The 57,671-nt window shown below is 70.1% G+C and carries 52 protein-coding genes (1 of these 52 only partly in view); 20 read left to right on the top strand and 32 right to left on the bottom strand.

The genetic code is table 11. The features are described 5' to 3' along the window. Window positions 1-48 precede the first annotated feature (48 nt). From MT346_RS07175 to MT346_RS07155, 5 genes are all read right to left on the bottom strand, one after another. Complete coding sequence (locus tag MT346_RS07175) at window positions 49-1,374, bottom strand: NAD(P)/FAD-dependent oxidoreductase (protein WP_243562116.1); 1,326 nt, start codon at window positions 1,372-1,374, stop codon at window positions 49-51. 70 nt (window positions 1,375-1,444) lie between these two features. Continuing rightward, window positions 1,445-1,648, bottom strand: coding sequence for a hypothetical protein (locus MT346_RS07170; protein WP_243562115.1), 204 nt, complete (start codon window positions 1,646-1,648; stop codon window positions 1,445-1,447). Window positions 1,649-1,658: 10 nt separating this feature from the next. Next, a complete protein-coding gene (locus tag MT346_RS07165) occupies window positions 1,659-3,470 on the bottom strand; it encodes a DEAD/DEAH box helicase (RefSeq protein ID WP_243562138.1) in 1,812 nt (603 codons plus the stop codon). Window positions 3,471-3,676: 206 nt separating this feature from the next. Then, a complete protein-coding gene (gene dinB / locus MT346_RS07160; RefSeq protein WP_243562114.1) occupies window positions 3,677-4,927 on the bottom strand; it encodes a DNA polymerase IV in 1,251 nt (416 codons plus the stop codon). 48 nt (window positions 4,928-4,975) lie between these two features. Beyond that, window positions 4,976-6,181 carry an acyl-CoA dehydrogenase family protein gene (locus MT346_RS07155; protein WP_243562113.1) on the bottom strand — a complete coding sequence of 402 codons (1,206 nt, stop codon included), beginning with the start codon at window positions 6,179-6,181 and terminating at the stop codon, window positions 4,976-4,978. Window positions 6,182-6,204: 23 nt separating this feature from the next. Between MT346_RS07155 and MT346_RS07150 the strand changes: the two genes are divergently transcribed. After that, complete coding sequence (locus MT346_RS07150) at window positions 6,205-6,999, top strand: SGNH/GDSL hydrolase family protein (RefSeq protein ID WP_243562112.1); 795 nt, start codon at window positions 6,205-6,207, stop codon at window positions 6,997-6,999. A gap of 12 nt (window positions 7,000-7,011) precedes the next feature. On the opposite strand, the gene MT346_RS07145 is transcribed toward MT346_RS07150, so the two are convergent. Beyond that, window positions 7,012-8,244 carry a D-alanyl-D-alanine carboxypeptidase family protein gene (locus MT346_RS07145; RefSeq protein ID WP_243562111.1) on the bottom strand — a complete coding sequence of 411 codons (1,233 nt, stop codon included), beginning with the start codon at window positions 8,242-8,244 and terminating at the stop codon, window positions 7,012-7,014. 117 nt (window positions 8,245-8,361) lie between these two features. Next, window positions 8,362-9,180: an RNA methyltransferase gene (locus MT346_RS07140; RefSeq protein ID WP_243562110.1), complete on the bottom strand. Its 819-nt coding sequence runs from the start codon at window positions 9,178-9,180 to the stop codon at window positions 8,362-8,364. Between the two features lie 84 nt (window positions 9,181-9,264). Here MT346_RS07140 and MT346_RS07135 point away from each other — a divergent pair, with 84 nt between their 5' ends. Both MT346_RS07135 and MT346_RS07130 read left to right on the top strand, forming a co-directional pair. Next, on the top strand, window positions 9,265-10,119 hold the full coding sequence (locus tag MT346_RS07135; protein ID WP_243562109.1) for a Sir2 family NAD-dependent protein deacetylase: 855 nt from the start codon (window positions 9,265-9,267) through the stop codon (window positions 10,117-10,119). A gap of 7 nt (window positions 10,120-10,126) precedes the next feature. Further along, complete coding sequence (locus MT346_RS07130; RefSeq protein ID WP_243562108.1) at window positions 10,127-10,765, top strand: histidine phosphatase family protein; 639 nt, start codon at window positions 10,127-10,129, stop codon at window positions 10,763-10,765. 57 nt (window positions 10,766-10,822) lie between these two features. On the opposite strand, the gene MT346_RS07125 is transcribed toward MT346_RS07130, so the two are convergent. Continuing rightward, complete coding sequence (locus tag MT346_RS07125) at window positions 10,823-11,038, bottom strand: hypothetical protein (protein WP_243562107.1); 216 nt, start codon at window positions 11,036-11,038, stop codon at window positions 10,823-10,825. Between the two features lie 235 nt (window positions 11,039-11,273). Here MT346_RS07125 and MT346_RS07120 point away from each other — a divergent pair, with 235 nt between their 5' ends. Next, window positions 11,274-12,032, top strand: a complete 759-nt coding sequence (locus MT346_RS07120) for a hypothetical protein (RefSeq protein WP_243562106.1) — start codon at window positions 11,274-11,276, stop codon at window positions 12,030-12,032. A gap of 9 nt (window positions 12,033-12,041) precedes the next feature. On the opposite strand, the gene MT346_RS07115 is transcribed toward MT346_RS07120, so the two are convergent. Next, window positions 12,042-13,109 (bottom strand): glycosyltransferase family 1 protein, encoded by a 1,068-nt coding sequence (locus MT346_RS07115; protein ID WP_243562137.1) that lies wholly within the window; start codon window positions 13,107-13,109, stop codon window positions 12,042-12,044. 5 nt (window positions 13,110-13,114) lie between these two features. After that, a complete protein-coding gene (locus tag MT346_RS07110; RefSeq protein ID WP_243562105.1) occupies window positions 13,115-14,077 on the bottom strand; it encodes an alpha/beta fold hydrolase in 963 nt (320 codons plus the stop codon). A 95-nt stretch (window positions 14,078-14,172) separates the two neighbouring features. On the opposite strand from MT346_RS07110, the gene treS reads away from it, so the two are divergent. Further along, complete coding sequence (gene treS, locus MT346_RS07105) at window positions 14,173-15,885, top strand: maltose alpha-D-glucosyltransferase (RefSeq protein WP_243562104.1); 1,713 nt, start codon at window positions 14,173-14,175, stop codon at window positions 15,883-15,885. A gap of 128 nt (window positions 15,886-16,013) precedes the next feature. Further along, window positions 16,014-16,760 carry a 3'-5' exonuclease gene (locus MT346_RS07100; protein WP_374202513.1) on the top strand — a complete coding sequence of 249 codons (747 nt, stop codon included), beginning with the start codon at window positions 16,014-16,016 and terminating at the stop codon, window positions 16,758-16,760. A 244-nt stretch (window positions 16,761-17,004) separates the two neighbouring features. On the opposite strand, the gene MT346_RS07095 is transcribed toward MT346_RS07100, so the two are convergent. The 3 genes from MT346_RS07095 to glgA form a co-directional block, all read right to left on the bottom strand. Next, window positions 17,005-17,253: a type B 50S ribosomal protein L31 gene (locus tag MT346_RS07095; protein WP_017887280.1), complete on the bottom strand. Its 249-nt coding sequence runs from the start codon at window positions 17,251-17,253 to the stop codon at window positions 17,005-17,007. A 111-nt stretch (window positions 17,254-17,364) separates the two neighbouring features. After that, window positions 17,365-18,147: an ABC transporter ATP-binding protein gene (locus MT346_RS07090; RefSeq protein ID WP_243562103.1), complete on the bottom strand. Its 783-nt coding sequence runs from the start codon at window positions 18,145-18,147 to the stop codon at window positions 17,365-17,367. Window positions 18,148-18,271: 124 nt separating this feature from the next. Further along, entirely contained in the window at window positions 18,272-19,471 is a 1,200-nt protein-coding gene (gene glgA, locus MT346_RS07085; protein WP_243562102.1) for a glycogen synthase, read from the bottom strand. 47 nt (window positions 19,472-19,518) lie between these two features. Between glgA and MT346_RS07080 the strand changes: the two genes are divergently transcribed. Continuing rightward, window positions 19,519-20,760, top strand: a complete 1,242-nt coding sequence (locus MT346_RS07080) for a glucose-1-phosphate adenylyltransferase (protein ID WP_243562101.1) — start codon at window positions 19,519-19,521, stop codon at window positions 20,758-20,760. Window positions 20,761-20,910: 150 nt separating this feature from the next. Beyond that, entirely contained in the window at window positions 20,911-21,549 is a 639-nt protein-coding gene (serB, locus tag MT346_RS07075; protein WP_243562100.1) for a phosphoserine phosphatase SerB, read from the top strand. A gap of 142 nt (window positions 21,550-21,691) precedes the next feature. Here serB and fabG read toward each other — a convergent pair whose 3' ends face one another. Beyond that, window positions 21,692-22,405 (bottom strand): 3-oxoacyl-ACP reductase FabG, encoded by a 714-nt coding sequence (gene fabG, locus MT346_RS07070; protein ID WP_243562099.1) that lies wholly within the window; start codon window positions 22,403-22,405, stop codon window positions 21,692-21,694. A gap of 185 nt (window positions 22,406-22,590) precedes the next feature. Between fabG and MT346_RS07065 the strand changes: the two genes are divergently transcribed. Genes MT346_RS07065 through MT346_RS07055 form a run of 3 tightly spaced genes read left to right on the top strand, consistent with a single transcriptional unit; the run spans window position 22,591 to window position 24,328 of the window. Beyond that, window positions 22,591-23,055, top strand: a complete 465-nt coding sequence (locus MT346_RS07065) for a DUF3099 domain-containing protein (RefSeq protein ID WP_243562098.1) — start codon at window positions 22,591-22,593, stop codon at window positions 23,053-23,055. Continuing rightward, window positions 23,055-23,363: a hypothetical protein gene (locus MT346_RS07060; protein ID WP_308221881.1), complete on the top strand. Its 309-nt coding sequence runs from the start codon at window positions 23,055-23,057 to the stop codon at window positions 23,361-23,363. The genes MT346_RS07065 and MT346_RS07060 overlap by 1 nt, the downstream gene beginning before the upstream one ends. Next, window positions 23,360-24,328: an SURF1 family protein gene (locus tag MT346_RS07055; protein WP_243562097.1), complete on the top strand. Its 969-nt coding sequence runs from the start codon at window positions 23,360-23,362 to the stop codon at window positions 24,326-24,328. Before MT346_RS07060 ends, MT346_RS07055 begins: the two co-directional genes overlap by 4 nt. A gap of 125 nt (window positions 24,329-24,453) precedes the next feature. Here MT346_RS07055 and MT346_RS07050 read toward each other — a convergent pair whose 3' ends face one another. Beyond that, on the bottom strand, window positions 24,454-26,052 hold the full coding sequence (locus tag MT346_RS07050; RefSeq protein WP_243562096.1) for an ABC-F family ATP-binding cassette domain-containing protein: 1,599 nt from the start codon (window positions 26,050-26,052) through the stop codon (window positions 24,454-24,456). A 117-nt stretch (window positions 26,053-26,169) separates the two neighbouring features. Between MT346_RS07050 and MT346_RS07045 the strand changes: the two genes are divergently transcribed. Further along, a complete protein-coding gene (locus MT346_RS07045) occupies window positions 26,170-26,769 on the top strand; it encodes a biotin transporter BioY (RefSeq protein WP_243562095.1) in 600 nt (199 codons plus the stop codon). A gap of 325 nt (window positions 26,770-27,094) precedes the next feature. On the opposite strand, the gene MT346_RS07040 is transcribed toward MT346_RS07045, so the two are convergent. The 5 genes from MT346_RS07040 to sufB form a co-directional block, all read right to left on the bottom strand. Next, on the bottom strand, window positions 27,095-27,424 hold the full coding sequence (locus tag MT346_RS07040; protein WP_243562094.1) for a metal-sulfur cluster assembly factor: 330 nt from the start codon (window positions 27,422-27,424) through the stop codon (window positions 27,095-27,097). Then, entirely contained in the window at window positions 27,424-28,197 is a 774-nt protein-coding gene (sufC, locus tag MT346_RS07035; protein ID WP_243562093.1) for a Fe-S cluster assembly ATPase SufC, read from the bottom strand. Before sufC ends, MT346_RS07040 begins: the two co-directional genes overlap by 1 nt. 65 nt (window positions 28,198-28,262) lie before the next feature. Beyond that, a complete protein-coding gene (locus tag MT346_RS07030; protein WP_243562135.1) occupies window positions 28,263-28,592 on the bottom strand; it encodes a non-heme iron oxygenase ferredoxin subunit in 330 nt (109 codons plus the stop codon). Continuing rightward, the gene (gene sufD, locus MT346_RS07025; protein WP_243562092.1) at window positions 28,589-29,854 is read right to left on the bottom strand and encodes a Fe-S cluster assembly protein SufD; all 1,266 of its coding nucleotides are present in this window, start codon (window positions 29,852-29,854) and stop codon (window positions 28,589-28,591) included. Before sufD ends, MT346_RS07030 begins: the two co-directional genes overlap by 4 nt. Next, complete coding sequence (gene sufB / locus MT346_RS07020; protein WP_243562091.1) at window positions 29,855-31,273, bottom strand: Fe-S cluster assembly protein SufB; 1,419 nt, start codon at window positions 31,271-31,273, stop codon at window positions 29,855-29,857. Window positions 31,274-31,532: 259 nt separating this feature from the next. Here sufB and MT346_RS07015 point away from each other — a divergent pair, with 259 nt between their 5' ends. Further along, window positions 31,533-32,507, top strand: coding sequence for a heme A synthase (locus MT346_RS07015; RefSeq protein WP_243562090.1), 975 nt, complete (start codon window positions 31,533-31,535; stop codon window positions 32,505-32,507). A gap of 257 nt (window positions 32,508-32,764) precedes the next feature. On the opposite strand, the gene MT346_RS07010 is transcribed toward MT346_RS07015, so the two are convergent. Then, complete coding sequence (locus MT346_RS07010) at window positions 32,765-33,688, bottom strand: heme o synthase (protein WP_243562089.1); 924 nt, start codon at window positions 33,686-33,688, stop codon at window positions 32,765-32,767. A gap of 401 nt (window positions 33,689-34,089) precedes the next feature. Here MT346_RS07010 and tkt point away from each other — a divergent pair, with 401 nt between their 5' ends. From tkt to pgl, 6 genes are all read left to right on the top strand, one after another. After that, complete coding sequence (gene tkt / locus MT346_RS07005; protein WP_243562088.1) at window positions 34,090-36,186, top strand: transketolase; 2,097 nt, start codon at window positions 34,090-34,092, stop codon at window positions 36,184-36,186. 138 nt (window positions 36,187-36,324) lie between these two features. Beyond that, entirely contained in the window at window positions 36,325-37,440 is a 1,116-nt protein-coding gene (gene tal / locus MT346_RS07000; RefSeq protein ID WP_243562087.1) for a transaldolase, read from the top strand. Next, window positions 37,440-39,107, top strand: coding sequence for a glucose-6-phosphate isomerase (locus tag MT346_RS06995; RefSeq protein ID WP_243562086.1), 1,668 nt, complete (start codon window positions 37,440-37,442; stop codon window positions 39,105-39,107). Before tal ends, MT346_RS06995 begins: the two co-directional genes overlap by 1 nt. Window positions 39,108-39,129: 22 nt before the next feature. Next, window positions 39,130-40,668: a glucose-6-phosphate dehydrogenase gene (zwf, locus tag MT346_RS06990; protein WP_243562085.1), complete on the top strand. Its 1,539-nt coding sequence runs from the start codon at window positions 39,130-39,132 to the stop codon at window positions 40,666-40,668. Further along, window positions 40,665-41,609, top strand: coding sequence for a glucose-6-phosphate dehydrogenase assembly protein OpcA (locus tag MT346_RS06985; protein WP_243562084.1), 945 nt, complete (start codon window positions 40,665-40,667; stop codon window positions 41,607-41,609). Before zwf ends, MT346_RS06985 begins: the two co-directional genes overlap by 4 nt. Window positions 41,610-41,720: 111 nt before the next feature. Continuing rightward, entirely contained in the window at window positions 41,721-42,491 is a 771-nt protein-coding gene (gene pgl, locus MT346_RS06980) for a 6-phosphogluconolactonase (protein ID WP_243562083.1), read from the top strand. Between the two features lie 352 nt (window positions 42,492-42,843). Here the strand turns inward: pgl and MT346_RS06975 are convergent, their stop codons facing one another. The 11 genes from MT346_RS06975 to uvrB all read right to left on the bottom strand — a co-directional run bounded on the left by MT346_RS06975 (window position 42,844) and on the right by uvrB (window position 57,183). Then, window positions 42,844-43,203 (bottom strand): RNA polymerase-binding protein RbpA, encoded by a 360-nt coding sequence (locus MT346_RS06975; protein WP_056124379.1) that lies wholly within the window; start codon window positions 43,201-43,203, stop codon window positions 42,844-42,846. Between the two features lie 3 nt (window positions 43,204-43,206). Further along, the gene (secG, locus tag MT346_RS06970; protein ID WP_056124375.1) at window positions 43,207-43,458 is read right to left on the bottom strand and encodes a preprotein translocase subunit SecG; all 252 of its coding nucleotides are present in this window, start codon (window positions 43,456-43,458) and stop codon (window positions 43,207-43,209) included. A gap of 119 nt (window positions 43,459-43,577) precedes the next feature. Continuing rightward, window positions 43,578-44,357 carry a triose-phosphate isomerase gene (gene tpiA, locus MT346_RS06965; RefSeq protein WP_243562082.1) on the bottom strand — a complete coding sequence of 260 codons (780 nt, stop codon included), beginning with the start codon at window positions 44,355-44,357 and terminating at the stop codon, window positions 43,578-43,580. 43 nt (window positions 44,358-44,400) lie between these two features. Then, window positions 44,401-45,618, bottom strand: coding sequence for a phosphoglycerate kinase (pgk, locus tag MT346_RS06960; protein WP_243562081.1), 1,218 nt, complete (start codon window positions 45,616-45,618; stop codon window positions 44,401-44,403). Window positions 45,619-45,621: 3 nt separating this feature from the next. Then, the gene (gene gap, locus MT346_RS06955) at window positions 45,622-46,626 is read right to left on the bottom strand and encodes a type I glyceraldehyde-3-phosphate dehydrogenase (protein WP_071275205.1); all 1,005 of its coding nucleotides are present in this window, start codon (window positions 46,624-46,626) and stop codon (window positions 45,622-45,624) included. A gap of 199 nt (window positions 46,627-46,825) precedes the next feature. Further along, window positions 46,826-47,806, bottom strand: a complete 981-nt coding sequence (gene whiA / locus MT346_RS06950) for a DNA-binding protein WhiA (protein WP_243562080.1) — start codon at window positions 47,804-47,806, stop codon at window positions 46,826-46,828. A 78-nt stretch (window positions 47,807-47,884) separates the two neighbouring features. Continuing rightward, window positions 47,885-48,772 carry an RNase adapter RapZ gene (gene rapZ, locus MT346_RS06945; RefSeq protein WP_243562079.1) on the bottom strand — a complete coding sequence of 296 codons (888 nt, stop codon included), beginning with the start codon at window positions 48,770-48,772 and terminating at the stop codon, window positions 47,885-47,887. Between the two features lie 145 nt (window positions 48,773-48,917). Further along, complete coding sequence (gene uvrC, locus MT346_RS06940; RefSeq protein ID WP_243562078.1) at window positions 48,918-51,026, bottom strand: excinuclease ABC subunit UvrC; 2,109 nt, start codon at window positions 51,024-51,026, stop codon at window positions 48,918-48,920. Continuing rightward, a complete protein-coding gene (gene uvrA / locus MT346_RS06935; protein WP_243562077.1) occupies window positions 51,027-54,131 on the bottom strand; it encodes an excinuclease ABC subunit UvrA in 3,105 nt (1,034 codons plus the stop codon). Window positions 54,132-54,179: 48 nt separating this feature from the next. Next, window positions 54,180-55,115, bottom strand: a complete 936-nt coding sequence (locus MT346_RS06930) for an SDR family NAD(P)-dependent oxidoreductase (protein ID WP_243562076.1) — start codon at window positions 55,113-55,115, stop codon at window positions 54,180-54,182. Further along, complete coding sequence (uvrB, locus tag MT346_RS06925) at window positions 55,105-57,183, bottom strand: excinuclease ABC subunit UvrB (RefSeq protein WP_243562134.1); 2,079 nt, start codon at window positions 57,181-57,183, stop codon at window positions 55,105-55,107. The genes MT346_RS06930 and uvrB overlap by 11 nt, the downstream gene beginning before the upstream one ends. A gap of 197 nt (window positions 57,184-57,380) precedes the next feature. Between uvrB and MT346_RS06920 the strand changes: the two genes are divergently transcribed. Next, window positions 57,381-57,671: the beginning of an MFS transporter gene (locus tag MT346_RS06920; protein WP_243562075.1), read on the top strand. Its footprint extends 1,035 nt past the window's final position; the window shows 291 of its 1,326 coding nt (coding positions 1-291); its start codon is at window positions 57,381-57,383; its stop codon lies beyond the right edge, outside the window.

Genomic DNA, 57,671 nt, shown 5'->3' with positions numbered 1-57,671 from the left:
CCGGGGCCCTGCGGGCCCGGGGCCTCCCGTCCGATCTGGGGTCGCGCCCTACTTCGTCGCGTCGACGAAGGAGCGGCGCGGGTCGGTCTCCTTGATCAGCGAGGTCGCGTCGCGGCCGGAGACCGCGCCGGTGACCCAGCCGATGATGATGCGTGCCTTGCGGTTCAGCGTGGGCATCGCGTACACGTGGTACGCGCGGTGGGCCATCCACGCCAGCAGGTTCGTCATCTTGATGCCCTTGATGTTGGCAGCACCCTTGCCGACACCGTACGACGCGACGGTGCCGATCGAGGGGTGGCGGTACTCGGTGAGCGGCGACCCGGTGATCGTCGCGACCACGTTGTCCGCGGCGACGACGGCCTGGCGAACGGCGTTCTGCGCGTTCGGCGGGTAGTACGCCGGCTGCTTGTCGGCGGTCAGGTCGGGGACCTGCGCGACGTCACCCAGACCCCAGACGCCGGGGACGACCTCGTGGGTGTCCTCGGCCTCGACCTGCAGCTTCGCATTGGCAGCGAGGTGCCCCTTCGGGCCGCGCGGCAGGTCGGACGCGTCGAGCAGCGGGTTCGGCTTGACGCCGGCCGTCCACACGAGCAGGCCGGTCGCGAACTCGTCGCCGTCGGACAGCTTGACGACGCCGCCCTCGCAGCTCGGCATCGTGGTCTTGAGGCGGACGTCGATGCCACGGGCGCGCAGGGACTCGAGCGTCCACTTGGACAGCTCGGGGCCGACCTCGGGTGCGACACGGTCGAGCGCGTCGATGAGCACCCAGCGGGGCTGTTCGCCAGCGAGCGACGGGTAGGTCTTGATGGCGGCCTGCGACACGTCGAACAGCTCGCCGATCGCCTCGACGCCGGTGTAGCCGCCGCCGATGAAGATGCTGGTGAGCAGACGACGACGCTCGTCCTCGTCACGCGTGGCAGCGGCCTTGGCGATGTTGTCGAGGAGCTTCGCGCGGACGTACGCCGCCTCTTCGACGGTCTTGAAGCCGACGCCGAGCTCGTCGAGGCCCGGGGTCGGGAAGGTGCGCGTGACCGAGCCGAGCGCGACGACGAGCTGGTCGTATCCGAGGGTGCGGTCGTCACCGCCGGCCGTGGCGATGGAGACGGTCTTGTCCTTCGACGAGATCCCGGTCACCTTGCCCTGGATGACGCGCGTCTTCCGGAGCGCACGACGGAGCTCGACGGTGACGTCCTTGGGGTTGATGTGGCCACCGGCCACCTCGGGCAGGAACGGCAGGTACGTGTAGTACGTGTTCTGGTCGACCAGGGTGATGCGCATCGGCACCGTCGCGGCGTGCTTCTGCAGCTGCTTGACGGTCGAGTAGCCGGCGGAGCCGCCACCGAGGACGAGGACGTGAGGGATCGAATCTGCCATGAGTCCGGTCTACTCGATCGAGGCTCGCAACGTCATGATCGCCGCGCACATTGCCCAGAACGGCGGAAGATCAACGACGTGTGTCGCGCAACCGCCACCAGGCGGTCTCCGCCAGGTCGAGGCCCGTGAAGACGCCGTGTGCGGTCCGCCGGGACTCGACCAGGCTGAAGCGGCGCAGGCGGTACCCGCCGCCGAAGCGGTCGATGATCGCCTCGGGCGAGGCATCCTCGGTCCGCTTGACCAGCCAGGTTCGGTCGTCGACACCGACGATCACGGCGCCACCGTCACCGACGGCCGCCGATCCGGGAGCGCAGGATGTCGATCCGCTTCTGGATCTGCTCGATGCTGGCCTGGGCGACGGCCGGTCCCCCGCTGATGCGGCGGAGTTCGGCGTGGATCGCGCCGTGCGGTTCGTTGGAGTGTCGCGACCAGATCGACACGAGGCGCTGCAGCTCGGACCGCTGCTCCTTGATGGTCAGGTACATCGGCCGGTCCGGCTCGGGCGCCTGCGACGCGGGCATGCCGTCCTTGACGGTCCGGCCCTTCGATCGCTTGGCCTGGGTCGCCTGGCGGGCGCGGAGCAGATCCCGTACCTGGTCGGGTTCGAGCAGCCCGGGGATGCCGATGAAGTCGAGTTCTTCGAGGGAACCGATCTCACCGCCGGTGCCGAACTCGCCGCCGTCGTAGAGCACCCGGTCGAACGAGGCCTGCGAGTCGAGGGCTTCGAAGGGCTGCACGTCGAGCAGGCTGTCGGAGGCACGGTCTTCCTTGTTGGCCTCGGCGACCATCGCGTCCTCGGGGTTGTACAACCCGTCGTCGGCGTCCTTCGGGCGGTCGAGGGCGTGGTCCCGTTCGAGTTCGAGGGTGGCGGCGAGGGCCATCAGCCCGGGCACGCTCGGCAGGAACACCGAAGCGGTCTCACCGCGGCGGCGGGCGCGGACGAAGCGGCCGATGACCTGGGCGAAGAACAGCGGTGTGCTGGCGCTGGTGGCGTACACGCCGACGCACAGCCGTGGGACGTCGACGCCTTCCGACACCATGCGCACGGCGACCATCCAGCGCGAGGTGTCCGCGGCGAACGCGCCGATGCGGCTGGACCCGGCGGCCTCGTCGGACAGGACGACCGTGGGGCGCTCGCCCGTGATCTGCTGCAGGATGCGGGCGTAGGCGCGCGCCGTCGTGGTGTCGGTCGCGATCACCAGGCCACCGGCGTCCGGCACACCGCGGCGGACCTCGGTCAGGCGCTTGTCGGCTGCAGAGAGCACCGCCGGCATCCACTCGCCCTCGGGCGAGAGTGCCGTGCGCCAGGCCTGCGCCGTGATGTCCTTGGTGACCTGTTCGCCGAGGGACGCCGACATCTCGTCGCCCATCCGGGTCTTCCAGCGCATCTGCCCGGCGTACGCCATGAACAGCACGGGCCGGACGACACCGTCGGCCAGGGCGCGGCCGTAGCCGTAGTTGTAGTCGGAGACCGACGTCCGGATGCCCTGCTCGTCCGGCGCGTACTGCACGAACGGGATCGGTGCCGTGTCCGAGCGGAACGGGGTGCCGGACAGCGAGAGCCGTCGGGTGGCACCGCCGAAGGCCTGGCGGATGCCGTCGCCCCACGTCAGGGCGTCGCCGCCGTGGTGGACCTCGTCCAGCACGACCAGCGTGCGACCGCCCTCGGTGATGCGCTTGTGCACCTCGGGGTTCATGCCGACCTGGGCGTAGGTGATCGCGACACCCTGGTAGTGGCGGCCGAACATGCCGTCACCGTTCTTGAACATCGGGTCGATGCGGATGTTGACGCGGTCGGCAGCGTCCGCCCACTGGCGCTTGAGGTGCTCGGTCGGGGCGACCACGACGATGCGGTCGACCGTGCCACGCGCCAGCAGTTCGGTCGCCAGGCGGAGTGCGAACGTCGTCTTGCCGGCACCGGGTGTCGCCGCGGCCAGGAAGTCGCGCGGCTCGGTCTCGAAGTACTTGGTCAGTGCCTCGACCTGCCAGGCGCGGAGCTTCGAGGCCGTGCCCCAGGCCGCTCGGTCGGGGAACGCCGGCGACAGGTGCTCGGCTGCGGCGTTGCCGGCGATCTCGGCGAGTTCCGCCGGTGCCAGGTCGAGTTGGGCCGCGTGCCCGGTGCCCTGCGCCGCGTGCTCGGTCGTCTGGGCCGCGTGCTCGGCCGTCTGGGCCGCGTGCTCGGTGGTGTCGACGAAGCCACCCCGGCGACCGGTGGTGTCGACCGACCCAGCCGCTGCCGTGTCGGCTGCGGCGGGCTGCTGGTGTTCGTACTCCGCTGCGCTCACTGCAGCAGATTCTACCGTCACCCGATGTCCTGTCGGGCGTGCGGCGGGCGCTGCTCGGGCGTGCCGCGCACCAGCGATGCGGGCCGCAGCACGCCCGCGCCGAAGCGGGCGGTGACCGCGTCGACCGTGGTCTCCGTGTCACGCCACGGCGCGTCGTCGTCCCACAGCGCGTTGCTGGCCGCCATCGGCACGAGGTTCTCGCCCCGGACGCCGATCAGCCGGATGCGGTTGCCCGGACGGTGCAGCACGTCGTACAGCTCGACGGCTTCGCGGTGGATCCGCCGGGCGACGTCGGTCGGCTCGGCCAGGGTGCGCGACCGGGTGAGGGTGGTGAAGTCGGTGTACCGGACCTTGAGGGCGACCGTGCGCGCCTGGACCTCGGCGCGGCGCATCCGCACGGCGACCTTCTCGGCCAGTCGCAGGAGCTCGCGTGCCACGGCGTCGCGGTCGGTCAGGTCGGTGCCGAAGGTGACCTCGTGCCCGATCGACTTCTCGCCGACGGCGGTGTCGACCACGCGTGGGTCACGGCCCCAGGACAGGTCGTGCAGGCGCTGCCCACCGGCCGGCCCGATCGCGTGCACGAGCGAGTCGAGCGGGGTCGTGGCGAGGTCGCCCACGGTGCGGATGCCCCGACGTTCGAGCACTTCTTGCGTCTTGCCACCGACGCCCCACAGCGCGGACACCGGCTGCGGGTGCAGGAACGCCACGGTGTCGGCCGCGGGCACGACGAGCAGTCCCGCCGGCTTCGCCCGGCTGGAGGCGAGCTTCGCGACGAACTTCGTCGATGCGGCACCGACCGAGCAGTGCAGTCCGGTCTCGGCGAACACGGCGGCCCGGATGGCGGTGCCGATCTCCCACGGGGTGCCGTAGAGCCGGACGGCGCCGGCGACGTCGAGGAACGCCTCGTCGATGCCGAGGCGCTCGACGCGCGGGGTGAACCGGTCGAACACGCCCATCACCGCTCGGGACTTGGCCTGGTACTTCTCGAAGTGCGGCTCGACGATCACGGCGTTCGGGCACCGCCGTTTGGCCACGGCCATCGGCATCGCGGAGTTGATGCCGTACCGGCGGGCTTCGTACGTGGCGGCGGTGACGACCGAGCGGTCCGAGTCGTGCCCGACGATCACCGGCAGGCCGACCAGGTCGGGGCGGTCGAGCAGCTCGACGGACGCGAAGAAGGCGTCCATGTCGACGTGCAGCACCGTTGCAGTGACGTCGGCGACCGGGTGGTCGGAGACGAGCCGGTTGCTGCCGTCCTGCTTGCTCACGAAGCGTCCCCGTCCTGCACGCTCACGAAGCGTCCCCGTCCTGCTTGCTCACGGGGCGATGCTGCCAGCGACCACCGACACCGGCCCGAGCACGTCGTTCGCGATCGTCCGCGCCGCCGAGTCCCGCGTCGACGGGTGGTACTGCCCGGCCCGGACGTCCCGCGCCAGCCGGGCCAGCTCGCCACCCGCACGGAACGCACCGCCCCCGACGACGCGCATGGCCTCGTCCACCACGTGCTGCGCGGTGTCGACCGTGCGGGCCTTCGTCCCGACCAGCAGCGGGAACCAGCGCCGACCGTGGTCCTCGAGCTCGTCGACGTCGCGGGCGAGCGCATCGACCTGCAACGCCACGGCGTCGACCGTGCCCCGCATGTCCGCGACGGCACGACGCACGTCCGGGTCGTCGCTCCGCGGCACGCCGTCCATCGAGCGCCGCTGCCGGACGGCCTGCACCGTCAGGTCGATCGCCCGCGTGGCGATCCCGACGTACACCGACGCCACCAACAGCTCGAACGCCGCGAACACCCCGAACACGAGCGGGTCGGCGGACGGCCCGACGGGCAGTGACCGCACGATCCGCTCGGCCGGCACGTGCACGCCCTCGAGCAGGGTCGTGCGACTCTGCGTCGCCCGCATCCCGAGCACGTCCCAGTCGTCCAGGTGCCGGACGCCGCCGTCCGAGCGCAGCGCGAACCCGTGCACCAGCCGCGGTTCCGGGCCCGAGGTGTCCTTGCCGAACACGCTCAGCACGTCCCACGCGGGCGCCAGCGACGTCGACACCTTGGTGCCGGTGAACCGGAACCCGCCCTGCCCGTCCGGCTCCGCCGTCGTGGTCGAGTCGAAGAGGACGCGGTCGTTGCCGGGTTCGCTGACCCCGAAGGCCAGCAGCCGGTCCGCCGCGGCGTGGTCCGTGACGGACTGGAGGAACGTCTCGCCGCGCGCGGACACGCTGCGGGCCGCCTGCACCCAGGTCTGGTGCATCCCGAGCGCGAGCGCCGTCGCCGGCGCGGCCTGGGCGAGCGTGCGCTGCACCGCGGCGGTGGCCCGCAGCCCGAGCCCGCTGCCGCCGTCGGCGATCGGGACGCCGATCCGCAGGTACCCCGCCGCGCGGAGTTCGTCGAGGTCCTCGGACGGGAACGTGTTGTCGGCGTCGTACCGGGGCGCCCGCTCGGCGATCCGCGCGAGCAGGTCCTCGGGGAGGGTCCAGGGTCGACGCTTCGTGCTCGTCGCGGTCGCGGAGTTGGCCTGGGTCATGGCACGAGACTACGTTCGGCAGGGTGTCAGATCGTCATCCGTGGTCCAGGTACGTCGCGATCGGTGACTCGTTCACCGAGGGGCTCGGGGACCCCGACCCCACCGCACCGGGCGGGAACCGCGGGTGGGCCGACCGGGTCGCGGCGTTCCTGGCGAGCCGGACCGACGACTTCTCGTACGCCAACCTGGCCGTCCGCGGTCGGCTGCTGCAGCAGATCATCGACGAGCAGGTCGCGGACGCGCTCGCGCTCCACCCTGACCTGATCACGGTGTCCGCCGGCGGGAACGACATCATCCGCCCCGGCTCCGATCCAGACGAGGTGGCCGCTCGCTTCGACCGGATGATGGCCGACCTGCGTCGCGACGGCGCCGACGTCGTGCTGTTCACCGGCCCGGACGTCGGCATGACCCCGGTGCTCGGGATGGTGCGTGGCAAGGCGGCGATCTACAACGAGCACCTGCACGCCATCGCGCTGAAGCACGGCGCGATGGTCGCCGACATGTGGGCGATCCGCGGCCTGCGGGACCCGAGGATGTGGGCTCCGGACCGGTTGCACCACTCCCCCGTGGGCCACGCCACGATCGCCGCGGCCGTGCTGGACACGCTCGGCGTCGACCACGAACTCGCCCCGTCGACGCCGGAGCCCCTGGCGCCCCGACCCTGGCGCGAAGCCCGTGCCGAGGACCTCGGCTGGGCGCGGGAGTACCTGGTTCCCTGGGTTGTCCGGCGGATCAAGCACACCTCGTCCGGCGACGGCATCACCGCCAAGCGTCCGGAGCTCGAACGGATCAGCGCGCCGGTCCACGAGGGGCCGTAGCTCGGGGCGTGTTCAGGCGCCCTGGAACGGGTTCGTCCAGCGCCACCAGATGCCCGGGTCCGGGATCGCCTGCTCGAGCACCAGCGGCACCGACACCGGTGCGTGGTCGGTGATCGTGAAGCGGACCCGTCCGACCTTCTCGCCCTTCGTCCCGAGCGTCACCGAGTCGAGCTGCGCCTTCGCCCGAACGGTGGTCGCGCCCCAGACCAGGACCTCGGACGCCGTCGCGCTGACCGCGTCGGTCTCGTCCTTCCAGGGGGTGGAGAACGTGCCGAAGGACTGCCCCGCGTGCGTCAGCGTGACGACGTGGAAGTTGTCGGCGACCGAGTGCAGCAGGCGCTGGACGTCGGCATCGAGCGCATCGTGGTCCACCCCGCCGAGCATCGCCCCGATCACGGTGACCGTCCGCCCGCCGCGCTCGTAGGTCGCCGCGAACAGCAGGCACGCGCCGGCTTCGTCGAGGGTCCCGGTCTTGATGCCCTCGACTCCGTCCATGCCGAGCAGTTTGTTCGAGTTCTGGATGTCCCCGACGTTCGGCACCGTCACGCTCTTGGTGCCCACCACGTCCTTCACGACGGGGTTCGCGAGTGCCAGCTGACCGAGGTCGACCAGGTCCGTCGCCGTCGACGTGTTGCCGGCATCCAGGCCGGTCGGTTCGTGGATCGTGGTGTCGTCGAGCCCGTGCGCGGTCAGCCACGTCGACGCTTCCTTCTGGTAGGCGTCGATCGACCCGAAGGCCCAGATCGCGAGCGAGCCGGCGTAGTTGTTCGCCGACTTCATGAGCATGACCTGCAGCGTCTGGTACTCCGACAGCCGCAGGCCCGCCGGCATCGGGGCGACCTCGCCGTTCTGTGCCAGGTACGTGGCGTACAGCCCCTGCATCTCCGGGGTGAACGCGATCGTCGGCCCCGCCTGGCCCCTCGACAGGGGCTTGGCGTCGAGCACCACGAGCGCCGTGACGACCTTGGAGATGCTCGCGATGGACCGCGGCTTCGTGTCGCCACTGGTCCGCAGGCTCTCGGGGAAGTCGGGCGCCTCGACCGCGGTGGCACCGTACGACGGGAACGACAGCGACGGCAGCGTCGCCGTGGGAGCCGCGTAGGCGGTGGTGCTGGCGCTCGCCGGCGCGAACGGCACGAGCGCAGCGGCGACCAGGTACCCGACCGCCAGCAGCAGGACCGCGACGACCGCGATGGTCACCGGCCGGCGGACGGCGGAGCGGGGACGGCGGACGACTCGTGACACGACAACCGAGCGTACCGGGGGGTGGTACCGGTGATCTGGGGAACCGCCGGGCTGTGGAGAAGCCAGCCAGGGCCTCCAGGCCGTGGACGGGACGGTGCGGTGCGGTGCGGGAGCGCTCTACGTCCGCGCGCGCTGGGCGGCGGCGACCGCCCACAGCCCGACGGCGCTCGCCGCGGCCACGTTGAGCGAGTCGACCCCGTGGTGCATCGGGATCCGGACCGTCGTGTCCGCGGCGGCGACGGCCGCCGGCGTCAGGCCCTGCCCCTCCGTGCCCATCACCAACGCGACCTTGCCGGGGACGTCGGCGACGAAGGCGTCCAGGTCGACCGAGCGGTCCGTCAGCGCCATCGCGGCCAGGTGGAACCCCGCGGCGCGGAGTTCCTCGCCCGCTGCCGGCCAGTCCCCGATGCGGGTCCACGGGACCTGCAGCACCGTGCCCATGCTGACCCGGACACTCCGTCGGTACAGCGGGTCGGCGCAGCGCGGGCTGACCAGGACCGCGTCCGCTCCCAGTCCCGCGACGCTGCGGAAGACGGCCCCGACGTTCGTGTGGTCGACGATGTCCTCGAGCACCACCACGAGCCGCGCGTCGTGGAGCACCTCGGCGACGCTCGGCAGCGCCGGACGCTCCATCGACGCGATCGCGCCACGGTGCATCCGGAAACCGGTGAGCTCCTCGAGCAGCGCGTCGGGACCGACGAACACGGGGCCGTCGTGGTCGGCGACCAGCGGCAGCACGTCGTCGAGCCACTTCTCCTGCACCAGGACGCTGCGCGGGACGTGGCCGGCACGGAGTGCGCGCTCGATCACGGTGCTCGACTCGGCGATGTACAGGCCGCCCTCGGGTTCGGTGACCCGCCGCAGCGCGACGTCGGTGAGTCGCTGGAAGTCGTCGAGACGGGGGTCGTCGAGGGTGTCGATGCGGACGGTGTGCACGGTCGGCTCGGTTCCTGGTCGGGCCCCGCCGGGTGGTGCGGGAAGGGGCGGGGACGGTCGGCTGTTGAGGGTACCGTGGACGTGATGGCGACGAGCGACGCGACGAGCGGTGCGACCGAGACGGCTGACGACCTCGACCGGGTCGCCGACCTGCTGGCGGGCAAGCGCATCGCCGTGCTCTCCGGAGCCGGACTCAGCACCGACTCCGGCATCCCCGACTACCGGGGCGAAGGCCGCGTCGTCCGCAAGCCGATGACGTTCCAGGAGTTCCGCTCCGACCCCGCCAAGCGGCAGCGCTACTGGGCCGGATCGCACCTGGGGTACCGCACCTTCGCGGCTGCCACGCCGAACGCCGGACACCGGGTGCTCGCCGACCTCGAACGCGCGGGCATCGTCACCGGGGTCATCACGCAGAACGTCGACGGGCTGCACCTGCGGGCCGGGTCGCGCCGCGTGGTCGAGATCCACGGGTCGACCGACCGGGCACTGTGCCTGACGTGCGGGCAGGTGTTCGCGCGGTCCGACCTCGCCACGACCCTCGACGCGCTGAACCCGTGGATCGACGAACCCGGCTCGGTCGTGCTGCAGCCCGACGGCGACGTCGAGATCACCGAGGTCGAGCGGTTCGTGGTGCCCGACTGCACGGTGTGTGGCGGTGTGCTCAAGCCCGACGTGGTGTTCTTCGGCGAGTTCGTCCCCACCGAGAAGTTCGCCGAGTCGGTGTCGATCGTGGCCGATGCCGACGCACTGCTGGTCGTGGGGTCCTCGCTCACCGTGAACTCGGGCGTGCGGCTGGTCGACCACGCTGCCCGCCGCAAGCACCCCGTCGTGATCGTGAACCGCGGTGCCACGCGCAGCGACCGGCGGGCCGCGGTCAAGATCGACGCCGGCACCACCGAGACCCTGCAGGCGCTGGCCGCTCGGCTCGTTCTGCCATGATCGACGCGTGACGACCCACCTGTACCTCGTCCGGCACGGCGAGACCGACTGGAACAAGCAGCGCCGCATCCAGGGCTCGACGGACATCCCGCTCAACGACACCGGGCGCGCGCAGGCCGCCGAGACGGCGACGCTGCTGACCCGGCGGTCGTTCGACGCGGTCGTGGCCTCGCCGTTGGCGCGGGCTGCGGAGACCGGGTCGATCATCGCCGCCCGGCTGGGACTGCCCGAACCGGACACGTACCCGGGGCTCGCCGAGCGCTCGTACGGTGACGCCGAGGGCCTGACCGACGACGAGGTCCTGGCGCGGTACCCGGACGACGTCATCCCCGGGCGGGAGTCCCGCACCGACCTGCTGGCACGCGTCACCGAGACGCTCGGCGAGATCGCGGTGCGGTTCGACGGCGGGGTCGTCGTCGTGGCGACCCACGGCGCCGTCATCCGCAGCGTCGTCAACGCGGCAGCCCCCGGCACCGCCGACCGCACCCGCACGCCGATCCGCAACGGCTCGGTGCACTCGTTCCGCTGGGACCCGGAGCGCTTCCACGCCGAACTGGTCGAGTTCGACGACCCGATCGAGGATGTCTCCGACGCCCCGGGGAAGTACGCGTTCGACTACCAGAACCCGCTCGAGCGCCGCAGCTGACGCGCTGACCGGGCCGACGGTGCTGACCGGGCTGACCGGGCTGAACGGGCTGGTGGGTCAGGACGGTCCGCCGGGGAACCCCGTGCCGCCGTCCGGCCGCGAACCCTGCGCCCGGGCTGTGCGGGCGGCGTGCCCGTCCTCGGTGGTCCGTGGGGCGAGCGGGTCGTCGAGGTGTCGGAGCCGCTTCGCCCGACGTGATGCCGACAGCGCCACCGCCAGGGCGACCACGATGACGAGCACGAACACGATCGCGATGGTCGACCACACCAGCATGACGAACCCCCTCTTCCCACGGGCGCCCTGACGACGCCGAGCGCAACTGCACGCCACGGGCGCCCCGATGACGCCACGGGCAGCCTATCGAGGCCCGTCCGCGACGGCAGCGAGGGTGCCCGAGGTCGTTGCCGGATCGTTGTCGCGAGCAGCGGGACCGGCGGTGACCAGCGGACTACGATCCTGTGGACCGGCATCCAGGACCCCGAACCGGATGCCGCGCCGAGGGGGCGTGATGAGCACAGACCGACCCGGTGGGCAGGACGACCGCCGCGACTGGCGCACCCACGAGGACGAGGACGACGACCTGGGGCGCGCCTTCGGCCCCGACACCGCATCCGTACCGGTCCGCACGACCCCGCAGCGCGTCCGCTCCTGGTCGCTGCTGCTGGCCGGCGTCGTGGTGGTCGGCATCGTCATCGTCGTGGCGCTCAGCATGATCGTGGGCAGCGTGCAGGACGGCGTCGGTGGGGTGTTCCCCCGCCCGCAGGCGGCGCTCGACCGGTTCGTCACCCAGGCTCGCTCCATCGAGTACGTCACCGCGGCCACCGGCGACGACCCGACGAAGACCTCGTTCGCCAGCTACGACGTCACGGCCAGGGTCAGCGCGGACGCGACCATCGGTCCGGATGCGAAGACCCTGCTCTTCGACCAGCTCAGTGCGGCGGCCGGGGCGACGACCGGCAACGGCGTCACCGTCTGGGCCGTCGTCGACCTCGGTACCGCCGACGTCGGTGTGTCGCCCTCGCGCGAACGCACCGAGCAACGTCTGGCCGTCGCACGCACCCTGGCGAGCACCGCGGGCGTCCAGCAGGTCAGCTGCGTGTGGGCGGCGCACGACGCCGGGCGATCCGACGACCCTGCCGACCAGCGGGTCACGGTCGAGACCGCTCCGACCGGCGTCGACGTCGAAGCCGTCCGGACGCAGGTCACCGACGCGGTGCACCGCGTGTTCCCCGCCGCCACCATCGAGGTCAGCGCGGCGAAGGGCTGAGCAGCCGCATCAGCGCGTCCGGTGCTCGACCGCGCGCTCGACGGCCCGCAGCACCCGCTCGGCCGAGTCGGCCCAGCGGAACCGGGCCGCCTGCTGTACCGACGCCGCCGAGGCGGACGCCCACCGGGCCTCCAGTCGGCGCACCGCGGCGGCGACCGCCGACGGCGACGACGGGTCGAAGTACTCGGCGACGTCCCCACCGATCTCGCGGAAGATCGGGACGTCGCTGACGGCCACCGGCGTGCCGACGCCCATCGACTCGACCAACGGGATGCCGAAGCCCTCGTCGTACGACGCGGTCACCAGGGCCGTCGCTGACCGCAGCGTGTCGAGGTACTCCTGATCCGACGCGCCGTCGTGGAACACGATCGCGCCCGGTGCCAGTGCGTCCAGGCGCGCCCGGTCGGCGTCCGACACGCGCGACATGCAGTGCAGCCGCCAGTCCGCTCCGAGCAGCGGCAGGGCCGCCGCGAGCGTCTCGACGTTCTTGTACGGCATGAACGACCCCATGTACACGAGCGACCGCTCGCGGGGACCGTCGGGCGCGCGCACCGGGGCCGGGTCGGCAGCGTTGTACGCCACGGTGACCGGTCGCCTGGTCAGCCGGTGCTGGGCGATCAGCCCCGCCGTCGTCTCGGAGACCGTGACGACGCCGTCCGCGCCGTCGAGCAGCAGCCGCTGCGGCCACCACGACAGGTGGAACGCCCGCCACCCCAGGCGGATCGGCCACGAGAACTCCCGTGGGGGCGTGCGGTTGCGGTAGTAGATCAGGTCGTGGAGCGTCAGCACGAGGGCGTAGCGGCGTCCGCGGGACCCCATCGTCTGCATCGGCGAGAACACCGCGTCCAGCCCCAGCCGGTTGACGTGCCGTGCCACCAGGGGCTCCCCCGGCGCGGTCGGCGACGGCAGCAGCTCCCACGGCAGGTGCGCGGGCAGGGACTCCAGCTGCCGTTCGTCGTCGACCAGCAGCACCACGTCGTGCCGGTCCGGCAGGTGCGCCACGACCCCGGCGGTGAACCGGCTGATGCCGTCGTGGCGCCCGATCCGCACGTACCGGCAGTCGATCCCGATCCGCAGGCGGGTCACGATCCCTCGCCCTGGCTCGGCTTCGTCCTGGAGGCCCGGCCCGGCTTGGCAGCGCGCGGTGCCTTCCGCACGGGGTCGGCCATCCGGCGCAGGGTCGCCTGGGCGGCGGCGGCGGGCGTCTCGTAGTGCACCAGGTGCCCGACGTCCGGCACGACGACGAGCTCGGCATCGTGCAGCCGGGCCGCCAGCGCCCGCTGTTCCGGCAGCGCGGTGATGTCGTCGCGCTCGGCCGCGATCAGCAGCACTGGGACGCGGATCCGGTCGGCGTACTCGGAGACGTCGTGGGTGACCGACGTGCGGAAGGCCTCGAGCACGCTCGTGCGGTTCGCGAACGACGAGAAGTACCGGTCGTGCTGGTCGTGCACCCAGCGGCGCATCGACGGGTCGTGCGACTTGAGCATCGCGACGCTCATCGCCCGCACGATCCCCCGGTTCCGCAGGATCCCCAGGCCGACGGGCCGCGGCAGTGCGGCACCGGCGCGGTAGTAGGCGATCGCGATGCCGGTGCCGACCGCGCGTGGGCCCTGCAGCGCGGGTGCCGCGATGGGGTTCACCAGGACGAGCAGCCGTGTGTCCAGCCCGGCGGCGACGGCGGCCGCGGTGACGATCGAGCCGAACGAGTGGCCGAGCACCACGGCGGCGCGGTCGAGGCCGAGCACCCGGTGGAAGCCCCGGAGCCACCCGACGTAGCCGTCGATGTCGGACACCGGCAGCGGGTCGGACACGCCGAACCCGGGCAGGTCCGGAACGATCACCCGCACACCCGTCAGGTGCGCCGCGATCGACTCGAGCCCGTGGTGGTCACCGCGGAACCCGTGCACGGCCAGGACGGTCTGCGTGGCGTGTCGTGGGCCGTACTCCCAGAAGTGCGTGGTGCGGCCGTCGACCTCGACGGCGCGGTGCACGACGGGTGTCGCGGCCATCAACGACGAGTACGGGGACAGGACCGGCGGTTGCATCGGCGCCAGTCTACGGAACGCTCTCGGCAGCAGCCGCCTATCGTGTCCGGAGCGGGTCGGTTCCGACGGTCCGTGACCTTCGACGAGGAGCACGGTTGACCTTCACAGCCCCGATCCAGCTGCCCGGACTCACCCTCGACCCGCAGTGGTACAAGCGCTCGGTGTTCTACGAGTGCATGATCCGCTCGTTCGTCGACTCGAACGGCGACGGCATCGGTGACATCCAGGGCGTGATCGGCAAGCTCGACTACCTGCAGTGGCTCGGCGTCGACGCGCTGTGGCTCCCGCCGTTCTTCCGGTCGCCGATGCGCGACGGCGGGTACGACATCTCGGACTACCGGGCGATCCTGCCCGAGTTCGGCACCCTCGACGACTTCCGCGAACTCGTCACGAAGTCGCACGAGCGCAACATGCGCATCGTGATCGACATGGTGATCAACCACACGTCGGACCAGCACGAGTGGTTCAAGCAGTCCCGCGAGGACCCGGACGGTCCCTACGGCGACTTCTACGTCTGGCGCGACACCGACGAGGACTACGCGAACATCCGCGTGATCTTCGTCGACACCGAGGAGTCGAACTGGACCTTCGACCCGGTGCGGCGGCAGTTCTTCTTCCACCGGTTCTTCTCGCACCAACCCGACCTGAACTTCGAGAACCCCGCCGTCGTCGAGGCGATCTACGACGTCGTGCGGCACTGGCTCGACCTGGGCGTGGACGGGCTGCGGCTCGACGCCATCCCGTACCTGTTCGAGTCGGAGGAGGGCAACGGCGAGGGCGAACCGGAGACCCACGAGTTCATCAAGAAGCTCCGGTTCATGGTCGACGACGAGTACCCCGGTCGGGTGCTGCTCGCCGAGGCGAACCAGTGGCCCCGCGAGACGGCGGCGTTCTTCGGCACCGACGACGAGCCCGAGTGCCACATGGCGTTCGACTTCCCGGTGATGCCCCGCATCTTCTACTCGCTCCGGGCGCAGCACGCGTCCGAGCTCAAGGCGATCCTGTCCGAGACGCTCGACGTGCCCGCGTCGGCCGCGTGGGGCGTGTTCCTCCGCAACCACGACGAGCTCACGCTCGAGATGGTCAGCGAGGAGTACCGCCAGGCGATGTACGGCTGGTACGGGTACGACCCGCGGATGCGCTCGAACATCGGCATCCGTCGACGCCTGGCACCACTGCTCGACAACTCCCGCGCCGAACTCGAGCTGATCCACGCGCTGCTGTTCTCGCTGCCCGGTTCGCCGTTCCTGTACTACGGCGACGAGATCGGGATGGGCGACAACATCTGGCTGCCGGACCGCGACTCCTCGCGCACGCCCATGCAGTGGACGCCGGACCGCAACGCCGGGTTCTCCACCGCCGACCCGGGCAAGCTCTACCTGCCCGTCGTGCAGTCGCTCGTGTACAACTACGCGCAGGTCAACGTCGAGGCGCAGCTCGCACAGTCGCGGTCCCTGCTGCACTGGGTCCGCAACGTGATCCACGTGCGCAAGGCCCACCCGGTGTTCGGTCTGGGGACGCTGGCGGTGCAGGACACCGACAACGAGAGCGTGCTGGCCTTCGTCCGCTCGTGGGAGGGCTCGGGCACGCAGTTCGGCCCGTCCGCCGAGGACGTGCTGTGCGTGTTCTCGTTCACGGTCAACCCGACCACGACGACGATCACGGCGCCGCAGTACGCCGGCCGGCCGCTGTACGACCTGTTCGGCGGCAGCTCGTTCCCCTCGTTCGACGACGAGGGCACGGTCACGCTGACGCTGGGCACGCAGTCGTTCTACTGGCTGCACGTCGGCGCCGCGCCGAACGCGTAGCGCTCTCGCCCCACTCGTTCACCTGGCTGCACGTCGGCGCCGCGCCCAACGCGTGACGCACCGCTCGCGGGTCGCGTGACAGGCGGGTCGCGCGGGGCGTGTCGGTGTGTCCGGCTAGCCTGACCTGCGTGACGTTCCCCACCGCGCAGCTCGACTTGCCCGCCCCGGCGCAGGACCTCTCGACCCGGCCCTGGTGGCACGCGCTCGGGGTGTTCGACCTCGAAACGACCGGCATCGACGTCGAGACGGCCCGCATCGTCACCGCGCACGTGGGCCTGATCGACATGACCGGGCGCAGCATCGTCGAGGGCTCGTGGCTCGCCGACCCCGGGGTCCCGATCCCCGAGCAGGCCTCGGCCGTGCACGGCATCAGCACCGAGCGCGCCCAGGCCGAGGGGCGTCCCGCCGCCGAGGTCGTCGCCGAGATCGTGGCCGCCGTCGAAGCCGTGTTCGCCCGCGGCATCCCGCTGGTCATCTACAACGCCCCGTACGACCTGACCCTGCTCGACCGCGAAGCCAAGCGGCACGGCATCGCCTCGCCCGTGATCGGCAACGTCGTCGACCCGCTCGTGATCGACAAGGCGCTCGACACCTACCGCAAGGGCAAGCGCACGCTCGAGGCAGCGGCCGAGCTGTACGGCGTCGACCTGTCCGACGCGCACGATGCCGGCGCCGACGCCATCGCGGCCGGACGGGTCGCACAGGCCATCGCGGCGAAGTTCCCCGACGACCTGACCATCTCCGCCGAAGAGCTCCACCGCAAGCAGGTGGCCTGGTGCGCCGACCAGGCAGCATCGTTCCAGCAGTACATGCGGGCCAAGCGCGACCCGGCCTTCACCGCCGACACCCGCTGGCCGCACCGCAACGGCGACTGAGCGCCCGGCGCCGTCCCCCCGCTGCCCAGTCCCCCGTCGGCCGTTCGCCGACTCCCGCGCCGCGTCGCACCCCCGCACGAACATCGCGCCCCGTTCCCACGGGGCGCGATGTGCTTCAGGGGGTGCGATTCGGGATCAGCACGGGCCCCACCACGTCGCGCACGCACGACACACGCAGGCACGGCACACGCAGAACGGGCGGCCCTCCCGCAGGAGGACCGCCCGTTCGCGCGTGTGGGACTGCTTACTTGGAGAAGCCCTTGAAGCGCTGGTTGAACTTCTCGACGCGACCGGCCGAGTCGAGGATGCGCTGCTTGCCCGTGTAGAACGGGTGCGACGCGGACGAGATCTCGACGTCGATGACCGGGTAGGTCGCACCGTCGAGCTCGATGGTCTTGTCGCTGTTCGCGGTCGAACGCGTCAGGAACGTCTCACCGGAGGCCAGGTCGCGGAAGACGATGGCGCGGTACTCGGGGTGGGTGTCGGTCTTCATGAGATTCCTCGGTGTGGATTTCGTGGTGAGAGAGAGGCGGATGCCCCGGAAGTCTGCGGCTCACGCCAGCCGTCCACGTTACCAGACAGCGGGCACGATGTGGAGCAGGAGTCAGGCTGCGCGCGCCGTGAAGCGCCCGGACTCCTTCGTGACGGTCAGGTCGATGCCGAACGCCGTCGTCAGGGTCTCGGCGGTCAGGACCTGGTCGATCGGACCGGCGGCCTGCACGTGCCCGTCCGCCAGGACCAGCGCGTGCGTGAAGCCCTCGGGGATCTCCTCGACGTGGTGGGTCACGATGACGATCGCGGGCGAGTCCGAGCTCTGCGCGTAGCCGCCCAGGGTCCGCACGAGGCTCTCACGCGCGCCGAGGTCGAGCGACGCGGCCGGCTCGTCGAGGAACAGCACCTCGGGGTCGGTCATCACCGCACGCGCGATCTGCACGCGCTTCTGCTCGCCGTCGCTCAGCTCGCCGAACGTGCGGTCGGTGAAGGCACCCAGGCCCCACTCCTCGAGCACGCGCTGCGCACGACGGACGTCGAGCTCCTCGTACTCCTCGTTCCAGCGCCCCGTGACCGAGTACGCGGCGGTCAGGACCACGTCGATGACCTTCTCGGTCACCGGGATGCGACGGGCCAGCGCGGTCGAGGCGAAGCCGATGCGCGGTCGCAGTTCGAACAGGTCGGCTCCCCCGAGCTCGGTGCCCAGGACCTCGACGTCACCCGAGGTCGGGAAGCTCTGCGCCCCGGCCACCTGCAGCAGCGTGGTCTTGCCGGCGCCGTTCGCACCGAGCACGACCCACCGCTCGTCGTCCTGCACCTCCCACGAGATCCCGTCGAGGATGGTGGCCCCGTTCCGGACCACGGACACGTCTGACAAGCGCACAACCGAGGGCATGCCCCAACCCTACGCGAGCGCGGCTGCCCGCACGGCGCACACGCCGGAACCTGACGGGAGGCCCGGGTGACGTCCGTCGCGGACGTCACCCGAGCCTCCTGTCAGGACCGGGACGGTGGCCGGCTCAGCGAGCCGCCAGGACCTGGTCGTAGACCGCACGGGTGCGTGTCGCGATCGCCGCCCACGTGAACTCGGTCTCCACGCGCAGGCGCCCGGCGCGGCCCATGAGCTTGGCGAGCCCCAGGTCGGACAGCACCTCGTTCAGGGTGGCGGCCAGGTCGGCGACGTACCGGTCGGGGTCGGTCGGGGTGCCCGTGCCGTCCGTGGCCTGGTCGATCGGGACGATGCGGCCGGTCAGGCCGTCGGCGACGACCTCGGGGATGCCACCGGTCCGCGTGCCGACGACGGGGATGCCGCAGGCCATGGCCTCGAGGTTGACGATGCCGAGTGGCTCGTAGATCGACGGGCACACGAAGACGGTGCCGGCCGTCAGGACCTTGACGATCTCGTCGTGGGCGAGCATCCGGTCGATCCACACCACCCCGTCACCGCGCTGCCGGCGGAGGTCCTCGACCAGGCCGGTGACCTCGGCCAGGATCTCGGGGGTGTCCGGCGCGCCGGCGCACAGCACGATCTGGACCTCGGGCGGCAACGACGCCACCGCGCGGAGCAGGTAGGGCAGCCCCTTCTGGCGGGTGATGCGGCCGACGAAGACGACACTCGGACGCTCCGGGTCGATGCCGAGGGCACGGACGGCGTCGTGGTCGACGACGGGCTTCCACGCGTCGACGTCGATGCCGTTGTAGACGACGTGGACCTTGGCGGGGTCGATCGACGGGTACGACCGCAGGATGTCGGCGCGCATGGCCTTCGACACTGCGACGACCGCGTCGGCCTGCTCGAAGGACTCGCGCTCCATCCAGCTGGACAGGCGGTAGCCCCCACCGAGCTGCTCGGCCTTCCACGGGCGGAGCGGCTCCAGCGAGTGCGCGGTGACCACGTGTGGGATGCCGTGCGTCAGCTGCGCCAGCCGGCCGGCGGCGTTGGCGTACCAGGTGTGCGAGTGCACGAGGTCGGCGCCCTCGACGTCGGCCGCCATCTGGACGTCGGTGCCGAGCGCCTGCAGGGCCCCGTTCGCCTGCTCGAGGCCGGCCGGCGTGCGGTACGCCCAGACACCCTCTTCGTCGCGGAACGCACCGAAGGCACGGACGCGCACCTCGGTGTCGGTCCCGGACCGCAGGGCCGAGGTCAGCTCGGCCACGTGGACACCCGCACCGCCGTAGACCTCCGGCGGATACTCCCTGGTCAGTAGATCGACTCGCACGGACTCAAGGTAACGGGTTCACACTCCGGACGCCTACTGTGAACCACATGGCACCAAAGAAGGTCTTCGGCATCGTCCTCGCGGGTGGCGAGGGCAAAAGGCTCATGCCGCTCACTGCCGACCGCGCGAAGCCCGCTGTCCCGTTCGGCGGGAACTTCCGACTGGTCGACTTCGCCCTCTCCAACCTGGTCAACTCCGGGCTGCAGAAGATCGTCGTCCTGACGCAGTACAAGTCCCACAGCCTCGACCGCCACGTCGCAGAGACGTGGCGCATGGAGGGGCTGCTCGGCTCGTACGTCGCGTCGGTCCCGGCGCAGCAGCGACTGGGCAAGCGCTGGTTCGCCGGGTCGGCCGACGCGATCCTGCAGTCGCTCAACCTGCTCCGCGACGAACGGCCCGACATCGTCGTCGTGGTCGGCGCGGACCACGTCTACCGCATGGACTTCTCGCAGATGGTCGAGGCGCACATCGCGTCGGGCCGGAACGCCACCGTCGCGGCCATCCGGCAGCCGATCGGCCTGGCCGACCAGTTCGGCGTGATCCAGGTCGCCGCGGACGACGCCACCAAGATCGACGCGTTCCTCGAGAAGCCCAAGGACGCCGTCGGCCTGGCGGACTCCCCCGGCGAGATCCTGGCGTCGATGGGCAACTACGTCTTCAACGCCGACGCGCTGGTCGACGCCGTGCTGCGCGACGGGCAGATCGAGACGAGCGACCACGACATGGGCGGCGACATCGTGCCCGACTTCGTCGCCCGCGGTGATGCCGGCGTGTACGACCTGCAGCGCAACGAGGTCCCCGGGTCGAACGACCGCGACAAGTACTACTGGCGCGACGTGGGGACGATCGACTCGTTCTACGACGCGCACATGGACCTGATCGCCCCCGTGCCGGTGTTCAACCTGTACAACACCGACTGGCCGATCTTCAACCAGCAGACGAACCTGCCGCCGGCGAAGTTCGTGCGCGACGGCAACGGCAACACGGGCGCCACGATCGACTCGATCGTGTCGCTCGGCTGCCTGATGTCCGGCGCGCAGCTGGAACGCAGCGTCATCGGTCCCTGGTGCACCGTCGACTCGGGCGCCAAGGTGCTCGACTCGATCGTGTTCGAACGGGCCACCATCGGCGCCGGGTCGATCGTCAACCGGGCCATCCTCGACAAGGACGTGGTGCTCGCACCGGGCGCCCAGGTCGGCGTCGACCGCGAAGCCGACGAGGCCCGTGGCTTCACCGTCACCGAGTCGGGGATCACCGTCGTCGGCAAGGGCGTCCGCGTCGAGGCGTAGCCCGACCGGGCCGGGACTCCACCCACGGGTCGGCAAGGGCGTCCGCGTCGAGGCGTAGCCCGACCGGACCGATCTGTAGGTCAGCGGCACCCGGGCTCCGGCCCGGGTGCCGCTTCGTCATCTGGTGTGCAGCACCGCTACCGTGGTGGCGTGCCGCGCTTCCTCGTCGTCCTCGATGCCGACTCCACCCTGCTCGAGGACGAGGTCATCGAGCTGCTCGCCGAGGGTGCCGGGACCCGGCCACAGGTCCAGGCGATCACGGAGCGCGCCATGCGCGGCGAGATCGACTTCGCCGACAGCCTGCGGGAGCGTGTCGCGACCCTGGCGGGCCTCCAGGCCGACGTCGTCGACCGCGCCCAGCGGGCGGTCCGCGTGACGCACGGGGCCGACGAGCTCGTCCGCGGCGTGCACGCCGCCGGCGGCACCGTGGGTGTGGTGTCGGGCGGGTTCCACGAGGTGCTCGACCCGTTCGCCGCCCGGCTGGGCCTGGACCACTGCCGGGCCAACCGGCTCGAGGTCGTCGACGGCACCCTGACCGGACACGTGCTCGGTGGCGTCGTCGACGCCGCGGCGAAGGCCGAGACGCTGCTCGCGTGGGCGGCGTCGGACGGCGTGCCGGTGTCGCGGACCGTGGCCGTCGGTGACGGGGCCAACGACCTGGCGATGATGGGGGTGGCCGCACTGTCCGTGGCCTTCGACGCCAAGCCGCGCGTGCGGCAGGAGGCGGACGTCGTGGTCGTCGACCGCGACCTGTCCGCCGTGCTGGCGACGCTCGGCCTGCGCGGCTGACGGTCGCGGCTGCCCGCGCACGCTGCGCCCTGGGGCGCCGAGTCTCGGCCCCGCGGACATCCTGCGCCCGGTGAACGCCGCAGAGTGTCCGCCCGGCCGAGTCTCGGCGGGCGCCGCCCGCGCGGCCGCCGCGCGATCGGCGCTAGTGGCCCATGCCCAGGCCACCGTCGACCGGGATGACCGCACCGGAGACGTAGCCAGCGCCGTCACTCGCCAGGAACAGCGTGGCGTCGGCGACGTCGTCGACGGTGCCGTACCGGGCCGCGGGGATCTGCTTCTTGAACTCGGCCTGCAGTTCCTCCGGCAGGGCAGCGGTCATGTCCGTCTGGATGAACCCCGGCGCCACGACGTTCGCCGTGATCCCGCGCGACCCGAGCTCGCGGGTGATCGAGCGGGCCATGCCGACCAGGGCGGCCTTCGACGAGGCGTAGTTGACCTGGCCGACCTGACCGTAGGCGCCGACGACACTGGACATCAGCACGATGCGCCCGAACTTCGCCTTCATCATGCCCTTGGTCGCGCGCTTGACCACACGGAACGTCCCCGTCAGGTTCGTGTCGATGACGCTCGTGAAGTCCTCTTCCGACATGCGGAGCAGCAGTCCGTCGTTCGTGATGCCGGCGTTGGCGACCAGGACCTCGATCGGGCCGAGCTCCTGCTCCACCCGGGTGAAGGCGGCGTCGACCGAAGCCGTGTCGGTGATGTCGGCCTGCACGGTGAGGGCACCCTCGGGGCCGCCGTCACCGCTGCGCGAAGTGACCGCCACCCGGTGGCCGGCGGCGACGAACCGAGCAGCGAGGGCATGGCCGATGCCACGGTTGCCGCCGGTGACGAGGACGGTACGGGGGGTGGTCATGATCGCTCCGTTCGCTGGGGGCGCGGGGGTTCCCGCGCGGGCGCGCCGGAGTGCACTCCGCCCGACACGCCCGCACGAGCCTACCCGGGCCGACGTGGACCACACGATGCGGGCAAGTGTCGGTGGACGGGCTTAGGGTTGGTCGTGGGCAGACGGAGATCGAACGCATGAAGACGACGCAACGCATGACAGGACCCCTGGGGTCGGCGCGCGGCATCAAGTCGGCACGACGCACGACCCAGAGCATCACGGCATTGCCGGACAACCCGCAGCGGGACCGGAAGCACCGGCTCTCGCGGTACATCTGGCAGATGGCGGTCCGCGTGATCCTGTTCGTCGGCGCAGTCCTGATCTACACGGTGTGGCACAGCCCGCTGCTGGCGATCATCCCCATCGTCCTGGCCGGGGTCATCCCGTGGATCGCGGTCGTCATCGCGAACGCCGGCAGCCACACCGAGTCCGACTACGTCGCACCCGCGGGTGCCGTCGTCCGGGCCGCCGACTACGACCCCCGCCTGCGCGAAGCCCAGGAAGACGCGCGCGCCCAGGCCTACCGCGACGAACAGGAGCGGTTGCGGCAGAACGCCCAGCACGCGCAGGAAGAATGGCAGCGCACCGGTGACCGTTCCCGGGTCTGGGGACACCGCTGATGGGTGCCACGTTCGACCTGATCACCGAGGCCGGGTCGACGCCCGTCTGCTCACGCGCCGGCTGCACGAACCCCGCTGCGTGGCGCATCAACTGGCGCAACCCCCGCATCCACGCGATCGACCGGGTCAAGATCTGGTCCGCGTGCGACGACCACCGCGACTTCCTGGCCGACTACCTGCGCTCGCGGACGTTCCCGGTGCGCGTGACCGGCCTCGACGAGGACGTCGAACGGCTCGACGACGTCAAGCAGCAGGACACCCCGAAGAACGACGTCGGTGAACGGGCTCGCGCCGCGAACGACCGATGAACGAGTTCGACCCGCGCAGTCGCTACGGCCGACGGCACGCCGAGCGCATCCGGCGCGCGGCTGCCGAGGAGCGCCGAACCGACGACACTGCCGCCCGTGATCCCGATGAACCCTTCGTCGGCTGGGGCTTCGTCCGCAGCCGCCGGTGGTTCGGCTACCTGGCCATCGCGGTCGGCTTCGCGATCCTCTGCACCCTGTTCGGCATGTGGCAGTGGGACCGTCGCAACGAAGCCGTGCGCGAGAACCAGCAGATCGCCGCGAACTACGACCACACGCCGGTGCCGGTGCGGGACGCCCTCCCCCGGGCCGGCAGCTGGCAGGACGACCAGACCTGGCTGCGCGTCGAGGTCACGGGTCGGTACGACACCGACGACCAGTTGCTGGTGCGCAATCGTGTGCACAACGGCCAGCCCGGCTTCGAGGTCCTGACCCCCCTGGTCACCGCCGACGGCCGGGCCTTCGTCGTCGACCGCGGCTGGGTGCCGACGGGCAACCGGCAGGACGCCCCGGACAGCGTGCCCGCACCGCCGTCCGGACAGGTCACGGTCGTGGCGCGCCTGCAGCAGAGCGAACCGCGCATCCCCGGACGCACCGACCCGGCCCACACCGACCAGGTGCAGTCCGTCACGCTGACCGATGTGGCGAAGAAGATCGACGCCCCCATCTGGACGGGGGCCTACGGCCAGCTCGCGTCCGAGTCCCCCGCGCCCGCCGATGCCCGACCGCTCGGCTGGGACCGTCCGAGCGCCGACACCGGGCTGCACCTGAGCTACTTCATCCAGTGGTTCATGTTCGCGGCCGGCGGGTTCGGGTTCCTGGCGTACCTGATGGTGCAGGAGTACCGGAACCTCAACCAGGACGACCCCGAAGAACGCGAGCGTGCGCTCGAGCGGCAGCGCCGCAAGGACGCCAAGCCGAAGACGGACGCCGACGTCGAGGACGAGCTGCTCGAATCGCGCGGCTGACGTCCGACGCGGCTGACGCCCGACGCAGCCACCGATCGGACGGGAGGCCCGTGGCGGCGCCGCCACGGGCCTCCCGTTCGTCGTCTGGTACTGACCAGACCCGACCAGAACGGACCGGGTCGGCGCTACGCCAGCTCGATGAGCTCGGCGTAGTCCTTGTTCCAGTGGTCCTCGGTGCCGTCGGGCAGCAGCAGGACCCGTTCCGGGTTCAGGGCCTCGACCGCGCCGGTGTCGTGCGACACCAGGACGACGGCCCCCTCGAAGCCGGCCAGCGCGTTCAGGATCTCCTCGCGTGACGCCGGGTCCAGGTTGTTCGTCGGTTCGTCGAGCAGCAGCACGTTGGCGCCGGACACGACGATCATCGCGAGCGACAGACGCGTCTTCTCGCCGCCCGAAAGCACCCCGGCCTTCTTGTAGCCGTCGTCACCGGTGAACAGGAACGACCCGAGCACCCGACGTGCCTCGGTCTCGTTGAGGTCGGTCGACGCCGACACCATGTTCTCGATCACCGTGCGGTTGATGTCGATGTTCTCGTGCTCCTGCGCGTAGTAGCCGATGCGCAGGCCGTGCCCGGGCAGGATCTCCCCCGTGTCCGGTGCGTCCGCGCCGGCCAGGATGCGCAGCAGCGTGGTCTTGCCGGCACCGTTGAAGCCCAGGATGACCACGCGGGAACCACGGTCGATGGCCAGGTCGACACCGGCGAAGATCTCGAGCGAGCCGTACGACTTCGAGAGCCCCTCGGCCATCAACGGCGTGCGGCCGCACGGGGCCGGCGTGGGGAAGCGGATCTTCGCGACCCGGTCGGCCACCCGCTCGTCCTCGAGGCCCGCGAGCAGCTTGTCGGCGCGGGCGACCATCTGGTGCGCCGCAGCGGCCTTCGACGCCTTGGCACCGAAGCGCGCGGCCTGGTCCTTCAGCGTGGCGGCCTTCTTCTCGGCGCCGGCGCGCTCCTTGCGGCGGCGCTCCTCGTCGGCGACGCGCTGCCGCTGGTACAGCTTCCAGCCCATGTTGTAGATGTCGATGGTCTGGCGGTTGGCATCGAGGTAGAAGACCCGGTTGACGACCTCGTCGACGAGTTCGACGTCGTGGGAGATCACGATGACTCCGCCGGGGTAGGTCTTCAGGTGCTCACGCAGCCACACGACACTGTCGGCGTCGAGGTGGTTGGTCGGCTCGTCCAGGATCATCGTCTCGGCGTCCGAGAACAGGATGCGGGCGAGCTCGATGCGGCGACGCTGACCACCGGAGAGCGTCTTGAGCTGCTGGTCGAGGATGCGGTCCGGCAGCTTGAGGTTCGACGCGATGGACGCCGCCTCGGCCTCGGCCGCGTAGCCGCCCAGCGCGTTGAACTGGTCGTCGAGCCGCGAGTACCGGCGCATGGCCTTGTCGGCGACGGCTGGGTCGTCGCTGGCCATGTCGAGCGTCGCCTGGCGGATGCCCTCGACCAGCTCGCCGAGCCCACGGGCGTCGAGGATGCGCTTGCGGGCGGTGTCCTCGGGGTTGCCCGAGCGCGGGTCCTGCGGCAGGTAGCCGATCTCACCGGTGCGGTCGATCTTGCCGTCGGTCGGGGGCTGCTCGCCCGCCAGCGCCTTGGTCATCGTGGTCTTCCCGGCGCCGTTCCGGCCGACCAGACCGATCTTGTCGCCCTTCTCCACTCGGAAGGACACGTGCTCCATCAGGAGGCGAGCCCCGACGCGGATCTCGAGGTCGTGCACGGCAAGCACAGTGGAAGTCCAATCAGTTGGTGGTTGTGCACAACGGTGTGTGCGGGAGGTGCACCGCTACGCTGACGGGACCGGCTGTCCCAGAACAGGGACCAGCAGTCCATTCTAGGAGAATCCATGACGAACGCCACCGGGTTCGCTCCCCGCGCAGTCCTCGCCGACCGTCTCCGCACCCAGGGGGCGGTCACGAACGTCGCCCTGGTCGCGGGCGGCGCACTGTTCACCGCCGCCATGGCCCAGGTCGAGATCCCGATGTGGCCGGTGCCGATCACCGGTCAGACCCTGGCCGTCGTGCTCGTCGGCGCCACCCTCGGTGCCCGTCGCGGCATCCTCTCGATGCTCGTCTACGCGGTCGCCGGACTGGCGGGTGCACCGCTCTTCGCCGACATGCAAGGCGGCCTGCACGCCCTGACGCTGCCGAGCTTCGGCTACGTCATCGGCTTCGTGCCGGCCGCGGGCGTCATCGGGTGGCTCGCGCGACGCAACTGGGACCGCAAGGTCGGCCGCGCTGCCGTGGCCTTCACGTTCGCCAGCGCGATCCCGTTCGCCACGGGTCTGCCCTGGCTGGCCGTCGCCCTCGGTGCGCTCGGCCTGCCGAACGACCTGCAGTCGGTGCTGGCCGCCGGCCTGTACCCGTTCATCGTGGGCGGCCTGGTGAAGGCGCTCATCGCCGCGGGCATCGTCCCCCTGGTGTGGAAGGCCGTCGGCCGCCGCTGACGCCCGTACGTCCGACGAGGGCCCCGCACCGGTCGGTGCGGGGCCCTCGTGTGTCGTGGGCGCCTCGTCGGACAGCGTGACCGGTCGCAGAACGTCGGTGCGCGGCCCGTCGCCGCCGGCCGACTGGCCGCAACACCCCGTCCGCTCCACGCCGAGTGGTCGCGAACCGTCGGTGCGCGGGCCGCACACCGACGGTTCGTGACCACTCGGCGGACGTGAGCGGTGCGTCGTGGCCAGTCAGCGGGCAGCGAGGCGGGCACACGACGAACGGGAGGCGGGGGGGGCCCCGGGGCCCCCCCGCCTCCCGTTCGTGGGTGGGTCGCGACTAGATCGAGAAGCCGAGCGCGCGCATCATCTCGCGTCCGTCGTCGGTGATCCGCTCGGGGCCCCACGGCGGCATCCACACCCAGTTGATGCGGAAGGCGTCGACGATGCCGTCGAGCGCGTTGGCGGTGTCACCCTCGATGACGTCGGTCAGGGGGCAGCCGGCGCTCGTCAGCGTCATGCTGATGATGAGCGCCGTGGCCTCGTCGTCCCAGGCCAGGTCGTAGATCAGGCCGAGGTCGACGATGTTCACGCCGAGCTCCGGGTCCTGCACCTCTTTCAGGCCCTCGACGACCTCGTCGAACTTGTCCGGTGCCAGTGCGGTGATCATCAGTTGCCCGCCGCAGCGGCCTCGGCCTGCACGTAGCGGTCGTAGCCCTCGTTCTCAAGACGGTCGGCGAGCTCGGGGCCGCCCTGCTCGGCGATCTTGCCCGCGACGAACACGTGCACGAAGTCGGGCGTGATGTACCGCAGGATGCGCGTGTAGTGCGTGATGAGCAGCACGCCCAGCCCGGTGGCGGCCTTGGCACGGTTGACGCCCTCGGAGACGATCTTCAGCGCGTCGACGTCGAGGCCGGAGTCGGTCTCGTCCAGGACGGCGAACTTCGGCTTGAGGAGCTCGAGCTGCATGATCTCGTGGCGCTTCTTCTCGCCGCCGGAGAAGCCCTCGTTGACGTTGCGCTCGGCGAACGACGCGTCCATCTTGAGGTCGGCCATCGACGTGCGGAGGTCCTTGATCCACCCACGCAGGGCCGGCGCTTCGCCGTCGATCGCGGTCTTGGCGGTGCGCAGGAAGTTCGACACGGTCACGCCGGGGATCTCGACCGGGTACTGCATGGCGAGGAACATGCCGGCACGGGCACGCTCGTCGACGCTCATGTCGAGGACGTTCTGCCCGTCGAGGGTGATCGAGCCGCCGACCACGTGGTAGCGGGGGTGTCCGGCGATCGTGTACGCCAGGGTCGACTTGCCGGAGCCGTTCGGGCCCATGATCGCGTGGATCTCGCCCTCGTTGATGGTCAGGTCGACGCCCTTGAGGATCTCCTTGACACCCTGGTCGGTGTCGATGGAGACCTGCAGGCCGCGGATTTCGAGAGTGGACATTGCGTTCCTTCGGTTGCAGCTGGTGTGTGCGGCGTCAGCCGCGGGAGGAGTGTGGAGACCCGGTGTCAGTCGACGGGGACGGGGTCGTGCACGTCGACGTAGACCTCGCCGTCGCGGACCTCGACCCGGAAGACCGGGACGGGCTCGTACGCCGGGAAGTTCTTCGGCTTGCCGGTGGTCAGCGAGAACTGCGAGCCGTGGGCCCAGCACTCCAGCGAGTCACCCTCGACGAAGCCCTCGGCCAGCGAGATGTCCCCGTGGGTGCAGGTGTCGCCGATCGCGTGCACGGTGCCGGCCGAGTCCTTGACGATCGCGACCGCGGTGCCGTCGACGACCACGCGCATCGGGCTGTCCACCGCGATGTCAGCCTCGGCGCAGACCTTCTCGGCCATCAGGCGTCCGAGCCGTTCGTGACCGGAGCGGCCAGGACCGTGCGCCCTTCGAGCAGCTCCTGCTCGACGGCGGCGATGAGACGTTCCTCGAGCTCGGGCGCGCCGATCTTCTGGATGACCTCGACCAGGAAGCCGAGCACGACCAGACGACGGGCCTCTTCTTCCGGGATGCCACGGGCCTGCAGGTAGAACAGCTGCTCGTCGTCGAAGCGGCCCGTCGCGCTGGCGTGACCGGCACCGGCGATGTCGCCGGTCTCGATCTCGAGGTTCGGGATGCTGTCGGCGTGCGTGCCGTCGGTCAGGACCAGGTTGCGGTTCTGCTCGTACGAGTCGGTTCCGGGGGCCGTGCGACCGATCAGGACGTCGCCGATCCACACCGTGTGTGCGCCGGCGCCCTGCAGGGCGCCCTTGTAGTTGACGCGGCTGCGGGTGTTCGGTGCGTCGTGGTTCACGTACACCTGCTGCTCGATGTACTGGCCGGCGTCGGCGAAGTACACGCCGTACATCTCGGTGTCAGCACCCTGCCCGCCCAGGTGGGTCGAGGGGTTCACCCGGACGACGTCGCCGCCGAGCGAGACCACGACGTGCTTGAGGAAGGCGTCACGCCCGACCTCGGCGAAGTGCGTCGACACGTGCACGGCGTCGTCGTCCCAGTCCTGCACCGTCACGACGGTCAGGCGGGCGTTGTCGTGGACCACGACCTCGACGTTCTCGCTGAGCAGCGCCGAACCACGGTTGTCGATGACGACGATGCCCTGCGCGTTCGGCTCGGCCGTGATGACCGTGTGGGCAGCGCGGGGCTGCGTGCCGAACGCGGATCGCGTGATCGCGATCGACTCGTGCGACTCGGTGGCCTTGATCGTGACGGCGAGCACCGCGTCGCGCGCCGTCCAGGCCGCCGCGGCGGCCCGGTCCTCCGGCAGCCCAGCGGTGCCGACGCGCGAGTCGTCGCTGCGGACCCACTCGACGTCGGCGCCGTCGGTCTGCGTGGCGAGGTACGGGTACGCCGAACCGTCGAGACCGCCGGCGAGCAGCGGCTGGATCTTGTCGAGCGGCGCGAACTTCCAGTTGACCTCACGGCCGGTGACGGCGGCGTAGGCGTCGATGTCGCCGGACTGCGGGCGCTCGGAGCGCGTCTGGACGGGGACCTTGGTCGCCCAAGCGCCGTCCGAGTGCGCGCGAGCGCCGTGCTGTTCGGTACCGGCGACACCGGCGGCCGGGGCGGTCGGCTGGTCGATTCGGGGGGTGGGGGTGGAACTCGACATCTAGCCGACGGATCCTTCCATGCTCATCTCGATGAGCTTGTTGAGTTCGAGTGCGTACTCCATCGGGAGCTCGCGGGCGATCGGCTCGATGAAGCCGCGGACGATCATGGCCATCGCCTCGTCCTCGGCCATCCCGCGGGACATCAGGTAGAACAGCTGTTCCTCGCTGACGCGCGACACCGTGGCCTCGTGGCCGAGCTGGACGTCGTCCACGCGGATGTCGATCGCCGGGTACGTGTCGGACCGGCTGACTGTGTCGACGAGCAGTGCGTCACAGCGGACCGTGTTGGCCGCGTGGTGCGCGCCCGGGTCGACCCGGACCTCGCCGCGGTAGCCGGCGCGGCCACCGCCACGGGCGATCGACTTCGAGACGATCGAGGACGTCGTGTACGGCGCCATGTGGATCATCTTCGCGCCGGCGTCCTGGTGCTGGCCGGGTCCGGCGAAGGCGACCGACAGGGTCTCGCCCTTGGCGTGCTCGCCGGCCAGGTAGATGGACGGGTACTTCATCGTGACCTTGGACCCGATGTTGCCGTCGATCCACTCCATGGTCGCGCCCTCGTGCGCGATGGCGCGCTTGGTGACCAGGTTGTAGACGTTGTTCGACCAGTTCTGGATCGTCGTGTAGCGAACGCGGGCGTTCTTCTTCACGATGATCTCGACGACCGCCGAGTGCAGCGAGTCCGACTTGTAGATCGGGGCCGTGCAGCCCTCGATGTAGTGGACGTACGAGTCCTCGTCCGCGATGATCAGCGTCCGCTCGAACTGGCCCATGTTCTCGGTGTTGATCCGGAAGTACGCCTGCAGCGGGATCTCGACGTGGACGCCCTTGGGGACGTAGACGAACGAGCCGCCCGACCACACGGCCGTGTTGAGCGCAGCGAACTTGTTGTCCCCAGCAGGGATCACGGTGCCGAAGTACTCCTGGAACAGCTCGGGGTGCTCACGGAGCGCCGTGTCGGTGTCCATGAAGATGACACCCTGCTGCTCGAGGTCCTCGCGGATCTGGTGGTAGACCACCTCGGACTCGTACTGCGCGGCCACACCGGCGACCAGGCGCTGACGCTCGGCCTCGGGGATCCCGAGCTTCTCGTACGTGGCGCGGATGTCCTCGGGCAGGTCTTCCCACGACTGGGCCTGCTTCTCGGTGGAGCGCACGAAGTACTTGATGTTGTCGAAGTCGATGCCGGTCAGGTCGGCGCCCCACGTCGGCATGGGCTTGCGGCCGAACAGCGACAGGCCCTTGAGCCGGTTCTTGAGCATCCACTCGGGCTCGTTCTTGAGGTTCGAGATGTCGGTGACGACCTCGTCCGAGACACCACGGCGGGCCGAGGCTCCGGCGGAGTCCGAGTCGGACCAGCCGAACTCGTACTGGCCGAGTCCCTCGAGTTCTGGACGGTCGATGAGCACGTCGGACATGGTCTCCTCGTTTCCTTCTCGCGGCAGTTCCCTGGCGGCAACCGGCGGCTGCCGGATGCCATTCCATCGCGGACCCCCGACAGGACGGACCTGCGGTGATCACGCAGCTGCTGCCTCGCAACGTCATGGTTCCACGCAGTCCTGGGTTCCACCGGCGATCTCGGCCCATTCGGAGCCGGCGCCTGCCTAGACTTGACTGCTGCTGAACCCTCGAATCCTACAGGGCAACCGCACAGAACGACAGGAAGGCACCACCCCCGTGACTCGCGTCGCATCTGAAGCCGATCAGCACGTCCGCACCCCGTGGTGGTCACTCCCCCGGTCCGTCGACCCGCGCGTGGTCGTGCTGGCCTGGGCGTCGTTCGTTGTCGAGGTGGTCCTGATCGGCACCGGCGGGCTCGTCCGACTGACCGCCTCGGGCCTCGGATGCCCCACCTGGCCGCGCTGCACCGCCGACTCGCTCGTCTCCACACCCGAGATGGGCGTGCACGGGATCATCGAGTTCGGCAATCGTCTGCTGACGTTCGTGCTCGTCGTCGTCGCCATCGCGATGTTCCTGGCCGTCGTCCGGATGCGCCGGACGCGCCCCGAACTGTTCTGGCTGGCGTTCGCCCAGGGCGCAGCGATCCCCGTCCAGGCCGTCATCGGTGGCCTGAGCGTCCTGACGAACCTGAACCCCTACGTCGTCGGCCTGCACTTCGTCGTGTCGACGGCCCTGGTCGCCGTCACCGCGACCCTGGTCTACCGGTCGATGAACGGCCCCCGAACCGAGCGTCGCCTGGTGCCGAACTGGTACACCGGCGTCGTCCGCGGCACGATCGCCGCCACCGTCGTCACGGTCCTGCTCGGCATCCTGACGACCGGAAGCGGCCCGCACGCCGGCGCCGACGAAGCCGTCGACGGTGGTCGTCTGCACCGCACCGGCCTCGACCCGGCGGTGCTGCAGCACGTGCACGCCGTCCCCGCCTACGTCCTGTTCGCGCTCACCCTGGTGCTCGTGGTCGGTGCGGTCCGCCTGCGGCTGTCGAGCCGGTGGGCGCTCGTGCTGCTCGTCGTCGAGTTCGTCCAGATCGCGGTCGGCCTGACCCAGGCACGGACGGCCCTGCCGGTCGGGCTCGTCGGCACGCACATGGTCCTGGCCGGCCTGCTGGTCGGCGCGGTCACCGTCGTGACGCTGTCCACCCGGGCGACGGCCGGTCGCGACGCCGTCCGCGAGCCGCTCGCGCGCACCTGACGCGCGCGCCCGACGGACAGCGCGCGCCTGACGCGCGCACCTGACGGACAGGAGGCCCGGTGCCAGCTGGCACCGGGCCTCCTGTCCGTTCCGTGGCGGCACCCGGGCCGCGCCACCGAGCGCCGACCGGAACGACGCGCTGACCGGAACGACGCGCTGACCCGGAACGACAGGGACGCTGTCGGACGACGTCGCACATGTCGTACTGGGTCAGCAACGGTTCGCCGCGCCACCGAGCGCCGGAGCGCTGGAGCGCCCTAGAAGGTGAAGACCTGCGGCAGCAACGGGTCGATGCCCACGGCGATGAACAGCAGCGTCAGGTAGGTGATCGAGCTGTGGAACACGCGCATCGGGTGCACCTGCTCGACGTGCTGGATCGCACGGCTGTACAGCTTGTGCGACTCGACGACGAACCAGATGCCGCCGGCCAGCGCGACCACGGTGTACAGCGGCCCCATGTGGGCGACGGGGATCAGCAGCAGCGAGCAGACCAGGGTCGCCCAGGCGTACAGGACGACCTGCAGGCCGACGACGCTGCGGCCGCGGACGACCGCCAACATCGGCACCGACGCCGCGTCGTAGTCGTCGCGGTACTTCATCGACAGCGGCCAGTAGTGCGGCGGCGTCCACAGGAAGATCACCATGAACAGGATGACCGGCGCCCAGGTGAGCGACCCGGTGACCGCTGCCCAGCCGATCAGCACGGGCATGCACCCGGCGGACCCGCCCCAGACGATGTTCTGCGGCGTGCGGCGCTTGAGCCACAGCGTGTACACGAACACGTAGATCAGGATCGCGGCGACGCTCAGGGCCGCGGCGAGCCAGTTGACCAGGAAGCCGAGCACGGCCGTCGAGCCGATCGCCAGGATCCACGAGAAGACCAGCGCCTGCCGGTCGGTGAGTTCACCGGTGACGAGCGGCCGGGCGCTCGTGCGCTTCATCAGGCGGTCGATGTCGCGGTCGATGTAGCAGTTGAACGCCGAGGCGGACCCGGCGGACATCGCGCCGCCCAGCAGCGTCCAGAAGACCAGCCACAGGTCCGGGACCCCGCGCTGTGCGAGGAACATCGTCGGCGCCGTGGTCACGAGCAGCAGCTCCATGACCCGCGGCTTCGTCAGCGAGACGTACGCTCGGACCTTGCGGGACAGGGTCGAGCGACGACCGGTGTCGGGCCTGGTCACGGTGGCAGTCGGCAAGGGGACCTTCAGTCTGTTCGCGTCAGCTCGCACACTCGGTGGACGTCGCCGTCGGCGTCCGGGCATGCGCTGACCCGGAATGCTCACGGGTCGAGACCAGTTTACGTGATGGAAGCGCCGCGATGATGCCCGCTCCTCCCGACACGCCCGGTACGGCCCCCGCTGAGGCCACTTCACGTGAACTTCCGGCGTCACCTGGGGACCTTCTGTGTGGCAGTTCACTATGCTGGTGGGGCCTCCCGCAGTGTGCCCCGATGACGCCGGCCGCTCCACGAGCCGGTCGGCCGCCGTTGACCGGCGACCACGCCAGGGCCCCGGGTGGCAACCATGTCCGTGCGATGGCACGAGCCCTCGCACATGTCGCATCAAGAAGGGTCAACATCCAAGTGGCTGAATTCACCTGGGACGCCATCGACAAGAAGGCCGTCGACACGGCCCGTGTGCTCGCTGCCGATTCGGTCGAGGCCGCCGGCAACGGTCACCCCGGCACCGCGATGAGCCTCGCCCCGCTCGCCCACCTGCTCTTCCAGAAGGTGATGCGCCGCGACCCGAGCGACTCCACCTGGATCGGCCGTGACCGCTTCATCCTGTCTGCGGGCCACGCCTCGATCCTGCAGTACGTGCAGTTCTACCTCGGCGGCTACGGCCTCGAGCTCGACGACCTGCAGCACCTGCGCAAGTGGGGCTCGAAGACCCCGGGTCACCCGGAGTACGGCCACACCGACGGCGTCGAGATCACGACCGGCCCGCTCGGCCAGGGCCTGGCCTCGTCAGTCGGCTTCGCCTACGCACAGCGCTTCGAGCGCGGCCTGTTCGACCCGGAGACCCCCGCTGGTCAGTCCGCGTTCGACCACTTCACCTACGTGATCGCCGGCGACGGCGACATGCAGGAGGGCATCACGAACGAAGCCGGCTCGCTCGCTGGTCGCCAGCAGCTGGGCAACCTCATCGCGTTCTACGACTCGAACCAGATCTCGATCGAGGACAACACCGACATCGCGTTCTCGGAGAGCGTCCCCGAGCGCTACGAGGCCCTCGGCTGGCACGTCCAGATCGTCGACTGGAAGAAGACCGGCGAGTACCACGAGGACGTCGAAGCGCTGTACGCGGCGATCGAGGCCGCCAAGCAGGTCACCGACAAGCCGTCGCTCATCGTCCTCAAGACGATCATCGGCTGGCCGTCGCCGACCAAGCAGAACTCCGGCAAGATCCACGGTTCGGCGCTCGGCGCCGACGAGATCAAGGGTCTCAAGGAAGTCCTCGGCTTCGACACCGACAAGACCTTCGACGTCGACCCCGAGGTGCTCGAGTACACCCGCGGCGCCGTCGCCAAGGGCAAGGCGCAGCACGCCGAGTGGCAGAAGACCTTCGACGCGTGGGCCGCGGCCAACGCCGACAAGAAGGCCCTGTTCGACCGCATGCAGGCCAAGGAGCTCCCCGAGGGCCTCGAGGCAGCGCTGCCGGTGTTCTCCACCGAGAAGGCCGTCTCGACCCGTGCCGCCTCGGGCAAGGTCATCAACGCCATCGCGCCGCTGATGCCCGAGTTCTGGGGTGGTTCCGCCGACCTTGCCGAGTCGAACCTGACCACGATCGAGGGCGCCAAGTCCTTCGGTCCGGCCGAGGCCTCGACGTCGACGTGGAGCACCGACCCGTTCGGCCGCGTGCTGCACTTCGGCATCCGCGAGCACGCCATGGGCGCGATCCTCAACGGGATCGTCCTGCACGGCAACACCCGCCCCTTCGGTGGCACCTTCCTGATCTTCAGCGACTACATGCGTCCGGCGGTCCGTCTCGCCGCACTCATGAAGGCGCCGGCGGTCTACGTGTGGACGCACGACTCCATCGCCCTGGGCGAGGACGGCCCCACGCACCAGCCGGTGGAGCAGCTGACCGCACTCCGCGCGATCCCGGGTCTCGACGTCGTCCGTCCGGCCGACGCCAACGAGGTCGCGAACGCGTGGCTGACGGTCCTGTCGCACACCGACCGCCCGGCCGGTCTGGCGCTCAGCCGCCAGAACCTCCCGGTGTTCGAGCGTGGCGAGGGCGACGCCTCGGGTGAGACCCTCGCGTCCGCCAAGAACGTCGCGAAGGGCGCGTACGTGCTCGCCGAGGCGCCGAACGGCACCCCGGACGTCATCCTCATCGGCTCCGGCTCCGAGGTGCAGATCGCGATCGACGCCCGCGAGCAGCTCAAGGGCGAGGGCATCAACGCCCGCGTCGTGTCCGCGCCGTCGCTCGAGTGGTTCTTCGAGCAGGACGAGGCCTACCGCGAGTCGGTCCTGCCGTCCTCGATCAAGGCCCGCGTGTCGGTCGAGGCCGGCATCGGCATGAGCTGGCGCGACATCGTCGGCGACGCCGGTCGCAGCGTCTCGATCGAGCACTTCGGTGCCTCGGCGGACTACCAGACGCTGTACAACGAGTTCGGCTTCACCACCGAGCACGTCGTCGCAGCCGCGAAGGAAACCATCGCAGCAGCATCCTGAGTCTTTAGGGCCGGGTCCGGTACGCGGACCCGGCCCTCCCGCACGGGAGGCCCCACCCGGCTCCGCCGGTCGCCTCCCGTCACCAGGGGCTCGCCCCCGAAGACCCCGACATCACGTCGACGAAAGAAGAGAAACACCATGGCTGACACCACCCCCACCGCCGAGCTCTCCGCCACCGGCGTGAGCATCTGGCTCGACGACCTGTCCCGCGAGCTCCTCGAGACCGGTCGTCTCGAAGAACTCATCGCGACCCGCAACGTCGTCGGTGTGACCACCAACCCGACGATCTTCGCGTCGGCCCTCGCCAAGGGCGAGCGCTACGACGCCCAGGTCAAGGAGCTCGCAGCCGCGGGCACCGAGGTCACCGACGCGATCTTCGAGATCACCACGCAGGACGTCGCGAACGCCTCCGACGTCTTCAAGCCGATCTACGACGACACCAAGGGCTTCGACGGCCGCGTGTCGATCGAGGTCGAGCCGGGCCTGGCGCACGAGACCGCCAAGACCATCGAGCAGGCCAAGTTCCTGTTCGAGAAGGTCGGTCGCGAGAACGTCCTGATCAAGATCCCCGCGACGCTCGAGGGCCTCGAGGCCATCACCGAGGTCATCGGCGCCGGCATCTCGGTCAACGTCACCCTGATCTTCTCGCTCGAGCGCTACCGCGCCGTCATCGACGCGTACCTGGGTGGTCTCGAGAAGGCCAAGGCCGCCGGCCACGACCTGTCGAAGATCCACTCGGTCGCCTCGTTCTTCGTGTCGCGCGTCGACTCCGAGATCGACAAGCGTCTGGACGCCGTCGGCACCGACGAGGCCAAGGCCCTGAAGTCGAAGGCCGGCATCGCCAACGCGCAGCTCGCCTACCAGGTCTGGACCCAGGCCTTCGCCTCGGAGCGCGCCCTCGGCCTGCTCGAGGCCGGAGCGAACACGCAGCGTCCGCTCTGGGCCTCGACCGGCGTCAAGGACCCGTCGCTGCCCGACACCCTGTACGTGACCGAGCTGGCCGCGCCGAACACCGTCAACACGATGCCGGGCAAGACCCTCGAGGCCACGTTCGACCACGGCGAGATCCACGGCGACGCGATCGCGGGCCAGTACGACGCCGCGGACCAGGTCATGGACCAGCTCGCCGCGCAGGGCATCGACTACGACGACGTCGTGGCGCTCCTCGAGCGGGAAGGCGTCGACAAGTTCAACGTCTCCTGGGGTGAGCTCGTCGACACCGTGAAGACGGCCCTCGAGAACGCCAAGAACTAGTGACCGTCTCCATCGCCGCCAGCGGTGACGCGGCGCGGGCCATCGAACAGGTGGTCCCGCGCCTCGTCACCGATCTGGTGGCGTCGGGCATCACCGCCCAGACCGGCGACCTGTGGGGCCCGTCAGCGGAGACCGAGGCCGCCTCGCGCCTCGGATGGGTCGAAGCGGTCGCGGTCTCGCGGCCGCTCGTCCCCCGAATCGTCGAACTGCGCGACCAGCTGCTGGCCGAGGGGATCGACCACGTCGTCCTCGCCGGCATGGGCGGCTCGTCGCTCGCGCCCGAGGTCATCGCGCGCACCGCCGGCGTCCCGCTGACGGTGCTCGACTCGACGGATCCCGCGCAGGTCACCGCGGCCGTCACCGACCGCCTCGAGCGCACCGTGCTCGTCGTGTCGTCGAAGTCCGGCTCGACACTCGAGACCGACTCCCAGCGCCGCGCCTACGAGCAGGCGTTCACCGACGCCGGCATCGACCCGACCGGACGCATCGTCGTCGTCACCGACCCGGGCTCCCCGCTCGAGGCCGCAGCGACCGACGCCGGCTACCGGGTGTTCACCGCCGACCCCACGGTCGGTGGGCGCTACTCGGCGCTGACGGCGTTCGGCCTGGTGCCCGCCGGCCTGGCCGGTGCGGACATCGCCGAGCTGCTCGACGAGGCCGACGCCATCTCCGCGCTGCTGGCGGTCGACATCGACGAGAACCCCGGGCTCGTGCTCGGTGCGGTCCTCGCCGGCACCGATCCGCTGCGGTCGACGATCGGCATCGTCGCGGACGGCACCCACATCATCGGGTTCGCCGACTGGGCCGAGCAGCTGATCGCCGAGTCCACGGGCAAGTCCGGACGGGGTCTGCTCCCCGTCGTGCTCGACACGGACGCGCCCGAGGTCACGATGGGCCTGCCCGACGTGCAGATCGTCCGTCTGGTCGGCTCCCGCGACGAAGAACGTCACGTCGCCCAGGGCGAGGTCGAGATCACCGGCACGCTCGGTGGCCAGTTCCTGGTGTGGGAGTACGCCGTGGCCGTCGCCGGGCGCCTGCTCGGGATCGACCCGTTCGACCAGCCCGACGTCGAGGCCGCCAAGGTCGCGACCCGCGCACTGCTCGACAACGACAACGACACCGACACCGACACCGACACCGACGGTGCCGCCGACGGCGGCCAGCCGTCGTCCGCGGCGACCGCAGCGGACTTCGGTGACGGTGCCATCGCCGTGCGTGCCGTCGGTCTCGATGCCGGCAGCAGCGTCGACCAGGCCGTGTCGAGCCTCCTGGCCGCGCTGGGTGACGACGGCTACGTCGCCATCCAGGCCTACGTCGACCGCAACGTGAACCGCGAACTCGCGGTCCTGCGTGACGTCGTCGCCGAGCACGTCCGCCGCCCCGTCACGTTCGGCTGGGGCCCGCGCTTCCTGCACTCCACCGGCCAGTACCACAAGGGCGGACCCGCGACGGGGGTGTTCCTGCAGATCCTCGCCGACGACGCAGGCGACCTGCCGATCCCCGGCCGGCCCTTCACGTTCGGCCAGCTCATCCGGGCCCAGGCAGCCGGGGACGCCAGCGTCCTCGCGCAGCACGGCCGCCCGGTGCTGACCCTGTCGTCCGGGGACCTCCCCGCCCTGGCAGACGTCATCACCGCCGCGGTCCAGGGCCGCTCACGCACTTCCTGACACCAAAGGAGTTCACCGACACATGTCACCGGTGGCGATCACCCCGGAGCACAACCCGCTCCGGATGCCCACGGACCGTCGACTGAACCGCATCGCGGGTCCCAGCACCCTCATCATCTTCGGCGTGACGGGCGACCTGTCCCGCAAGAAGCTGATGCCCGCGGTCTACGACCTGGCGAACCGGGGGCTCCTGCCGCCCGGGTTCGCACTGGTCGGGTTCGCTCGACGCGACTGGGAGGACCAGGACTTCTCCCAGCTCGTCCACGACGCGGTCAAGGAGCACTCCCGGACCCCCTTCGACGAGGACGTCTGGCGGCAGCTCGAACAGGGCATCCGCTTCGTCCAGGGGTCGTTCGACGACCCGGACGCGTTCGTCCAGCTCAAGGAGACCGTCGATGCGCTCGACGCCGAACGGGGAACGCTCGGCAACCACGCGTTCTACCTGTCCATCCCGCCCAAGATGTTCCCGGTCGTCACCGAGCAGCTGAAGCTGTCCGGACTGACCCAGAAGGCCGAGGGTTCGTGGAGCCGCGTCGTCGTCGAGAAGCCCTTCGGGTCCGACCTGCGCACGGCACGCGAACTGAACGCCATCGTCGAGAGCGTCTTCGCACCCGACGACGTGTTCCGCATCGACCACTACCTGGGCAAGGAGACGGTCCAGAACCTGCTGACGCTGCGCTTCGCGAACCAGATGTACGAACCCATCTGGAACTCGAACTACGTCGACCACGTGCAGATCACGATGGCCGAGGACATCGGCGTCGCGGGACGTGCCGCGTACTACGACGGCATCGGCGCAGCGCGCGACGTCATCCAGAACCACCTGCTGCAGCTCCTCGCGCTCACCGCGATGGAAGAACCCGTCTCGTTCAAGGCCGGACACCTGCGTGCCGAGAAGGAGAAGGTGCTGTCGGCGGTCGAGCTGCCAGCCGACCTCAGCACGGCGACCGCCCGCGGGCAGTACGCCGGTGGCTGGCAGGGCGGCGAGAAGGTGCTCGGGTTCCTCGAGGAAGCCGGGATGAACCCGGAGTCCACCACCGAGACCTTCGCCGCGATCAAGCTCAACATCGCCACCCGCCGCTGGCAGGGCGTCCCGTTCTACCTGCGGGCCGGCAAGCGACTGGGCCGCCGCGTGACCGAGATCGCGATCGTGTTCAAGCGCGTCCCCGAGGACGTCTTCGGCATCCCGCAGTCGCCGCTCGGGCAGAACGCGCTCGTCATCCGCGTCCAGCCGGACGAGGGCGTCACGCTCCGCTTCGGCTCGAAGGTCCCGGGCGTCGGCACGCAGGTGCGCGACGTGACGATGGACTTCGGCTACGGCCACGCGTTCACCGAGGCCTCCCCCGAGGCGTACGAGCGACTCATCCTCGACGTGCTCCTCGGTGACCCGCCGCTGTTCCCGCGGCACCAGGAGGTCGAGCTCTCGTGGAAGATCCTCGACCCCATCGAGGAGTTCTGGGCCACGCAGGGCCAGCCCGAGCAGTACCGTCCGGGAACGTGGGGTCCGGCTGCGGCCGACGACCTGCTCGCCCGCGACGGCCGGACCTGGAGACGTCCATGAAGATCGACCTGCCGAACACCACGGTCTCGAAGATCCAGAAGACCCTGGTCCACATCCGCGAAGAGGGCGGCGCGGTCGCACTCGGCCGCGTGCTGACGCTCATCATCTCGACGGCCCTCGGCCACGAGGAAGAGGCGATCGCGGCGGCGAACGAAGCGTCCCGCGAGCACCCCATGCGCGTGATCATCGTGTCGAAGAACGACGGGGACATCGCGTCGCCGGGTCGGCTCGACGCGCAGATCCGCGTCGGGAGCGATGCCGGCGCCAGCGAGGTCATCGTCCTGCGCGCGTACGGCGAGACCGCCACCGACGAGGAGAGCCTGGTCACCGGCCTGCTGCTCCCCGACGCACCGGTCATCGCCTGGTGGCCCGGCATCGCACCGCCGAAGCCGGCCGAGTCGTCGCTGGGTCGCATCGCCCAGCGTCGCATCACCGACGCGGCCACGCAGAAGGACCCGAGCGCGGCGATCACGGCGCTGGCCGAGTCGTACGTGCCCGGGGACACCGACTTCGCGTGGACCCGGCTGACGCTCTGGCGCAACCAGCTCGCCGCGGCGCTCGACCAGCCGCCGTACGAGCCGGTCACCGGTGTCCAGGTCTCCGGCGCGAGCGACAGCCCGTCGACGATCCTGCTCGCCGCATGGCTGCAGCTGCGACTCCAGGTGCCGGTCGAGGTCGTCACCTCGCCCCGTGCCACCGGGTCGAGCGGCATCCACGGTGTGTCCCTCGTGCGCGAGTCCGGAACGATCGAACTCGAGCGCTCGCTGGTCGACGTGGCGACCCTGTCGATGCCCGGACAGCCGGTGCACGACCTGTCGTTGCCACGCCGCAACCTGCGTGACTGTCTCGCAGAGGAACTCCGTAGACTCGACCCGGACGTCCTCTTCGGAGACGTCGTCAAGCACGGGGTCGCCCAGCTCCGCGAGTCCATCGCCAACTGAGCACCCACTCGGTCGGGTCCACCGTCCACGGTCCACCACGGACCGGCGACGCGGGCCCGACCGGACCGAAGGCGGTCCGCCACGGCCCGCCGACCTGAACACGGGAGTCACGTGACCAACGAACGGCGGGTGCTGGTGCACCCGGACAAGCAGGCCCTCGGCGCGTCCGTCGCCGCACGCTTCATCACGAAGATCATCGACGTGCTGGACGAGCAGGAGCGCGCGGACATCGCCATCAGCGGTGGCTCGGTGTCGACGCTCGTCCTCGCGGCGATCGGCCAGTCCCAGGCGCGTGAGAGCGTCGACTGGTCGAAGGTGCACGTGTGGTGGGTCGACGAGCGCTGGGCTCCCGAGGGCGACGCGGACCGCAACGTCACGGGCACGCAGGCCGACTTCTTCGACCGTGTCGGGATCCCGTCGGAGAACATCCACCCGATCGCGGCCTCGGACGCCGGGCTCACCATCGACCAGGCAGCCGAACAGTACGAGCGCGAGCTGCAGGCCGCCGCACCGGACTCCGCCGTCGCGCCGAAGTTCGACATCACGCTGCTCGGCGTCGGCCCGGACGGTCACACCGCCTCGCTCTTCCCGGAGTTCCCGCAGCTGACGATCAAGGACCGCACCGTCGTGCCGGTCGACGACTCCCCCAAGCCACCGCCGCAGCGCCTGACCCTGACCTACCCGGCGATCAACGCGTCGCAGCGGGTCTGGGTCATCCTGTCCGGCGCCGAGAAGGCTTCGGTCCTCGGGCTCGCCCTGGCGGGCGCTTCGGTGGACGAGGTCCCCGTCGGCGGGGTGCAGGGCCGCAAGCGCACCGTGTTCTTCGTGGACCAGGAAGCCGCACGCGACGTGCCGGAGAACCTGATCGCGTCCCCGTACTGACGCTCTGACGCTCTGACGCTCTGTTGTCCAGACGCTCCTGACGGGAGGCACGGTGCCAGCTGGCACCGCGCCTCCCGTCGTTCTGTGCTCGCGGTCCCACGCAGCGCGCGCCGTCCGAGTGGTCGCGACACCCCGTCGGTTTCACCCCGAGTGGTCACAACCCGTCGTCCGGACGCTCGTCCACCGACGGATGGCGACCGGTCGGCGGACGTGAGCGGGGTGTTGTGACCAGTCGGCGCCGCCGACGTCACGCCCACGCCCACGCCCACGCCCTCGCCCTCGCCCACGCCGAGTCCATCGGCAACGACGAAGCCCCCGCACCGGAGTGCGGAGGCCTTCGTGACGTTCGGTGCTACTTCGCGGTACCGCGGCGCTGCCGGAGCTGCTGCAGCGCGTCTTCGAGGAGCTGCGCGGCTTCTTCTTCGGTGCGACGTTCCTTGACGTACGCCAAGTGGGTCTTGTAGGGCTCGGTCTTCGTGACCTGCGGAGGGTTCTCCTTGTCACGGCCCGCCGGCAGCCCGGTGGACGGCGAGTCGACCGTCTCGGGGATCTCGTCGTCGGGGAGGTTGGCGGCGAAGTACCGCACGACCTCGTTGCCCAACGCGTCCCAGTACGAGATCGCGACGCGCTCGGCCTGGACCCCGCGGTCCTGCTCCCCCATGGGGCCCGCGCCGACGCGCGACCCCCGGATTGCGCTGCCTCCTGATGCCATGGCTCAGCTCCCCGCTGTGAACTTGTTGATGAGACCGAGCACGATGATGCTCACGATCCAGAGCAGACCGAGGATCACGGTGATCCGGTTCAGGTTGCGCTCGGCCACGCCGGACGCCCCGAGGTTGCTCGTCACACCGCCACCGAACATGTCGGAGAGGCCGCCACCGCGGCCCTTGTGCAGGAGGATGAGGAGCGTGAGCAGGAGGCTCGTGATTGCGAGCAGGACCTGCAGCACGACGGAGAGTATCGCCACGACGTACCTTTCGTGTCAGTCAGCCATGCAAGTGTACCGGGCCACCGGAGCGGCCGGGTCACCGGCACGGGCGTGGCTCGGGCCGGCCACGTCGACGCGGCCGGCCCGAGCGGGATGGATCAGAGTCCGACGTGCTGGCGGAAGCGCGCGATCGCCGCGAACTCCTGCACGTCGAGGGACGCCCCACCGACCAGGGCACCGTCGACATCGGGTTCACGGAGGAAGCCCGCGATGTTGCCCGACTTGACCGAGCCGCCGTACAGCACACGGGTGGCCGCAGCGAGGTCCTCGCCCCAGGTGGCGGCGATGCCACGACGGATCGCGGCGCACTCGTCCTGGGCCTGTTCGGCGGACGCAGCCTGGCCGGAACCGATGGCCCACACGGGCTCGTACGCGACGACGATCTCGGACGGCTGCACGGCGTCGAGGACGACCTGCAGCTGCTCGACCGCGACCACACCGGCACCGCGCTCTTCGCGCTGCTCGCCGGTCTCGCCGACGCAGACGACCGGGACGACGCCGTGCTTGACGGCAGCTGCCGTCTTCGCAGCGACGACCTCGTCCGTCTCACCGTGCATGGTGCGACGTTCGGAGTGTCCGACGATCACGTAGGCGGCATCGAGCGCCGCCAGGAACGAACCGGACACGTCACCGGTGTAAGCGCCGGAGTCGAACTGCGACAGGTCCTGGGCGCCGAAGCGGATCGGGAGCTTGTCGGCCGAGATGAGCGTCTGGACGCTGCGCAGGTCGGTGAAGGGCGGGAACACCGCGACTTCGACGTCGTCGAAGTCGTGACGGGCGTCCTTCAGCGTCCAGGCGAGCTTCTGCACGGTCGCGATGGCCTGCAGATGATCCAAGTTCATCTTCCAGTTACCGGCGATGAGCGGGACGCGATTCATGCTGCGCCCTCCGCAGAGTTACCGGCGATGAGCGGTGTGCGGGTCATCGTGTCCATCCGAGTGCTTCGAGACCGGGCAGCGACTTGCCCTCGAGGAACTCGAGGCTGGCGCCACCACCGGTCGAGATGTGGCCGAACTGATCGTCCGAGAACCCGAGCGACCGGACGGCTGCAGCAGAGTCGCCGCCACCGACCACGCCGAGGCCGTCGACTTCGGTGAGGGCCTGCGCGACGGTCTTCGTGCCGGCAGCGAAGGCCGGGAACTCGAACACGCCCATCGGCCCGTTCCAGAACACGGTCTTCGACCCCGAGACAGCGGACGCGAAGCGCGCTGCGGTGTCGGGTCCGATGTCGAGCCCGATGCCGTCGGTACCGAAGGACGACGACTCGATGGCGTCGGCCGCGACCGTCTCGTGGTCGGCGTCGGCCGCGAACCCGGAGGCCACGACCACATCGGTCGGCAGGTCGATCGTCACGCCGAGCTCGTCCGCCCGCGAGAGGTACTCGCGGACGACGTCGAGCTGGTCCTGCTCGAGCAGGGACTTGGCCACGCCGTGCCCCTGCGCAGCAAGGAAGGTGAACAGCATGCCTCCACCGATGCAGAGCGTGTCGACCTGCGGGAGCAGGTGGTCGATCACGCCGAGCTTGTCACTGACCTTCGACCCACCGAGCACCACCGTGTAGGGGCGCTCGGACGTCGAGGTCAGCCGCTCGAGGACACGCAGCTCGGTCTCGATGAGCTCGCCGGCCGCCGAGGGCAGCACGGAGGCGAGTTCGTAGACCGAGGCCTGCTTGCGGTGCACCACCCCGAACCCGTCCGACACGAACGCGTCCGCCATCGCGGCGATCCGCTCGGCGAAGGCCTGACGCTCAGCGACGTCCTTCGAGGTCTCCTCCGGGTTGAAGCGGAGGTTCTCGAGCAGCAGGACGTCACCGTCCCCAAGGTCGCCGGCGGCCGCCGAGGCGAGGTCACCGACGGTCTCGTCGACGAACTCGACCGGCTTGCCGAGCAGCTCCGACAGCCGCTGCCCCACCGGGGCGAGCGAGTACTGCGGGTCCGGCGTACCGTCCGGTCGACCGAGGTGCGAGACCACGATGACACGGGCACCAGCGTTGATGAGGGTGTTCAGCGTGCCGAGCGACGCGCGCACGCGACCGTCGTCGGTGATGACCCCGTCCTTGAGCGGGACGTTGAGGTCACACCGGACGACGACGCGCTTGCCGGCGAGGTCGCCGAGGTCGCCGAGGGTTCGGAGGCTCATGTGTTACAGACGCTCGCCGACGTACTCGGTCAGGTCGACCAGGCGGTTGGAGTAGCCCCACTCGTTGTCGTACCACGAGGTGATCTTGACGAGACCGCCGATGACCTTGGTCAGGCCGGAGTCGTAGATCGAGGAGTGCGGGTCCGTGGTGATGTCGGTCGACACCAGCGGGTCCTCGCTGTACAGCAGGATGCCCTTCATCGGGCCCTCGGCTGCTTCCTTGTAGGCGGCGTTGATCTCGTCGACGGTGACCTCGGACTTGGTCTCGAGGGTGAGGTCGGTGATCGAACCGGTCGGGACCGGCACGCGGAGCGCGAAGCCGTCGAGCTTGCCGGCGAGCTCGGGCATGACCAGGCCGATGGCCTTGGCAGCACCGGTCGAGGTGGGGACGATGTTGAGCGCGGCGGCGCGGGCACGACGGGGGTCCTTGTGCGGGCCGTCCTGCAGGTTCTGGTCGGCGGTGTAGGCGTGCACCGTCGTCATGAGCCCACGCTCGATGCCGAACTTGTCGTGGAAGACCTTGGCGAGTGGCGCGAGGCTGTTCGTGGTGCACGACGCGTTCGAGATGATGTGGTGGTTCGCGGCGTCGTACTGGTCCTCGTTCACGCCGAGCACGATGGTGACGTCGTCACCCGTGGCCGGAGCGGAGATGATGACCTTCTTCGCGCCGGCGTCGATGTGCTTCTGCGCGTCGGCGGCCTTGGTGAAGAACCCGGTCGACTCGATGACGATGTCGACGCCCAGCTCGCCCCAGGGGAGGTTGGCGGGGTCGCGCTCCGCCAGGACCTTGATCGGCTTGCCGTCGACGACGATGTTGTCGCCGTCGAGCTCGACGGAGACGCCGAGACGACCCGTGATCGAGTCGAACTTGAGCAGGTTCGCGAGTGCGGCGTTGTCGGTGAGGTCGTTCACCGCCACGATCTCGAGGTCGCTGCCCTTGGCCAGGGCGGCCCGGAAGAAGTTACGGCCGATGCGGCCGAAGCCGTTGATGCCGATCTTGACGGTCAATGGATCTCCTGGTGGATGTGGAGCGCCCGGAAGGCGCTGCTTGTTCGGAGTCGGGAGCCCTTCGACAGGCCCCCGTGTGCTGGACGATACGCCCGTGACGTCGCCGTCTCGACCCTAGCAGTCGGAGCTTCAGCGCCCGTTCGTGTGACGTGCAGACAGCCGTCAGACCGAGCCCGCCCCAGCGGGGACGCAGGAGCCGTCAGGCGCCCTCGAGCTCCTCGGGCACGCTCGCCTCGGTGCCGGGGACGTCGAGCTCGACGGCGCGCTTGTCGGCCATCGCGAGCAGTCGACGGATGCGGCCGGCGATGGCGTCCTTGGTCATGGGCGGGTCGGCGTGCTGGCCGAGCTCGTCGAGCGAGGCGTCACGGTGTGCCAGCCGGAGCGACCCGGCGTACTGCAGGTGGTCGGGGACCTCGTCGCCGAGGATCTCGAGCGCACGTTCGACGCGGGCGCACGCGGCGACGGCGGCCTGTGCCGAGCGGCGGAGGTTGGCGTCGTCGAAGTTCACCAGGCGGTTGGCGGTCGCGCGGACCTCGCGGCGCTGGCGCATCTCCTCCCAGTCGGCGGTGGTGCGGGCGGCTCCCATCGCCGTGAGCATCTGCCCGATGGCCTCGCCGTCGCGGATGACCACACGGTGCACACCGCGGACCTCGCGGCCCTTCGCGGCGATCCCCAGGCGTGAGGCGGCGCCGACCAGGGCCATCGCTGCTTCGTTGCCGGGGCAGGTGACCTCGAGGGCGGCGGCACGACCGGGATCGGTCAGGGTGCCGGCGGCCAGGAACGCGCCACGCCAGATGGCAGCGAGGTCCTCGCGGTTGCCCGTGGTGAGCCGGTTCGGCAGCCCGCGGACCGGGCGACGACGTGCGTCCATCAGGCCTGTCTGGCGGGCCAGGGTCTCGCCCGCTTCGAGGACGCGGACCAGGTAGCGCGTGCCGCGTCGTGCGGATGCCGAGGACCCCACCGATGCCTCGCTCCGCACGCCGTAGAGCTCGGCGAGGTCCTTGCGGACACGGTGGACGATGATCCGGGTGTCGAGCTCGACCTCGACGGCGATCCTGCCGGAGATGACGTGCAGGCCACCCGCGAACCGCAGGATGGTCGCGAGTTCGGCGGCACGGACCGTGTTGCGGCCCACGACGACCCTGGCCAGTTCGTCCTTGACCTCGGCAGTCAACGGCACAGCATCATTCCTAACGTTTTCTGGTGGTGGGTCCCGTGTCCTGCGCGGCGCACCCGTGTGGAGCGGCCGGTGGGACGGTCACTCCCGGCCGAGATCTCGGTTCTTCACACGCACGGCGACGTTGGGCATCCCACGGAGGAGGCTCGCCAGCTCGGCGACGATGGCGACCGAGCGGTGCTTGCCGCCGGTACAGCCGATGGCGATCGTAGCGTGTCTTTTGTTCTCGCGCTGGTACCCGTCGAGCACCGGCTCGAGCACGGCGGCGTAGCGGTCGACGAACGTGCGCGACCCGGGCTGGGCCAGGACGTACTCGGAGACCGGCTTGTCGAGACCCGTGTGCGGCCGGAGCTCCGGCACCCAGTACGGGTTCGGGATGAAGCGGACGTCGGCCACCATGTCGGCGTCCGCGGGCAGTCCGTACTTGAACCCGAAGCTCATCAGGGTCACCTGGACCCCGGTGAACCGGTCCTCGGCGAACTTCTCGGTGACGGTGTTCGCGAGCTGGTGGATGTTGAGGTCGGAGGTGTCGATGATGACGTCGGACGCCTCGCGCAGCCCCAGCAGCCGGGTGCGCTCGCGGGCGATTCCGTCGAGCAACGTGTCCTCGCCCTGCAGCGGATGCGGCCGACGGACCTGCTCGAACCGCCGCACGAGCACCTGGTCGGTCGCCTCGAGGAACAGCACCCGGACGCGTGCCGACGTCGACGCCCGCAGCCGTTCCACCGCGTGCTCCGGATCCGTGAAGTACCGGCCACCGCGGACGTCGACGACGGCCGCGAGCTTCGGGATCTTCTCGCCCGCGCGGTCGGCCAGGTCGGTCAACGGCCCGAGCATCTGTGTCGGCAGGTTGTCGACGACGTACCAGTCGAGGTCCTCGAGTGCCTTGCCGACCGTCGACCGTCCGGCCCCGGACATCCCGGTCACGATCAGGACGTCGTGCTGCGGACTCGCATCGGTGTCGGTCATCTGGCGATGTGCTCCGTCGTCGCTGCCCGGGCGCGTCGCTCGGGCGGTCCGGGTGCCCGCAGAGCGGGCCGGGGGATGGTGGTGGGGTCCAGGGTATCGCCCGTCCGGGGGTCAGGGACCCGACGAACGGGAGGACCGGGTTGCGTCACGTCGGCAGCTGCGGACCGTAGCGGGTCACCTCGGGGACCCGCACTGGGCCTCCTGTCCGTTCCGCGCTGACCGACGCCGCGTCACCGGACGGTGACTCGGCGGACGGCGCGCTGGCGGGCGACTCCCCCGTCGGCGTGCTCGTCGGCACCGTCTGCAGTTTGCGCACCACGGCGGCGGCCGTCGCCGGCCCCACGCCCTGCACCTCGGCGATCTCGTCGGCGGTGGCCGACCGCAGCCGCGCGACCGAGCCGAAGTGCTTCAGCAGCGCGCTGACCCGGCTGGGGCCGAGCCCCGGGATCTCGGACAGCTGCGTCCGGACGTCGCGTTTGCGCCGCCCGCGCTGGTGCGTGATGGCGAAGCGGTGCGCCTCGTCGCGGATGCGCTGGATCAGGAAGAGCGCCTCGGAGTTGCGCGGCAGGATCACCGGGAAGTCGTCGTCGGGCAGCCAGAGCTCTTCGAGCCGCTTCGCGATGCCGACCAGGGCGATGTCCGCGACCCCGGCTTCGTCCATCGCACGCTTGGCGGCGGCGACCTGCGGCTGCCCGCCGTCGACGATGAGCAGCTGCGGGCGGTAGGCGAACCGCTTGGTCGGCTTCTCGACCGCGACGACGCCGTCGGCGTTCTGGTCCGGCTGGTCGGGCAGTTCGGCGTCCTCGTCCAGACGCGCCAACCGACGGGTGAGCACCTGGTGCATGCTGTCGGTGTCGTCGCGGGTCTCGGCGATGGAGTACCGCCGGTACTGGTCCTTGCGCGGCAGGCCGTCCTCGAAGACGACCATCGACGCCACGACGTTCGTGCCCTGCAGGTGCGAGATGTCGTAGCACTCCATGCGGAGCGGGGCCTCGGACATGCCGAGCGCCTGTTGGATGTCGGCCAGTGCGGCAGCACGCGTGGTGTAGTCGGCCGAGCGTTTGGTCTTGTAGAGCATCAGCGCCTGTTGCGCGTTCTGCGACGCCGTGCGGGCCAGTCCGGCGCGGTCACCACGTTGGGCCGTGCTGAGCTTCGTGCCACGCCCGCCGCGGCGGTCGCTGAGCCACTGCTGCAGGGCGTCGGCGTCCTCGGGGAGCTCGGGGACGACGACCTCGCGCGGGGGCTCCTCGGTGGTCGGACTGAGCATCGCGGAGTCGTCCCGGCCCGGCCGCGCGCCATCGGCCCGCGGCGTCAGCTCGCCATCGGCATAGACCCCCTGGACGATCTGCTCGACCAGGTCACCGGTGCTGATGTCGAGTTCCTTGTCGACGACCCAGCCGCGCACACCGCGGATGCGTCCGCCGCGCACCGAGAACAGCTGGACCGCGGCGGCGAGTTCGTCCTCGGCGATCCCGAACAGGTCGAGGTCGACCGAGTCCTTGAGCACCACCGCGGACTTCTCGAGCACGGCTTCGAGCGCCTCGACCTGGTCGCGGTACCTCGCCGCCTGCTCGTACTGCATCGCGTCGGCCGAGGCGCCCATGCGCTGCCGGAGCTCGGTGATGACGCGGCGGTCGTAGCTGTTCATGAACCGGATGAACTCCTCGACCAGCGCACGGTGCTCGGCGATCGTGACGCGCTGCGAACAGGGTCCGCCGCACTTGCCGATCTGCCCCGGGAAGCACGGCTTGCCCGTCTGCATCGCACGCTTGTAGGACGAGTCCGAGCAGGTGCGGATCGGGAACACCTTGATCATCAGGTCGATGGTGTCGTGCACCGCCCAGATCTTGGGGTACGGGCCGAAGTACTTGGCGCCCTTGATCTTGCGGTTGCGCGTGACCATCACCCGCGGCGCTTCGTCGCCCAGGGTGATCGCCATGTAGGGGTACGACTTGTCGTCACGGAACTTGACGTTGAACGGCGGGTCGAACTCCTTGATCCACGTGTACTCGAGCTGGAGTGCCTCGATCTCGGAGCCGACCGTGGTCCACTCGACGCTCTTCGCCGTCAGGACCATCCGCCGGGTGCGCTCGTGCAGCGTCGGCAGCGGCGCGAAGTAGTTGCTCAGCCGTGCGCGGAGGTTCTTCGCCTTGCCGACGTACAGCACCCGGCCGTTGCCGTCGCGCCAGCGGTAGACGCCCGGGTCGGTCGGGATCTCACCGGCCTTCGGGCGCCACGGGACGGTGTCTGCCACCTACCGCGCACCCGCCTGCTGCTTGGCGGAGTTCGCGCCGGACTTCGTGCCGGACTTCTTCGCGAACTCCTGCGGGGCGACCGTGCGGGCGCCGACCGAGCGCTGCTTGCCGACGCGGGCGTCCTGGGCGTCGAGGATCTCGCGCAGGAAGACACCGGTGTGGCTCTCCGGCACGTCGGCCACGTGCTCGGGTGTGCCGGTCGCCAGGACCGTACCGCCGCCGGACCCGCCCTCGGGGCCCATGTCGATGACCCAGTCAGCCGACTTGATGACGTCGAGGTTGTGCTCGATCGTGATGACGGTGTTGCCCTTGTCGACCAGTCCCTGCAACACCATCAGCAGCTTGCGGACGTCCTCGAAGTGCAGGCCCGTCGTGGGCTCGTCGAGCACGTACACCGTGCGGCCGTTCGAGCGACGCTGCAGCTCGGTCGCGAGCTTCACGCGCTGCGCTTCGCCACCGGACAGGGTCGTCGCGCTCTGCCCGAGCCGCACGTACCCCAGACCCACGTCGACCAGGGTCGCCATGTACCGGTGGATCGCGGAGATCGGCTCGAAGAACTCGGCCGCTTCGCTGATCGGCATGTCGAGGACCTCGGAGATGTCCTTGCCCTTGTAGTGCACCTGCAGCGTCTCGCGGTTGTAGCGCGCACCACCGCAGACCTCGCACGCGACGTAGACGTCGGGCAGGAAGTTCATCTCGATCTTGATCGTGCCGTCACCGGAGCAGTTCTCGCAGCGGCCGCCCTTGACGTTGAAGCTGAACCGGCCGGGCAGGTACCCGCGGATCTTCGCTTCGGGGGTCTCGGCGAACAGCTGGCGGATGCGGTCGAACACGCCCGTGTAGGTCGCCGGGTTCGACCGCGGTGTGCGGCCGATCGGCGCCTGGTCGACGTGGACGACCTTGTCGAGCTGGTCGAGCCCCTTGACGCGCGTGTGCTTGCCGGCGATGTGCCGCGCACCGTTGAGCTGGTTGGCGAGCACCTTGTACAGGATGTCGTTGACCAGCGTCGACTTGCCGGACCCGCTGACACCCGTGACCGCGGTGAAGACGCCCAGGGGGAAGTCGACGTCGACTTCCCGCAGGTTGTTCGCGCGGGCGCCCTGCACGCTGATGACGCGCTTCTTGTTGATCGCACGACGTTCGGACGGCATGTCGATCGCGCGACGACCGGCCAGGTAGTCGCCCGTGATCGACTCGCGGTTCTCGATCATGTCGGCGTAGGAACCCGAGTGCACGACGTTGCCGCCGTTGACCCCCGCGCCCGGACCGATGTCGACGACCCAGTCCGCCGTGCGGATGGTGTCCTCGTCGTGCTCGACCACGATGAGCGTGTTGCCCAGGTTCTTCAGCTTGACCAGCGTGTCGATGAGCCGGCGGTTGTCGCGCTGGTGCAGGCCGATGCTCGGCTCGTCGAGCACGTAGAGCACGCCGGTCAGGCCGGACCCGATCTGCGTGGCCAGGCGGATGCGCTGGGCTTCGCCGCCCGACAGCGAGCCGGCGCCGCGGGACAGCGTCAGGTAGTTCAGCCCGACCTCGAGCAGGAACTCGAGACGCGCCCGGATCTCGCGCAGGACCGCGGCGGCGATGTGGGCCTCGCGCTCGGTCAGCGTCAGGGTGTCCATGAACGCGTAGGCGTCGTCGAGGCTGAGCTGGGTGACGTCGGCGATGCTGTGGTCTGCCACGGTGACCGCCAGGACCTCCGGCTTCAGGCGGGTGCCGTCGCACACGGGGCACGGGACTTCGCGCAGGTACCCCTGGAAGCGCTGGCGCTGCGAGTCCGACTCGGCCTCGGCGAACTTGCGCTCGATGTACGGCATGACGCCTTCGAACCCGCTGGTGTAGCGCATCTCGCGGCCGAAGCGGTTGCGCCAGGACACCGAGACCTCGAAGTCCTTGCCGGTCAGGATCGCCGCCTGCACCGACGGGTCGAGCTGGCTCCACGGGGTGTCGAGCCGGAAGCCGAGTTCCTTGCCCAGGCCGGCCAGCAGCTTCTCGAAGTAGGCGTAGAGCCCGCTGGTCCCCGTCCAGGGCAGCAGGACACCGTCGGCGAGCGAGGCGTCGGGGTCGCCGAGCACCAGATCGGGGTCGACGGACATGCGGGTGCCGAGGCCGGAGCACTCGGGGCAGGCGCCGAACGGCGCGTTGAACGAGAACGTGCGCGGCTCGATCTCGGTGAGTGCGAGCGGGTGGTTGTTCGGGCACGACAGGTTCTCGGAGTAGGTCCGGACGGCGCCGGGCCCCTCGTGGTCGACGAGGTCGATCGCGACCGTGCCGTCGGTCAGGCGCAGGGCCGTCTCGAGCGAGTCGGTCAGTCGACCGAGGATGTCGTCGCTGGCCACGAGTCGGTCGACGATGACGGAGATGTCGTGCTTGACCTGCTTCTTGAGCGTGGGTGGGCTGCTCAGCTGGACCCGCTCCCCGTCGACGATCGCGCGCGAGTACCCCGACGCCGCGAGTTCTTGGAACAGGTCGACGAACTCGCCCTTCTTCTTCGACACGATCGGCGCGAGCACCTGGAAGCGTGTGCCGGATTCCTGCGTCATCAGCTGGTCGGCGATCTGCTGCACGCTCTGCTTGCTGACGACTTCGCCGCAGATCGGGCAGTGCGGGGTGCCGATGCGCGCCCAGAGCAGACGCATGTAGTCGTAGACCTCGGTGATGGTGCCGACGGTCGAGCGCGGGTTGCGGTTGGTCGACTTCTGGTCGATCGACACGGCGGGCGACAGCCCCTCGATGAAGTCGACGTCGGGCCGGTCGACCTGGCCGAGGAACTGCCGGGCGTACGCCGACAGCGACTCGACGTACCGGCGCTGTCCCTCGGCGAAGATCGTGTCGAACGCCAGCGAGGACTTGCCCGAGCCGGACAGCCCCGTGAACACCACGAGCGAGTCGCGCGGGATCTCGAGGTCGACGTCGCGCAGGTTGTGCACCCGCGCGCCACGAACGCTGAGCGTCGTCGTGTTGTGCGGTGCCGTGCCGCCGGGCAGGTGCAGGTCTGCGGGCTCGAGGTCGGAGCGGTCGTCGTCCGCTCGATCCGAGTCGGCAGCGCCGCCGAAGGCGTTGCGTCCGGGCGTGACAGGGCCGCGATCAGAGGTGATGGTCATCACCGACGAGTCTACGAACCGACGCCGACATTCGGTTCCGGTCCGGGCTCAGGCGAATGCGTCGAGAGCGAACGCCACGCCCGAGGCCTGCTCACTGGCGAGCCAGAGACGCGCCGCCACCGTGCGGTCGTGCGCCCGGGGCTCGGCGCGGACGATCGCCGCCGACCCGCGGAGCTGCAGCGGCCCGCCGGGCCCCCAGTACTCCCCCGATCGCACGTCGGCACCGACCGCGGCGTGGACGAGCGGCAGTGCGCCGGCGTCCTTGCCCTGCGCGACGGCCCGTTCGCCCGGGCGCATCCACGCCGGTTCGTCCCGGGCCGGGGTGACGAGCGGCCGTTGCGCACCGAGGGCGTCGAACGCCAGGCCCGGGTGTGCGACGACGCTCGACACCGCGGAGCCCGCGTCGGCCAGCCGCTCGGCGAGCTCGAACCCGAACAGCATCACCGCGAGCTTGCTGCGGCCGTACTGCCGGTACCCCGAGTAGTGCCCGACGCGCAACGGGTCGCGGCGGTCGAGTGATGCCCAGCGGTGCGCGATCGACCCGAGGTGCACGACACGACCACCGGAGCGTTCGAGCATCGGCAGCAGCAACCCCGTGAAGGCGAAGTGCCCGACGTGGTTCGTGCCGACCTGCAGCTCGACGCCCTGCGCAGTGAAGCGCTCGGTGCGTGACCCGACGACCCCGGCGTTGTTGAGCAGGACGTCGACCGGGCCACGGTCCTGCAGGTCGGCCGCGGCGGCGCGGACGCTGTCGAGGTCGGCGAGGTCGACGTGCAGGTGTTCGAGCGTGGCGTCCGGCACGTGCTGCCGGATGCTGCGCTCGGCGGCGTCGGCCCGCTCGGGGTTGCGGGTCGCGAGGACCACCCGGTGCCCGGCGGCCGCGAGCTGCTCGGCCGCGTGGTACCCGAGACCGGCACTGGCACCCGTGACGACGACGGTCTGCGCCCGTCCACCCCCGGCGGCGGCGGTGGTGTCAGTCGACATGGCCCGCGGACTCCATCTGGCGCAGCGCCTTCTTGAGGTCCTGCACCTCGTCGCGCAGGCGTGCCGCCAACTCGAACTTCAGCTCGGTCGCGGCCTGCAGCATCTGGTCGTTGAGATCGGCGATCGTCGACTCGAGCTGGGTGGCGCCCTCGCCCGCGATGCCCGTGCGCTTGAGCGACGGCGTCGGTGCGCGACCACGGTCCTTCGCGCTGCTGCCACGGCGTTCGAGCAGCGCCTTGGTGTCGTCGTTCTCGCGGTTCAGCTGCTCGGTGATGTCGCCGATCTTCTTGCGGAGCGGCTGCGGGTCGATGCCGTGTTCCAGGTTGTACGCCACCTGCTTCTCACGGCGACGGTCGGTCTCCTCGATGGCCTGCTTCATGGAGTCGGTCATCTTGTCGGCGTACATGAGCACCTGCCCGGAGACGTTGCGGGCTGCACGACCGATCGTCTGGATGAGCGAGGTCGACGACCGCAGGAAGCCTTCCTTGTCGGCGTCGAGGATCGCAACGAGCGACACCTCGGGCAGGTCGAGGCCCTCACGCAGCAGGTTGATGCCGACGAGCACGTCGTAGACGCCCTGGCGCAGCTCGGTCAGCAGCTCGACGCGCTTGAGCGTGTCGACGTCCGAGTGCAGGTAGCGCACGCGCACCCCGGCGTTGCCGAGGAAGTCGGTGAGCTCTTCGGCCATGCGCTTGGTCAGGGTGGTGACGAGCACGCGCTCGTCCTTCTCGACGCGCTGCTGGATCTCCTCGAGCAGGTCGTCGATCTGACCGTCCGAGGGCTTGACGACGATCTCGGGGTCGATCAGGCCGGTCGGACGGATGATCTGCTCGACGACGCTGTCGGTGATGCCGAGCTCGTACTTGCCGGGGGTCGCCGACAGGAAGACCTTCTGCCCGGCACGCTCGAGGAACTCCTCCCACTTGAGCGGGCGGTTGTCCATCGCACTGGGCAGGCGGAAGCCGTGCTCGACCAGGGTGCGCTTGCGCGAGGCGTCGCCCTCGTACATCGCACCGATCTGCGGGACGGTGACGTGGGACTCGTCGATGACGATCAGGAAGTCGTCGGCGAAGTAGTCGAGCAGGCAGTGCGGGGCTTCGCCGGGCATGCGCCCGTCGACGTGCCGCGAGTAGTTCTCGATGCCCGAGCAGAACCCGATCTGCTCCATCATCTCGATGTCGAACGTGGTCCGCATCCGCAGGCGCTGGGCCTCGAGCAGCTTGCCCTGGCCCTCGAGCTCGGCGAGACGCTCGGCGAGTTCTTCCTTGATGGTGCCGATGGCCCGGTGCATGACGTCGGTGTCGGCGACGTAATGGGAGGCCGGGAAGATCGAGACCGCGGGCAGGTCGTCGATGACGTTGCCCGTGAGCGGGTGCAGGGAACTCAGCGCTTCGATCTCGTCGCCGAACATCTCGATGCGGATCGCGTGCTCTTCGTACATCGGGATGATCTCGATCGTGTCCCCGCGCACCCGGAAGGTGCCGCGGGCGAAGTCGACGTCGTTGCGCTGGTACTGCATGGCGACGAATCGGCGGACCAGCTGGTCGCGCGAGATCTCCTGACCGACGGACAGCGCCACCGAGGCGTTCATGTACTGCTCCGGGGTACCGAGGCCGTAGATGCAGGACACGGTCGACACGACGACGACGTCGCGGCGGCTGAGCAGCGAGTTCGTGGTGGAGTGGCGGAGCCGCTCGACCTCGGCGTTGACGGAGGAGTCCTTCTCGATGAAGGTGTCGGTCTGCGGGACGTACGCCTCGGGCTGGTAGTAGTCGTAGTACGAGACGAAGTACTCGATGGCGTTGTTCGGCAGCAGACTGCGGAACTCGGTCGCCAGCTGCGCGGCCAGCGTCTTGTTGTGCGCGAGTACGAGCGTGGGGCGCTGGACCTGTTCGATCAGCCAGGCCGTGGTGGCCGACTTGCCCGTACCGGTGGCACCGAGCAGCACGACGTCGGTCTCACCGGCGTTGATGCGCCCGGCGAGTTCGGCGATCGCCGCAGGCTGGTCACCGCTCGGCGTGTACTCGCTGATCACCTCGAACGGGCGGACCGAGCGCGCGGGTTCCATCGTCACTGCCATGCCGCCAATGCTAGGCGCGCCCACCGACACCTCGGCCGTCTGCTCGCCGACGGCGTACCCCTCGCGCGGCAGCGGGCGTATCGTCCGCGGGAGAGCAGGCTCCAAGGACGCTGATAAGAACGGTCCCTAACGTCTCGTTCGTTCAGCAGCACCCCGATCGACCCTCACTCCCCCGAAGAGGCCCCATGACGACCGCGACCCCGGCGGCACCGACGAAGGGCACCCCGTTCCGCGGACGCATCCGCGGGCGCGTGCTCATCCTGCTCTGCTTCATGTACGCGATCTCGTACATCGACCGCACCAACATCTCCACCGCGCTCCCCCACATCACCGAGGAGTTCGGCTTCAACGAGGCCACCGCGGGCGTCATCGTCGCGGCGTTCTCGTTGCCGTACGCCCTGCTGCAGGTCTTCGGCGGCACGATCAGCGAGAAGTTCGGCCCGCGCAAGGCGCTCTTCGTCATCACGGTGATCTGG

Source organism: Curtobacterium sp. VKM Ac-2922, from assembly GCF_022815645.1.
Lineage (GTDB): Bacteria > Actinomycetota > Actinomycetes > Actinomycetales > Microbacteriaceae > Curtobacterium.
The sequence above is the reverse complement of the archived record's forward strand: the minus strand, read 5'-3'. Positions and strand labels throughout refer to the sequence as shown.

Coding starts and splice junctions, on each gene's coding strand:
- MT346_RS07175 (WP_243562116.1), bottom strand. CDS start 1,374: ATGGCAGATTCGATCCCTCACGTCCTCGTCCTCGGTGGCGGCTCCGCC.
- MT346_RS07155 (WP_243562113.1), bottom strand. CDS start 6,181: ATGACCCAGGCCAACTCCGCGACCGCGACGAGCACGAAGCGTCGACCC.
- MT346_RS07135 (WP_243562109.1), top strand. CDS start 9,265: ATGGCGACGAGCGACGCGACGAGCGGTGCGACCGAGACGGCTGACGAC.
- MT346_RS07125 (WP_243562107.1), bottom strand. CDS start 11,038: ATGCTGGTGTGGTCGACCATCGCGATCGTGTTCGTGCTCGTCATCGTG.
- MT346_RS07120 (WP_243562106.1), top strand. CDS start 11,274: ATGAGCACAGACCGACCCGGTGGGCAGGACGACCGCCGCGACTGGCGC.
- MT346_RS07110 (WP_243562105.1), bottom strand. CDS start 14,077: ATGCAACCGCCGGTCCTGTCCCCGTACTCGTCGTTGATGGCCGCGACA.
- MT346_RS07095 (WP_017887280.1), bottom strand. CDS start 17,253: ATGAAGACCGACACCCACCCCGAGTACCGCGCCATCGTCTTCCGCGAC.
- MT346_RS07090 (WP_243562103.1), bottom strand. CDS start 18,147: ATGCCCTCGGTTGTGCGCTTGTCAGACGTGTCCGTGGTCCGGAACGGG.
- MT346_RS07080 (WP_243562101.1), top strand. CDS start 19,519: ATGGCACCAAAGAAGGTCTTCGGCATCGTCCTCGCGGGTGGCGAGGGC.
- fabG (WP_243562099.1), bottom strand. CDS start 22,405: ATGACCACCCCCCGTACCGTCCTCGTCACCGGCGGCAACCGTGGCATC.
- MT346_RS07065 (WP_243562098.1), top strand. CDS start 22,591: ATGACAGGACCCCTGGGGTCGGCGCGCGGCATCAAGTCGGCACGACGC.
- MT346_RS07060 (WP_308221881.1), top strand. CDS start 23,055: ATGGGTGCCACGTTCGACCTGATCACCGAGGCCGGGTCGACGCCCGTC.
- MT346_RS07055 (WP_243562097.1), top strand. CDS start 23,360: ATGAACGAGTTCGACCCGCGCAGTCGCTACGGCCGACGGCACGCCGAG.
- MT346_RS07045 (WP_243562095.1), top strand. CDS start 26,170: ATGACGAACGCCACCGGGTTCGCTCCCCGCGCAGTCCTCGCCGACCGT.
- MT346_RS07040 (WP_243562094.1), bottom strand. CDS start 27,424: ATGATCACCGCACTGGCACCGGACAAGTTCGACGAGGTCGTCGAGGGC.
- sufC (WP_243562093.1), bottom strand. CDS start 28,197: ATGTCCACTCTCGAAATCCGCGGCCTGCAGGTCTCCATCGACACCGAC.
- sufD (WP_243562092.1), bottom strand. CDS start 29,854: ATGTCGAGTTCCACCCCCACCCCCCGAATCGACCAGCCGACCGCCCCG.
- sufB (WP_243562091.1), bottom strand. CDS start 31,273: ATGTCCGACGTGCTCATCGACCGTCCAGAACTCGAGGGACTCGGCCAG.
- tal (WP_243562087.1), top strand. CDS start 36,325: ATGGCTGACACCACCCCCACCGCCGAGCTCTCCGCCACCGGCGTGAGC.
- zwf (WP_243562085.1), top strand. CDS start 39,130: ATGTCACCGGTGGCGATCACCCCGGAGCACAACCCGCTCCGGATGCCC.
- MT346_RS06985 (WP_243562084.1), top strand. CDS start 40,665: ATGAAGATCGACCTGCCGAACACCACGGTCTCGAAGATCCAGAAGACC.
- MT346_RS06975 (WP_056124379.1), bottom strand. CDS start 43,203: ATGGCATCAGGAGGCAGCGCAATCCGGGGGTCGCGCGTCGGCGCGGGC.
- tpiA (WP_243562082.1), bottom strand. CDS start 44,357: ATGAATCGCGTCCCGCTCATCGCCGGTAACTGGAAGATGAACTTGGAT.
- pgk (WP_243562081.1), bottom strand. CDS start 45,618: ATGAGCCTCCGAACCCTCGGCGACCTCGGCGACCTCGCCGGCAAGCGC.
- rapZ (WP_243562079.1), bottom strand. CDS start 48,772: ATGACCGACACCGATGCGAGTCCGCAGCACGACGTCCTGATCGTGACC.
- uvrA (WP_243562077.1), bottom strand. CDS start 54,131: ATGACCATCACCTCTGATCGCGGCCCTGTCACGCCCGGACGCAACGCC.
- MT346_RS06930 (WP_243562076.1), bottom strand. CDS start 55,115: ATGTCGACTGACACCACCGCCGCCGCCGGGGGTGGACGGGCGCAGACC.
- uvrB (WP_243562134.1), bottom strand. CDS start 57,183: ATGGAACCCGCGCGCTCGGTCCGCCCGTTCGAGGTGATCAGCGAGTAC.